The sequence below is a fragment of the Anaerolineales bacterium genome, assembly GCA_003105035.1.
Classification (GTDB): Bacteria; Chloroflexota; Anaerolineae; order Anaerolineales; family UBA4823; genus FEB-25.
The window spans coordinates 115,343-173,013 of the sequence record PQAL01000003.1 but is presented as its reverse complement, the minus strand read 5'-3'; the positions used below and the strand labels follow the sequence as shown (position 1 = coordinate 173,013).

Genomic DNA, 57,671 nt, shown 5'->3' with positions numbered 1-57,671 from the left:
TTTTACCCGGCCTTCTGGGTTGAAGATCTTGTGACAGATCCAATCAGCAACCGTACCCTGCGTTTGGGAATCCCATTTTACCGTTCTGGTTATTTGATGTACTACAACCAGAGTTGGGCAAACGAGCTGGGCTTTTCAAAGCCTCCGAGCACACCGGCAGAATTTAAACAGCAGGCCTGTGCAGCCATGCCCACATCAGCTGCGCAGGGAGGAAAAGCTGACTCGAGCCAGGGTGGATGGTTGGTCACGACCCAACCCGGCGTAGCTGCCGGCTGGATAGTCGCTAATGGTGGGAACATCACCACTCCGACCAGATCTGGTTACTCATTTAACACCCCCGAGACCCAACAGGCTTTTGAGTACATCAAGGACATGGTGGAAAGCGGGTGCGCCTGGTTTGATCCCGGGTCAGACGCCCAAAGCAGCTTTGCCGAGCGCAAAGCATTATTCGTTACCGGAAGCCTGCTCGATATACCAGCCCAACAGGAAGCTTTTAGAGAAGCTGGCAACTCGGATGAATGGCTGGTTATCCCCTTCCCATCGTCCGAGCAGCCAGTGGTGGACACATATGGGCCGTCGCTCATCATTACCAGGTCTACTCCTGCCCAACAACTGGCAGCCTGGCTGGTGATTAAGTGGCTGGTTTACCCACACAATCAAATTGAATGGCTGGAGGCCATCCAGACACTTCCAACCCGCCAAAGCGCAGCGAGTTACTTAATCGAAACTCAGCAAAGTGATTCACCATGGGCACAAGCACTGCGTTTACTACCCTATGCCTACAGCGAGCCATCTGCTGCTTCATGGAATATGGTGCGCTGGTCATTGAGTGATGCCATGGCTGAGCTGGTCGACCCGAATTTCACCGCAGATCAAATCCCTGCCTTACTGGAGAAGCTGAATAATCTTGCTGCAGAAATCGAAAGCCAGGTGCATTGATGGGCGACATGCCAAGGGTGACGATTTACACTGATGGTGCCTGTGAGCCAAACCCAGGCCATGGGGGTTGGGCGGCCCTGCTCCAATTTGGGAAGTATGAAAGAGAGCTGTGTGGCTCAGAGAAGCACACCACCAACAACCGCATGGAGCTGACCGCGGCAGTAAGTGCCTTGCAGGCCCTCCAGGAGCCCTGCCAAGTGACTCTTTATACTGATTCGGAGTATCTACGTAGGGGCATCACGGAGTGGTTGCCGGATTGGCGCAGGCGGGGTTGGAAGCGGAAAAGCGGGCAGCTGGCAAATATCGACCTGTGGCAGGCGCTAGAAGCGATCATGAGCAAGCATGAGATAACCTGGCACTGGGTGCGGGGGCATGCAGGTAACCAGCTCAACCAGCGGGTGGACAGCCTGGCACGTAAAGCCATGCGCAAATCCACTTGACCTTCATACCGGTATACAGTATACTCACCCGCGCCGGGGTGTAGCGCAGTTCGGTAGCGCACCGCGTTTGGGACGCGGGGGTCGGCGGTTCGAGTCCGCCCGCCCCGACTTATGGCAAAACAAAAGTATGACGGTGTACTGGAAGCTGCCCATTACACACCAGACGGGCAGTTGGATTGGGTGCGGGTGTACGAGCGCCGGTATTCCGCATTTACCGACCGTGTTTTGCTCAATCGTGCAGATTTCATTGAAAAGCTAAAGGCTGGCAAGCGCTTCGTGGTTGGCCAGCGAATACTCAATTACGGTGGCAAGTTCACCACCGGTCAACCGGTAGAACTTCTTCAGAAAAACGGCGATGCGGTGATTGCTGTGGGCACCACCTCAGCTAGCACAGATACTCTCACAGGTGTACCGGTCCTATAACCTGCAACGGTAGGTTCTACCTTGACGTGATAAGCGGCTGGGAAAGCCGCTTTTTTGTTCCTCACGAAGTATAGCAAAACAGGCTGGTATAATTTTTGAATGCCGACCCCCTTTTATCATTTGAGACTGGCAGAAGACCTGATCAACCATCCAGGTCTGCCTGACGACACCAGGGAATTTCTTCTCTCCTCGCGGCACGAATTCATGCTCGGTTGCATTGCTCCGGATGTGCAGGTGGTTTCAGGGCAGGCCCGAGAAGCCACGCATTTCTTCAGCCTCCCAATTCAGGTGGGTGACCAACCAGCCTGGAACTCCATGCTGGAGGAATATCCACAAATAGCTGAGGGTGATCAGCTCAGTCAAGCGCATGCAGCCTTCCTGGCAGGTTATTTATGTCACTTGCAGGCAGATTGGATTTGGGTAAAGGATATATTCCTCCCCATCTTCGGTCCGCGATGCTCCTGGGGCTCCTTTTCTGAGCGGCTATATTATCATAACGTTCTACGCGCCTACCTGGATCTACAAATCCAACCCGGATTACCTTCCGGCCTGGATACAGGATTAGCCAGGGTGAGCCCCGACCACTGGCTGCCATTCATCCAGGATCAACACTTGAAAGAATGGCGGGATTTTGTCTGCACGCAGCTGTGTGAAGGAGCTGCTATCCAATCGGTGGAAGTTTTATCATCCCGCCAGGGTATCTCTCCGCCTGCGTATTACGCGCTTTTGGGATCAAAAGAAAGGATGCAGGAGGAGATATTCTCACATATTGCCCTCGAACAACTGGAAGCCTATCACCAAGGTGTTTTGATGGATAACCTGCAGCTGATGGCTGACTACCTGGCATCCAGCTTGCACCTCATGTCTGTATCCACCAAGGGCAATGTATATGACGGAGTGCATCCATGAAACTGATCGAGCCTACCCAAAAACCATCCGATAAAGACTTCACCGGAAAGCTGGTTGGTCAAATTAAAGGGTTTTTCCAGAGCGGAAAAATTGACGAACAGGCTGAAGCTGCGGTGGTGGCCCGCTTCATGCGGGGGTTGGATAATCGCTTCATCATGCTTCACCATCTGGAGCTGGAAGCCAGGGGTGTGAGATTTCCGACCATCCTGGTTGGTCCCGCAGGTATGTTTGTCTTGAATATCAGTCCTGTGCAGGGTTTTTTCAGGGCAAAGGATGAGTCGTGGTGGGAATTAAATAAGACAACCCATCGATTTGGGCCTGGACGCCCTAATTTGATCAAGCAAAGCAGGGAGTATGCCCAGAAGCTGGGTGAAATCCTGGAAAAGCTAGGAAAATCCCACCCGGCAATCACACCAATATTAATTTTTGCCAACCCGGGTGTGCATATTGAAACCAGCAACCCTGGCATACGGATGGTGTTGATGGATGGCGTTGACAGTCTGATTGACAGCATGTTCAACAGCCAGGAAGTCCTTAATCCAACCGAAATTAATTATCTAACGGATGCATTGGAGCTCCTGGCGGATCCTGAAAAAGCTATCCCCCTGGGTGAGGGAGAGGACTTTTTTGGCAAGGATCTATTCGTTGAGGAGGAGAAGGCTCCGCTGACTTTACCCGACCTCCCCTTGCCGGCAGAATTACCGCTGCCCCCGGTGGAGAAGAAGCTCAAGTTCACTAAGGCGCAATGGACCATCCTGGCAGTCCTCCTGGGATTAACCATCGTGGTATTATTAGGTGCAATCCTGTATGCATTGAATATTTTTTAAAGGTTGGGTCATCTGGAAGCACCTTTTTTGTCATTAATTATCCCGGCTCATAATGAAGAAGCACGCCTGCCTGATACCTTGCGGCAGGTATTTGAGTTTATCACCGCACAGCCATACCGCACTGAAGTGTTGGTGGTTGAGAATGGCAGTTCCGATAAAACTTTCCAAATCGCTTCAGAGTTTGCCATAGCCAATTCACAATTGAGAGTCCTTCAAAATAACCAGAGTGGGAAGGGGATTGCGGTAAGGCAAGGCATGCTGGATGCGCACGGTGAATACCGGTTCATGTGTGATGTCGACCTTTCCATGCCGGTAAGTGAAATTAACCGTTTCCTCCCGCCTCACCTGGATGGATATGACATCGCTATTGCTTCCCGCGAAGCACCAGGGGCGATCAGGTATAACGAACCATATTACCGGCACTTTGTGGGGCGAATTTATAATGGCTTGATCCGCACCGTGGCTCTTCCAGGGCTGCAAGATACCCAATGTGGCTTCAAGTGTTTTAAGGCTTCGGTAGTAGAAGATGTCTTCAGGCGCCAAACCTTAGATGGATGGTCGTTTGATGTGGAGATCCTGTTCATCGCCAGGCTTATCGGATACCAAGTAGTCGAGGTGCCTATTCCCTGGTATTACAATCCGCACAGCAAGATCAGTGTGGCGCGCGATTCGTTCAAGATGGGCCTCGACCTGCTCACCATCCGCCTGAATGCCCTGCGCGGCGTTTACAATCGTACTCATGCCAGCATTTGATCCTTCTCTGCTCCCAGCCGAGCCCGATCTATCCTTTGAGTTGGCGTTATGGCAGGCAGGCCTCACCTGGGTGGCTGGCATCGATGAAGCCGGGCGGGGAGCGCTGGCCGGCCCGGTGGCTGCGGCAGCGGTGATCCTGCCACAGGATGAGACAGTGACCCGGCAATTGAGCGGGGTGCGTGATTCAAAACAGATGACCGCCGCCCAAAGAGAAGTGGCCAGGGCCAAGATCATCCAGCACGCCCTTGCCTGGGGGGTGGGTACCGCGACCAACGAGGAGATCGACCAGCTAGGAATTTTACCTGCCACCCGGCTGGCAGCTTGCCGCGCATTGGCGGCCTTGAGTACAACCCCGCTGCACCTGCTATTGGACTATTTATTCCTTCCCGATATTTCCATTCCGCAGACCGCCTTAATCAAGGGAGATTGCCGGTCCTTGAGCATCGCCTCGGCATCCGTCCTGGCAAAGACAACCCGAGATGCCCTCCTCAGAGAGCTTGACATTTCCTACCCCGAATATGGTTTTGCCTCCCACAAGGGATATGGAACAGCTGAACATCGTGCCGCCTTGAAGCGCCTGGGGGCATGCCCTGTTCACCGCCTCAGCTTTGCGCTCTATGGAGAATCACACCCTGCAGTGGACGGATTCTTGCCGGACCTCGATTAGGTAGCCAGACCCACATTGGCTTAAAAAATTCCCCAATTATTTTCCTTCCAGCCATGCTTTCCGCGTAGAGGCACAAAAGCTACTGGAGCGATATGCTCCTGGATCAAATCTCCTTGCTCCTTGTGCCAGCAGTCGAGCATCTGCCCACCAGGCCCGCCTTCAGGGATAACCAGACAGCCGCTTTCGTCCAGCTGATCGAACAACGGCTGGGGTACACGCGGGGCTGCAGCGGTGACCATGATGGCCTGGTATGGAGCATAATCTGGGAGACCGAGGCTGCCATCACCAATATGAATGATCACATTGGTAATATGCAGCTTTTCCATCACATTGATGGCATTCTCCGCCAGGGAAGCATGACGCTCAATGGTGTGAACCTGGCGCGCCAGCAAGGCCAACAATGCTGACTGGTATCCTGAGCCTGTCCCCACTTCGAGGACGTTTTCATCGCCTTGTAATCCGAGTAACTCGGTCATCAAGGCAACAATATAGGGTTGTGAGATGGTTTGGCCACGACCGATCGGCAGTGGGCCGTCGGTGTAGGCGATGTGGGCATACTCTTCCGGAACGAACCAATGGCGAGGCAGCTGACGAAGGGCATCCAACAAACGCTCATCGTGGATGCCACGCGAGACGATTTGCTCGGTAACCATGCGATTACGCAGTTTTGTAAAATCGGCTTCGTCTTCCATCATTCATTAAGGATTATCCGCCTTGTAGCAAGTGTTTCCAAAAAGCATCACGCTCGCCGGGCTTAAAGGGAATATAGATACCAAGCTGACCCACCAGCCCGCTGTACCGTTCAGCCAGGGCAGCGGGGAGATCGGCAGCTGGGGCAATTACCGCACACGCATCCAGGATATCATCGCTGATCAAGTCCGCCATATCCACCCACTGGCCCCTGGCAGCCAGCGCCGAGAGCTGGTGAGCTATGTCGTCCCAGCCGTGTAGGGCCATCACGGGCCGATAGGAAGGAGTGGAGGCATAAAAGGCGATCTGGGCGCGCACAAAAGCCTGTTCTTCCGGTGATGTCACCACGAATGCAGAGGTGGAGACACACACCTCCGATTTTTGCCGACCAGCCCTGGCGATCCCTTGCTCCACCGCAGGCAGGATTACCTCGCGCAGGTAACGGGTGGTGTGAAATGGATGAGCATGGAATCCCTGGGCCACTTCACCAGCCAGCCTGGCTAACCCGGTATTGACACCGGCGATGTAGATGGGGATATCAGGGTGCTTGATCGGCCCCGGGTTGAAAAAGGGCGACATCAGGTTGAGCCGGTATTGTTCACTGCGGTAATTCAGTGGCTGGTTGGTTTGCCAGGTGGACCAAAATGCACGCACTGCCTCGATCTGCTCGCGCAAGTGACCAATTACCGAAGCAGGCCAGGGCATGCCGAAGCGCCGTTCGATATGTGCCTTGACCTGCGTACCCAACCCCAGGATAAAGCGGCCTCCCGAAGCTTGGGCCAGGTCCCAGGCGGTATAAGCCAGATTAGCCGGGCTGCGGGCAAAGGCAATGGCGACTGCCGTCCCGAAGTGGATCTTCTGGGTGTGTTCAGCGATCAGGGCTCCGGGAAGGAAGGGGTCGTGCATCGTTTCGGTAGACCACAGGGCATTAAAGCCCATCGCTTCGGCCGCTTGGGCAATGGCCGGCACTGCAGAAAGCGCAACGGGTGGGAGGGTGGCATCGATTAAAAATGGATAGGAAGAAGCTGGCATATGGGCCTTCTTTGAGAATTTTGATTACGCATGGATCGCTTGGTTATGACTATAAGCTTGATCAAAAGATATGATCAAACCCTTTCGAAAAACAGCCTCCACCAGAGAACTACATCCTCTCAGGAAAGTATATATGCCATCACCCATTGGGTGGTGGCTACCAGTGCATCCAGGTGGGTGCGTTCGTAATTATGGGATGCATCTACCCCAGGGCCAATCAGAGCGACTGCTACATCACCCCCTGCGCGCCAGAATGCTTCCCCATCGGATCCATAGTATGGGTAGATGTCCACCTTATAAGGGATACCATGCGCTTCTGCCATATTGCGAAGTTTTTGGTTAAAACCGTGATGGTATGGCCCCCCCGAATCCTTAACGCATAAAGTTGCGTGGAACTCATCTGATGTCTGACCTTCGCCGACAGCAGCCATGTCAACACTCAAAAGCTCGACTGTATCGGCAGGTATCCCCACAGCTGCACCGTGACCGACTTCCTCGTAATTACTGAAATGAAAATAGGTGGTTTGTGCTGGTTTCAAGCCTGCATCATGAAGTGCCTTAACCGCGGTGATAAGACAGGCTACACTGGCTTTATCATCCAGGTGGCGTGAGCGAACAAATCCATTGGTGATTTCAACGCGCGGATCGAAAGCGATAAAATCTCCCACCCGAATTCCCAATGCACCTGTCTCGTCCTTATTATTTGTCCGGGCATCAAGGCGCACTTCCATGTTTTCATCATCTCGCTTGCTCTCGTTGACCTTGCTCCCGTGTACATGCCCTGAGGCTAGTTCGAATAAGATGGATCCACGCACAGGCTCACCCTGGTTGCAAAAGACTGTGCAGCCCTCTCCTTCGATGGTATTCCAGGCAAAGCTACCAATCTTGGTCAGCATCAAGCGGCCATTAGGCTTGATCTGCTTTACCATGGCACCCAGGGTGTCCACATGTGCGGTGAGGGTACGGGGGCTTTCGTTCTTGGTAGCCTTCCAGGTGACAATCAGGGCTCCTTTACGGTTGCGTGTGAGAGCCAGATCAGGAAAAGATTTGAATGCTTGTTCTGTATAAGCAACTGCAGGATCTGCCAAGCCGGTCGGGCTTGGGGTGCGTAATATTCCAGAGAGGAAATTTAATAAAAATTCAGTATCGATCTGGGGAAGAGACATGCGTAAGCTCCGTGGCTCAACTATTGTCGTGTTTGATAATCTGGTTCACCCCTTTACTTATTCAATTGGATTTCAGGATGATAACCACCAGTTACTTCTCAAGCATGCCTTCAAAATGCTGGATAGACTTACGCCAATCTTCTGGTATTACCACGGAGCGTTTGTTGGGATAGTCATACGCCACCAAGACGCTCGAGCCACTGGCATATTCACTCGAATCACGGGCATCCTCGATACGGTACTCCGAGGTCATGCTCTTGGTGCCAATGCGCGCGATGCATACGCCCACCCGAACCTGATCACCAAACTCGATCGCCTTGCGAAATGTGATCTGAACATCCGCCAGGATGATGCCAATATTTAAAAATGAACCCCCCTCCCAAAGTTTTAAATGCTTGAGATAAAAAACGCGGGCTTGCTCCATATAGGTTAGAAATTTCGCGTTGTTGACATGCCCCTGTGGGTCCAAGTCTCCATAGCGTACTTCAATAAGGTGGTAGAAATGAAAGTCAGGCATCGTTGAAATTATACCCTTATCCGTATCAATCCGTTTACAAATTTACAGATTCACGGTTTAAACCTGAGAGGCAGTACAATGCCAGGCAATAATGGAACAGGTTTATGCCCGTGAAGTTATAATTATCCGGATGATGCGCATGTTCCCCTTTACCAAAATAAATAAACCCCCAGGACTAGAGTATCTGCTCTCCATCCTTATGACTGCGGTTTTTACCGTCATCTTCATCCCTCTTCGGAGCGAAAGTGGGCAGGACCATACCGTCCTTTCGCTGCTATACCTGCTCCCGGTAGTTATCTGTTCGCTGCTATGGGGATTGTGGCCAGGGGCCCTGGCTGCCGTAACCTCTTTTTTAGCATTAAATTATTTCTTTGTGCCGCCTTACTACACATTAGTGGTGCACCGGACGCAAGACTTGCTGGTGCTGATCGTCTTCTTAGGCGTGTCCATCACCATCGGCCAGCTGGTTGGCAGGGTCAGTAAAAGCCTGGCTGAAGCGACTGCTCGAGAACATGAAGCCATTCACCTGTATGAGCTCATTATGCTTTTAGCGGGTTTGCAGGACGAACAAGAAATCATCTCTGCCCTGGCTGAACAAACCTTGATCACCTTACATGCCCAGCGGGTGGATATCGTTATTGAGGCATCCAACGAAGTTCCCGCCCGGCATGTTAGGCTGGAGGACCGCTCTCAAATAAATCCGGAAGCAGAGCATGCTCCCATGATGATCATTCCCTTGCAGTCTATGCGGGGGTTTATGGGAGAGATAAAAGTTTGGAGGGAAGATTCCAAATTAGGGACATCAGAAGAGCGCCTGTTGAACACCTTCGCCAGCCAGGGAGTGCTGGCTCTGGAACGGGTGCGCCTCTCGCAGGCAGCCTCACGGGCGCGGTTGCTGGAAGAGAGTGACCGGTTTAAATCATCTCTTCTGTCGTCTGTCTCACACGAACTTCGCACTCCATTGGCGACGATTAAAGCGGCAGTCACCAGCCTGCGTAGCGAAACTGTGGAATGGGACAGCGAAGGGCGCAAGGATCTGTTGGCAGCAGTCGAAGAGGAAACCGACCATCTCAACCAGCTGGTAGGAAACCTGCTCAATATGTCGCGTATTGAGGCCGGGGCCATGAAGCCGGAGCGCAGCTGGAATTCACTGGCTGAGATCTTATCGAGTGCCCTCGACCGGATGAAAACCAAGATCGAGAAGCATCACGTAGAAATTGATGTCTCATCAGATTTGCCGTTGTTGCCTGTAGATTATTTTCAGATCGAACAAGTCTTCATCAACTTGATAAGCAACTCGGTAAAGTATTCACCTGAAGGCACCACCATACGCCTCCACGCATTTCAGACGAGACGAGATATGCTCCAAGTGAGGGTAAGTAACCAGGGTCCACAGGTGCCGCAGGATGATCTCGAACGCATTTTTGATAAATTCCATCGGGTGACTGCAGCGGACAAGGTAACCGGAGCTGGTTTGGGATTGAGCATCTGCAAAGGGATCGTAGAAGCGCATGGGGGGCATATCTGGGCAGAAAACATTGAGCTGGGTTTTGCTTTCAACTTCACCTTACCACTGACATGGGAAGGGTTCTCTCATGATATTAAACCGGAGCTGATTGACGAATGACCACCCAACCGCATATTCTTGTGATCGATGATGAAGCGCAGATTTTGCGGGCGTTACGCACCATCCTGACTGCCAAACAATTCAAAGTGAGCGTGGCCAGCCGGGGCGAGGAGGGGCTGGCTATGGCAGCCGCGCAACCACCAGACCTGGTCATACTCGACCTCAGCCTGCCAGATATGGATGGGGTTGAGGTGTGTGCCCGCCTGCGCGAATGGACCCGGGTACCGATCATCATTCTATCGGTGCGGGAAAGCGAGAGAGATAAAGTTATTGCCCTCGACAAAGGAGCGGATGACTACCTGACAAAACCATTTGGTATCGAAGAGTTGCTGGCGCGCATCCGCGTGGCTCTCCGCCACTCCGCACAGACACTCGGCCCGCAGAATAACCAGATTATCCATGCCAGCCCGGTGGTGATCGACCTGGCGATGCACACAGTTCAGCGGGATGGTGAAGAAATTAAATTAACAGCCACGGAATTCAAGCTGCTGGCATACCTGGCAGCCAACGCCGGGCGGGTGTTGACCAACCAATCCATCCTATCACATGTGTGGGACCCGGCAGAATCTGACCGCGTGGAATACCTGCGGGTATATATCCGCCAGCTGCGCAAGAAATTGGAGATCGATCCAGATCATCCCCAAGTTATTCGCAATGAACCAGGAATCGGCTATCGTTTCATTGCGGATGAGCAAGATTTGAGATAAGATAAGAGGAGAAAATTGGTAATTTGGGAGAAGTCATGGCAAAACAGGCTCAATCCACGAAATCAGAAAATCGATACCCTGGTTTAGAAAACGACGCCGTCAGCCAGTTAAAGCAAGAGTATTTGGGTTACCAGGAGCTATTCCAGGCACAACCACCCCTGGTACAGCGTTTTCTGGAAACGCAAGCCTCGTCTGTAGCTGAAGCCATCATCCAAGGCTTGCCTCAAGTGCGTTTTACCCTTCCAGACCGGGTGGTGCTTCAGAAAGATGCCGAGGCAAAACCTGCTGTAGTACCCAATGAGTCGCGCGAGCAAATGACTGGGGGGTTGATGGACCGGCTGATGCGCACCGATCTGCGCACAGCCCTACGGCTGAGACTGAGTGAATTGGAACAATCTTCCACCCGCTCTGTTTCGGTGAGCGCAGGGCTTCTCCGCCATGCCATCGCTGGGCACATGGTTCACAACATGCTGCCAGCCGGCCGGTCGGTGCATTACACCGCTGGGGAAGGAGAAGAAATCCCCAATATTCCGGAGAAGAGGAAATTAGAGCCTGAATCGGCCATTACCGCTTCCACAGATGCGATTGCAGCAGAAGAAAATCGTCTTGAAGCAGGGCGGGGAGAGTTATTAGTCCCATATGTGGAGGCAGCCCGGCGCTTTTACCTGCCACAGTGGGTGGCTTTTGATGACGAAGGTCATTTGCTGGTGGGTAGCGTGAGCGAGGCTGAAGCGGACATCGCCTCCATGCAACGATACTTATTGGTGTTACATGCCGCGGTAGGGCTGACCCCATACATGGTTGCGGATGAAGAGTATCAACGCAAGCGCTATGGCATCCTTGGTCAGCTGGTGAACCAGGGCCGCGCATTGGCACGCTATGATGTGGAGGAGATCATCCAGACGATACAGAAACGTGCCACGGCGCATGACCTGAATCGTGGATTAAGCCTTAGCCTGCCTTACTTCAACGACCAGACCTTGACGATGGAAAGTTATAACTTCGAAGTCATCCCAGCCGGCAGGATCATGTTCGTACCCGCCTTTGTAGTGCGGGCAGCTCGCGAACAGGAAGCCAAGATTGCGCAGGACACAAGACTGAGCCAATCAACACGGCATCACTTGCTGCAACTGCTAAATATCCTCGAAAAGGCATTTACAAAGTAATTCCATCCCTGATGACCAGATTGGTGTATTTATAATCCGACCATGTTTTTTTCTATCATCCTCCTTGCAGTAATCATCTTTCTCTCCTACCGGCTTGCACCGCGGGAGAAAGAAGAAGATGCACATGTCCATGGCGCCGGGCAGGTTGGTTTGCTCGCTGCGGTTGCGTTGTTTGGCGTGGATTATTTCACCTCGTTCTTTTATGCCACAGGGGAAATGATGACCGCCTTACACCCATACGGCTTGCAAAAATATGCCTATATCTCCGTGGCAGTGATTGCCCTGGCGAACTTTGTGTTTGGAGTGCTGTACATGTATTCGTTGGGGGTTTTCAACGAAGGGGGGGGATCTTTTACTGCAGCCATGCGGTATTTGGGGCCTTCATTGAGCCTGATTGTGGCAGTAGTATTAATCCAGGATTATATCTTTACCATCGTCGTGTCTACCCTGTCGGGGGTTGACCAGCTGCTTTCATTGAGAAATGCCACGGGCATCCCCTGGTTCTGGCACTTCCTCATCGGTGCCAGCCTGGCAGGTGTCACTTGGTGGCTGACCATCCGCGGCAGGGGTGAGTCTGCCCAGGTGGTGTTCACCATGTTAGGGATTTTTGTCCTGCTGACCATCGCAATGACAGTTGGCTTGATCATTGCAAATCCTCTAACGGAGGCGGCGAAAACCGTTGAACCCACCCAAACGGTGACGCTCAGCCAGGCTTTTTACCACCTGTTAACCGCCTCCATGAAAGGCCTGGTGGCATTAAGCGGTTTGGAAGCCATGTCAAATGGCATTCAATTTGTTATCAATGACGATGTGCGCCTGGTAAAGTGGGGCAAAAAGCGCCTGCCCCGCCTCAACAAGCTTTGGAATTTCTACGGCGGAAAATCGGGTATTGGCAGGTTTGTTCAAACCTCATTTTTGTTCTATGGTGGTCTGACGACCTTGCTGTTGACCTATTTCTCGATACGCTTCAATGTCTTTGATGGTATCAATGGACGAAGTCTTGTTGGGAACCTTTCCTTTATCGGTTTTGGACAGATTCCTGGAGGAACAATATTATTCTGGGCTTACCAAATCCTGGCGGTTGTATTGTTGGCTTCAGCTTCGATGACAGCCTACCAGGACCTGCAAGCCATGGCCTGGCGGAATGTAGCTATTGGAGAGATTCCTGAAGTGGTCGTATACCGAAATCCAAAAGGAACCTTTACACGCCCGGTGACGGCGGCTGCCCTGGCGGCAATTTTGATCCAATTATTGGTGCGCGGCAATGTCAGTTTGGCTGTGCCGTATTATGGTGTGGGCGTATTCTTGCCAATCATGGCGATGGGGCTGGCAATCCGCCAGCATATCCTGAAAACCGCAATTGGAAAGGCGCGCTTTTGGGGGAGCCTGGGGGCAACTCTTGCTGCTGTGTTAGCAGCATTGATATTTGTGGGTCAGATTGTCGGTAAATGGGCTGAAGGCGGCTGGGTAGTACTAATTTCACTCAGCGTTTTAATCTTGATTGCACACGCCATCTTGTTGTCACCTGCCGGGTATCGTGATCCGCGCCAGATCCATCGCATCATTCGTGACAAATCTCGGGTCCAAGGGCCTATGGGCAATATTGTCGAATGGCAATCATTACGCACACAGGAATACCGTTACCAGTTGCTGATTGGCATTGCACGCTTTGCCGAGTTGTTTGGTGTGCGCCGGCCAGCCCGGTTTGAGCCGCCTGTGCCTGCAGGAGAGTATGAAGAAGCCATCCAATCGGAAGAGGAAGACATCCCTTCCCTCTTAGAACAATACCTGGATGATAAAAGGGAAGAGCCTCGCCTGGGTGGAAAGCCCAAAGACACAGCTCCTGGGGACGAAGATATCCCTAAGCTTTAGAAATCACTTCCTCTAAACATATTTAAGACCTTCTCGTGTCGGAGAAGGTCTTAATTATTTTTTAACACCTTTGCTCAATAATTTTGTCCCCATTTTATTTCAGTTCACTACAATAATAATGTCGGAATCGTATGCTTGGTTTTCCTACGGAAGGAGAAATTTATGATAGAGCAGTCCCTGTTATTAGAATTATCTGCATCGGGGCTATCAGAAAGCTCGACCAGCCGGTTACGTCTGGAATATGAGGCCTATCAGCAATTATTCCAAATCCAACCGGTGCTGCAGCAGCAGTATTTACTTTTGCAGGCTATATCCGTGGCTGAGGCCATCACGCAAGGAAACTACCGCGTTCGTTTTGCCCTTCCAGACCAGGTGTATTTCAGTCCTACCATGGAGACGATGGATCGTGTTGAGAGGATACCTGCTGACCACCGAGAGCAAAGTGTAGGCGGACTGCATGCCCCTTGGTTGCAATTCGATCTATGCAATGCAATTGTTCAAAGACTTTCTGCGCTTGAGCATTCAACGGATGTGGCAATATCCATCGCGGCAGGGCTGTTACGCTATGCGATTGCTTATCATATCATCTACCGCTTGCTTCCGGCCGGAAAATCGGTGACGTATGCCATCTTAGAAGGAGACGACATTCCCAATCAACCAGTTCATGAGGACGCTCAGCGGAAAAGTACTGCTCAGAGATCTGTACTTACTCATGAAACCTTGGCTGCTGTAGTAGTAGACAGAATTGCTGCACCCTATGTGGAAGCAGCGAATCGTTTCTTCCTGCCAAAATGGGTGGCCTTTGACGAACAGGGCAAGCTATTGTTGAACAGCATCCAAGAGGCACAGGCCTATATTGCTTCGTTACAAAAATATCTGCTTCTCCTGGAACAGGCGGTCCAAATTGCTCCATTTATGATTGCTGATGAAGCCTGGCAGCAAAAACATTACGGAATCCTTGGGCAGATGGTAAACCAGGGGCGCGCACTGGCTGCTTACCAAACTCATGAGATCATCAAGAATATCCAAAGAAGGGCAGCAGACCATAGATTGGATCGGGGGTTAAGTCTCAGGTTACCATATTTCAATGACAAGAAAAATTCTATTGATAATTATGAATTCACAGTTATCCCTTCTGGCTGGATTATGTTTATTCCTGCCTTTGCGGTTTTAGCTGCACGTGAGCAACAAATCAAGGTGGCTCAGGATGATTGTTTGAGCATTACTACCCGTAGACATCTCTTAACAGAATTACATTCCCTTGAGCTAGCTTTTCTCAGATAGGTAAAAATACATGTTGATTTCTATTGGTCTTCTATTGGTTATTGTCTACTTTTCATGGAAGCTCTCGCCACGAGAACGGGCTGAGGATACCCACGTTCATGGCGCGGGGCAAATTGGCTTATTAGCGGCAGTGGCGCTTTTCGGGGTGGATTATTTCACCTCTTTCTTCTACGCCACCGGTGAGATGATGAGTGCCCTTCATCCATATGGTCTGCAACGCTATGGGTATATAGCTGTGGCGGTCATTGCCCTCGCAAACGCGGTTTTTGGGGCTCTCTACATGTATTCGCTGGGCACCTTCAATGAAGGAGGTGGGTCTTATACTGCTTCCATGCGTTATTTGACTCCTGCACTAAGCCTGATCGTAGCAGTTGTATTGATCCAGGACTATATATTTACCATTGTTGTGTCATCCCTGTCGGGTGTCGACCAGCTACTTTCCATCCTTGGAAAATATGATATCCATTGGGTATGGCACTTTGCCATCGGGGCAGCCCTGGCAGCAGTAACTTGGTGGCTGACGATCCGTGGGAGGGGTGAATCAGCCCGGGTTGTATTTATCATGTTAAGTATATTTATCCTGTTAACCATCACACTATTTGGAGGCCTTGTCGCTGCCAATTTCCGGGGTGTCGCGGCGGTGGTAACCACTGAAGCGATTAGGCCAGCCACGCTGGGACAAGCCGCCTATCATATGCTGACCGCTTCCATGAAAGGACTGGTAGCTCTCAGCGGCCTGGAAGCCATGTCTAATGGCATCCAGTTCGTGAAGAATGAAGATGCTGGTATTGTTCGCTGGGGGAAGAGACGATTACCGCGTCTCAAGAAATTATGGGAGTTTTACAGCGGTAAATCGGGCATTGGAAGATTCGTCCAGACTTCTTTCTTGTTTTATGGTGGCATAACCACCCTGATGCTGGCATCGTTTGCGATCCGTTTCAATGTCTTTGATGGAACTTTGGGGCGCACCCTGGTTGGCAACCTGGCATTTATCGGTTTCAACCAGCTCCCTGGTGGGCAGATCTTGTTTTGGGCATATCAAATCCTGGCAGTAGCACTCCTGGCTGCAGCCTCGATGACCGCCTTCCAGGATTTGCAGGCAACCGCCTGGCGAGATGTTGCTATCGGAGAAATCCCCGAGGTGGTTGTCTACCGTAATTCGCAGGGCACGTTCACACGTTCTGTGACTGCCGGCTTCATCGTCGCGGTGATTATCCAGTTCTTGGTGCGCGGGAAGACCACCCTGGCGGTGCCATACTATGGCGTAGGCGTGTTTATGCCAATTATGGTGATGGGGCTGGCTATTCGAAAGCATATCCTTGCCACACATACGGGTAGAGCACGCCTATGGGGCAGCCGGGCAGCAGGATTCGCGGCCGTGTTAGCTGCCATCGTATTTGTTGGGCAAATCATTGGAAAGTGGACTGAAGGCGGATGGGTGGTGCTGATCTCATTCAGCGTTCTGGTTGTAGCAGCGAACACCTTGTTGATTTCTCCTATTGGACAGCGTGACCCAAGGCAGATCCATCGTATTGTAAGGGAAAAGGCGCGTGTGCAAGGTTCGATGGGCTCTATCGTTGAATGGCAGTCCTTGAAGATGCAGGAATACCGCTATTCTGTGCTGGTGCTAATCTCACGATTCTTTGAGCTTCTCGGTGTGCGCCGGCCGTTGCGGTACGAACAGCCTATCCCGGCGGGTGATTACGATCATGCGGTTCATTCAGACGATCCGGATTCGCCTTCCTTGTTGGTAAAATATCTGCAACCGACCCCTGCGCCTCACCTGGGTGGGAAACCTAAGGAAACTGCCCCAGCCCCCGAAGGCCATCTTCCCTGACGTTCGATCTCGAGATAATTTAGCAATTCAGTCGTTATGATACAATCGCTATGCGTTTACAGCGCATAGCGATTGTCTTATGGTTTCCGACCCCATCTATACGCTCCCTGTTTCCGAAGTCTATGCTTCTTTGGAAACCTGCCCCGATGGTTTGACCACCCACGAAGTGGAGGAGCGCCGCTCGCTCTACGGCAGCAACCAGATTTCGGAGATGCCCCGCCAGCCTATTGGAAGAAAAATATTGGGATTCATTACCCATCCTATGGCACTGCTATTATGGCTGGCTGGCGGGATCGCCTTATGGCTGGGTGAACCCACCCTGGGGGTGATCATCTGGATCGTGGTATTGGTGAATGCCGGCTTCTCGTTCTGGAGAGAGTACCGCGCTGAACAGGCTACGGCCGCGCTGCAACACCTGTTGCCCAGTTTTGCCAGAGTGGTACGCGATGCGGTTGAGGTGAAAGTGCCTGCCAGTGAGCTGGTGGCAGGTGATTTATTAGTCCTGGCAGAGGGCGATAATATCCCGGCGGATGCCAGGGTGGTGGAAGAATATGGTCTGCGCGCCAATAATGCGGTGCTCACCGGCGAGGCGGTGCCGGCACGAAAAACTGCGGACGCCTCCCTGCGTGAGGGCATCAGCGAGGTGGAACGACCAAACCTGATCTTCGCAGGCACATCGGTGGTTTCAGGGACAGGCCGGGCGGTGGTGTATGCCACCGGCATGCTGACCCAGTTCGGCCGCATCGTGCGTCTCACTCAGGCTGTTCGTGAAGAACCCAGCCGTCTGCAACAGGAGATGTCGCGCCTGACGCGAATTATTTCTATAATTGCTTTAAGCCTGGGCGTGATCGTTTTTGCAGTGGGCACAATCGATGTCAAACTAGGCATGAATGAGGCATTTATTCTGGCTCTCGGCATCATTGTAGCTGCTATCCCAGAAGGTCTACCTGCCACGGTCACCCTTTCACTGGCTGCCGCCGTGCAGCGGCTGGCTCAGAAGGGTGTGCTGGTGAAGAAACTGTCCATCTTGGAAACCCTGGAGCATGTATCTGTCATCTGCACCGATAAGAGTGGCACCCTGACCCAAAATCAGATGACCGTCAGGCAGATGTGGGTGAGTGGGAAACCACTCGTTGTAACCGGGACCGGATATGAGCCAAAGGGAGAGTTTATCCCTAATCCGGGCAGCCCGGCAACCGAGAAGGACCTGCAGGCATTGCTCATCGCAGCCCTGATGTGCAACAACTCGCGTTTGAACCCTCCAGCCCCCGACCATCCGCAATGGACCGTGTTGGGTGACCAGACTGAGGCGGCTATGCGTGTGGTAGCCATGAAAGCTGGCCTGGAGCAGGAAACGGTGAGCAAAACCCTGCCACGCATTCATGAGATCCCATTCGATGCCCGGCGTAAGCGGATGAGCACCATTCACCAGGTGAGCCGGCCAGACGAGGCGTTTACAGAAATCGCTGCCCGACAGCAAGTAGCGTTCATTAAAGGTGCTCCACGGGAAGTGCTGCAGCTATGTACATATATTCGGATGCATGGCGAGGTTATTCCCCTCGATAATACCTGGCGTAACCATATCCTATCGGCAAATGATGATTATGCACGTAATGCCCTGCGGGTATTAGCCCTGGCTTACCAGGAACTGCCGCCTCGCGTAGGGAGTTATTCACTTGATAGGGTTGAGACGAACCTGGTCTTCCTGGGCTTGATGGCGATGATGGACCCACCGCGGCCGGAAGTCACTGAAGCGGTGAACACTTGCCGTAAGGCAGGCGTGCGCATGGTAATGATCACGGGGGATTATGGGCTGACAGCCGAGTCGCTGGCTCGGCGTATTGGCATGCTCACGACATCCAACCCATTGATCCTCACCGGGGCAGAATTTGAGCAGCTCAACGATTTCGAGATCCAGGGAATGCTGGACAAGGAAGTGATTTTTGCGCGTATGGCACCTGAGCACAAGCTCCGCTTGGTGGCCGCTTTCCAATCACGCGGTAATGTGGTGGCAGTGACCGGCGATGGAGTCAATGATGCCCCTGCCCTACGTAAGGCAGATGTGGGGGTGGCTATGGGGTTGGTCGGTACGGATGTTGCCAAGGAAGCTGCCGATATCATCCTTACCAATGACAACTTCTCAACTATTGCCCAGGCGATTGAAGAGGGCCGGACGGTATACGACAACCTGCGGAAATTTACCACCTATATCTTCTCCAGCAATGTGCCCGAGATCCTGCCGTTCATCCTGACGGCCCTGCTGTCACCGGCAGTGATGCCCCTTGCTCTGGGTGTCAGGCAGATCCTGGCGATTGACCTGGGAACTGACCTGTTCCCGGCTCTGGCCTTGGGAAGCGAGAACCCCGAGCCGGATGTCATGCAGCGCCCTCCGAGGCCGAAGACCCAACCTCTGGTAGACGGTAGATTGCTCCGGCGGGCATTCCTGTGGTTGGGGTTACTCGAAGCCTTGCTGTGTTTTGCTGCCTTTTTCTTTATCAATAACGGGCTGGATATCGCATATCTGCAACCTTTGCACGACCAGGTCTTCTCGCATATTCCGCACGAATCCCAGAACAGCCTGGCGATGACGGTGTTTTATGCTGGGGTGGTCATGGCCCAGGTTGGCAACGCATTTGCCTGCCGGACTGAGCGTAATCGCGGGCGCTACCTGGGCTGGCTGAGCAACCCAACCTTGCTGCGTGGCATAGCGATTGATCTGGTGATTCTCATTGGCTTGATCTATTTTAAACCACTGGCAGAGCTGTTTGGGAATGTGCCCATTCCGCCAATTATTTGGATTGGACTGGTCATTTTCCCAGTTGTTATCTATGGTATGGATTGGATATTGAAGATGCTGTTCCGTTTCCGTGAACGTTTTGTTCATCAGGTGATCAACACGAATATCAGCAAGGAGGAAATATGAAGATTATTGTGATGGGGTGCGGTCGGGTGGGCGAACAACTGGCCCGCCTGCTCGTGGATGAGGGACACCAGGTGGCGGTGATTGATTATGAGGCCAGTGCGTTGGAGCGCTTGGGGCCGGGTTTCAAGGGGCAAAAAGTGGTTGGTGTGGGATTTGACCGGGATGTTTTGGTCAGGGCGGGTATCGAACAGGCGGATGCATTTGCGGCTGCCAGCTCTTCCGATAATGCCAATATCGTAGCCGCCCGCATCGCCCATAATATTTTTCACGTGCCAAGGGTTGTGGCGCGCTTATTTGACCCTCAACGGGCTGAAATCTATCGCCGCCTGGGCATGCTGACCATCTCTTCCACCACCTGGGGTGCCGAACGCCTGCGTGAGCTGCTCACCTCCGCTGAGCTCGACCCGCAATTCAGTTTTGGAAGTGGAGAAGTGAGCCTGGTCAGTATCGAGCTACCACCACAGCTGGCAGGCCGGATAGTGCGAGACCTGACTGTGTCGAGCGAGATCGGTATCATCGCCATTACTCGCCAGGGAGCGGCGTTTATCCCCACCCTTGGAAGCCAGTTCAAGGAAGGCGATCTGGTTCATGCAGCGGTCGCAGCTTCATCATTGGAGCGATTGAAGACGTTATTAGGGTTGGAAGAAGGAGGGTAGGATGTTTGTTATCATTGTTGGTGGTGGAAAAACGGGCTCACAGCTCGCTGCGCAATTGATCAGCGGAGGTCATAAGATTATTCTGATCGAAGATCGTCCGGCTGTGCTGGAGAGGTTGCGGGAAGAGCTACCCAAAGAGGTGGTAATCGCTGGCGATGGTAGCTCGCCGAAGGTATTGGAAAGTGCAGGAATAGAGCAAGCCCAGGTGCTGGCTGCGGTAACCGGTGAAGATGAAGACAACCTGGTAATCACCACGCTGGGGCGCTTTGAGTTTGGGGTGCCGCGCATCATTGCCCGGGTAAATAACCCCAAGAACGTCTGGCTGTTCACTCCCGAGATGGGTGTGGATGTGGCTTTATGCCAGTCAGACATCCTGGCTAAGCTGATTGCAGAAGAGATGTCCATTGGTGACATGATGACCTTAATGAAATTGCGCAAGGGCGAATTTTCAATCGTGGAAGAAAAGGTGGACCCTCGGGCAGTCGTGGTTGGCAAGACGCTCAGGGATATCGATCTTCCGCCCCAATGTGTCTTTGCCGCGGTCATCCGTAAAGGACAGCTGATTGTGCCAAATGGTAACACAGAGCTCGCCCCGGTGGATGAGATCATCGCCCTGGTGCATGCCTCCCAGGTGAGCAAATTAGCTGACCTGTTGGGTAGGCCGAAGGAAAGCTAAGCGAAATTATCGCATTTATGGAACTTGCTGCCTGCGGAGCACGTCATATCCACTGAGGTATAATTGGCGGAATGGAATCTTCAAATTCAGATAAAACTAGTCCGACTTCGGCAATGATTGACTCGAGCACGAGACCTGAAAATAACGAGCTGCCCTCACAGGCAGACCTCCCCACCAACCAGGGGCTAGAACCTGATGCGACCCAACCCATGGCTGCAGTGCCGGAGCCGGGCGAAACGCAACCGGCTGTGGTCGAGCCATCCATGGATATGACCCAACCGTCCACGCTCAGCGATGAGGGGATAAACCTGCCACCGGAGATCCCGGAGGCACCAGCTGGTTCACCCAAGGGCAGGCGCTTATGGATCTTATGGGCATTCGTGGCAGTGCTGTTACTGGCTTTGATCGCCGGGGGCAGTGCATTTGCAGGTTATAACTCAGCAGTGAGCGAACGTGAGCGTTACCAGTCTACCCTGGTGGCGGGTGAGGCTGCCAACCAGTACATCCTGGCGCAGCAGGATATCGCTCAGGGTAATTTTGACCGGGCGCGCCAGCGGCTTGAATTCATCATTGAGATCGATCCCAATTATCCAGATGCCTCCAACCAGCTTGCCTATGTGCTGACCCAGCAACGCATCACTGCCACGCCGACTTTCGCAGCCATGCCAACCGGGACGCCAACGCCCGATTATCGCGGCCGGGATGACCTGCTCGCGCAGGCACAGAGCCAGCTGCTTGGTCGGGATTGGACCGGCGCGATTGACACACTCCTGCTGCTCCGCAAGAACTACCCGGATTATTTGGCGGTGAAAGTGGATGGCATGCTCTTTGTGGCCCTGCGCAACCGCGGGATTGATAAAATTTCCCAGATGCATGACCTGGAAGGTGGTAATTACGACCTCACCCTAGCTGAGCGTTTTGGCCCATTGGACGCTGAAGCGCGTAACTGGCGTGATTGGGCGGATTTATATATCCGTGGGGCCAGCTTCTGGGACGTAGATTGGGCCCAGGCCGTGTATTATTTTTCGCAGCTGGCGAATGCCGCCCCTAACCTGATGGATGCCTCAGGCTGGACTGCCTCCAGCCGCTATATGGATGCCTTGTTGGGATATGGTGATTGGTTTGCTTTAAATGGGCAGTGGTGTGATGCGCAGGCGCAGTACGATACCTATATGTCACTTCTGGCCAGCCCACAGGTTGAGCCCACTGCGGTGTATGTAGCAGATCAATGCTATCAACAGCAAAATCCTCCTGCTCCCGTCATTCCTGAAACCGAGACACCCACACCTACCGGAACACCCCCAGAAGTGACCCCAGAGGTAACTCCAACTCCCTGATTTAATTTTGTTTTGGTAGCGGTTCTTGGTAAAGCTGCGTAGACCGCCCCGGGTAGTAATGATACACGGCACGGTCGGGAAAATCGCGGACTAACGCAGCGTCGGTGGAGGGCGATACACTCCAGGCGAAGATGAACCGAGAGGTTAATTCCGGGTTCTCAAGGTCCAGTAACGCTCCATATTCCGTCCAGGAGTTGGTGTGAACGATGATCAGGGCAGGGGTGAGGACCTGGGCAGAGGATGCCTGGAATAGTGCCTGATCCGAATGGCTGATGTCGTATAAATCAACCATCGCACTCAGGCGAGCCGGCAGATACGCCACCAGATTAATTACCACCAACACTCCGACCAGCAGGGTGACCAGCAGCGGGCGTAGTTTGCGCCATCCCTGGTAGCGTAGATAAGCAGTTTTAGGGCTGTAAGGCCAGCCGGCCAGCCATGCGATACCGGCTGCGCTAAGCAACGTAGCGCTGTATAGACCTTCGTAGTAGTACCGTGGACCGAAGAGGCTGGCACCGATCCAGTAGGTCATGTAGACCAAGATCAGGCTCAGCGCGACACTGCCGATCAGCAATCCCTTTGGATTACGCCGGGATGCCCAGATACCGAACGGTAGAAAGATCCACGAGTAACCAGCCCAACCGAATAGATCGTTGCGGCCCGCAGACAGGCTGCTACGGGTGTTTATCCTGATCATGTTTAGTGTGTGGCCGGCAGCACCTCGCCCATGACCCGGCCCGAATCCCACCCGGTCGTAGGGCCACCACAGGGTATAGGGGTTGAGCAGAGCGTTGCCAGTCAGCGAGTACTGCCAGAGTAGGTAGCCGCCGATAAACAGCATGGCAACCAATCCAAAAATCAACAGGCGCAGGCGGGTTCGGGCGTCGCCCCGGAACAGTAAATAAACCCCATGAATTCCAAACAGAATGGCTATTGCCAGGGCGGTCATTGGGCGGGTCAGCATTAAGCCTCCCAGGGATAAAACCGACAGTGCCGCATAAGCCCACTGTTTTTTGGCATGCGAGGAAGAAAGCGTTTCTTTTGTGGCTTTGTCATCCCAGAAGGAACCCAGCCAACCCAGGGTGAAAGCAGCGCTCAAGACCAATCCTAATGGATGAGAGAGGAGCGTGCCCGAGTTCATCAGGAAGAAGGGTGAAGTGACAGTTAGCCCCGCCGCGAGCAGTCCCACGAAATCCGAAAAGATGCGTTTACCGAGCCGGTAAGTCAGCCACACGCCTAGCCCGGCTAACAGGGGGTTGATCCAGGCGCGTGCGCCTATCCCAATGGCGACCGCCAGAACCGCCGGCCAGCCGGGTGGGTATTTACCAAAACGCTCGCCATGATAATCAACAATAAAGGGGATCAAAAAGCTTTTTGAGTCGGGTGGAGATGGAACAGTCAGGTGACCATTCAACAGCGCCTTGGACTGCCAGACATATGCGATTTCGTCTTCGATGTGGGGAACAGCCTCGTAAATGTGCTGGGTGACCCATGCGGACGCGAAAATTCCCGCCAAGACCAGGGCCAGCGCGATCAGGTCAGCAGCATGCTTATGAAGCTGTTTTCGAATAGTTGGAGTGCTGCTGGTCAAAGTGCTTAATTGTACTTCCGGAGTTTATCATCTGGAAAGCGGGTCTCACGGAATAGCCGCATAATAGACGTTGTTGGCGATAGCCATAAAGGCGATCCGGTTAGCGCCGATGGAAAAAGCTGTTGCATCACCTTCCGCCAGGCTCGTTTTGGGCTGGTACTGGTGCTGCATGGTGAGCAACACGCTAAAATAGTAAATCGCCTGGTGCCCCGGGTCGAGATAAAAGATTGACCGTTCAGGGAAGGATATGTAGTCAATCTGGGAAAAGTGCGTATCCTCAACAACTGGGCCATGCACCCGTCCAGGGCGATTATCAGAATAGGAATATGGATCTTCACAGCGTGTGGGTGACTCAGCCATCGCGCTGTAAGTGCATTTGGTGGTGTGACCATCCGCGTGTAGCATGTATAAATCATCGTTATATACTTCCAGGTCAATGACGTCCTCCATCGGAGGGACGGTATCACCGAAGAACAGACGCGGTGGCTGGCTGACTTCCAGATTTCGGTAAATCCACACGGCATTGACCGTCGGATCAAGCACGTATAAGTCATTGCGATCCAGGCTCATGCCGATAGGTTGACCCAGGCCGGTATTGGGTGGCGCCAGGCTGGCACTGTAGGGCTGTGAGCCGACCACACAATAGAGTAGATTTCCGTTTGCATCCATTCCCAGGAGGCTGGCATTTTCATACCCGCCAGGAGGCAACTCTGAAATATCCACCAGGGGGCCGACGGTAATTGGCCCACTGGTTGGGCCGCATTGGAAGGTGGGGTCCATTTCATAGCCCCGGGTGGTGAGCACGGCATGCAAAACGCTGCCATCGGTGCCATTGAGGAGATATAGATCTGCAGCCGTAGCAATAATGCGGATGACACTGACACCGCTTTCCAACCCATTGATGATGGCGGGCTGATAGTCGAGGCGTTTCACCGCGTCCAGTGCGTCCAGGCTGCTGGTCACTTCTGCGCGCAACGCCTGCGATTGGCTGGTAACCGCATATTCTTCGGCGGTGTCCAGCTCACCCAGGGCTGTTTGCAGTGCCAGGCGCTGCTCGAGTGGATTGGTGAGCGTGGCAGCATACGCAGCCTTCTCCACTGCCTGTTGGTAGTATATTTCGTGCTGCTTGGCCTGGCCGCGTTGCAGGAAAACCATGCCACCAACTACTGCCAGGATGAGTGGAATGGCGATGGCAAGGAAAATCATCGTGGACTGTGGCAGGCGCAACACATCAGCGTCGGGCAATAGGTTCTTCAACAACCGCATTAGCGCAATACCAATCGCTGAGAATGCCTTACCAAAGAGATGCAAAAAGGCTGCTGTAAAGGAAGACAGCGCAAGGCGAAGTTTGATCAGTGGTCCGGTCCATGGACGGGGCGAAGGCGCTTTATTTTTCTGTTCCCCGGAGGCAGGCCCTGGTGTAGCTACTGTGCTTGCCGGCTGATCTGACCCTGTTACAGGCGCTTCTGCTTGGCTGATCTTCACTTCGGCTGTCGATGGCGGAGATGGTATTTGAGGGGTGGGTGAAACGGATTCTCTCCTTTCGCCACTCGATAAAGAAACTCCGGCGGCGACGAGGGGAACGGCGATGGGTTGGTCTGCAGGCACCGGCAAGTCGGGCTCAGCTTCTGGGGGCACTTCAGGTAATGGGATTACTGGCACACTGACCGGTGGCAGGGCTGCTCCAGTGGGTTGCTGCACATCAGTAGCTACAGTGGGAAGCTCGGATAACTCGACCGGAGGCGGGGTCGGCGAGCTCACAACCGGGGTTTTTTGTTCAGGAAGGGTCTCGCTAACAGACTTATGGCGAAGCATCAGCATCTTACCACTGCCGAGTTTGGCTTGAATGATGAGCGAATTAAACTCGGGGCTCATGTTAGCCGTGAGCTGGTGCCTCAGCGCCTCGATCCCGCCCGTGGCGGGATGGCTTAAGGATGCTTCAGACCACGCAGGCGCAGGTACTGTCGCCAGGACCAGGTAATCCTCCACCGACAGCTTGAGCTGCAAGAACCTGATCGGGGTGGAACGGCTAAGCCCTAAGCCCCGACCAGTTGTCTCCAGATCATACAGGGGCTGCGTGCGTGTAGCTGTGACCAGGTATGCCTGGACTGCACCGCTTTGGGCAATATATAAAGTATCGGACCGTAAAGCTGCCAGAAGCAGCTGGCCAATCCCCTGCTTACCAGAGCTGGTGCTGCGTAAATTGCGATCAAGGAGCTGTAGGTTGATTGTTTCAGCCAGAGAGCGTAAGGCTGCAGTCAGGCTTCCAGTGGTTTTATAGAATTTTTGCGAAAGCTGTTCCAGTAGCTGGGTTTGGGCCCCTGGTGCGAGCGGAAAATTGCCTGTCATGCTGAAGTAGATGATCAGGCTGTCGGATTCGCGCTCACGGGCTGTTCGGCGGGGAGGCGAGACAGCGTATAGATCAGGGAGCTCCGAAGGCTCCAAGGCACCTTGCCGGGCAACCAGCAATAAATTTAGGTCAAGGGAAGAATTCATACCGGATGATTATACTGGTAAAATCTATCCTGGATTATACCCTCAGGAGAAATCATGCAACTTGAAACCATACGTTCCCTGCCCGAGTTAATCAGCCTCGAAAAGGAATGGAATGAGCTGTTAGCCATAAGTGCAAGTCATGTGCCGTTTCTACGTCATGAATATATCACGGCCTGGTGGCAGGGATTGGGTGGGGGCGAGTGGTCGCAGGGAGACCTGGCAGTAGTCATTGCGCGGGATGAGCAGGGTAAGCTGATCGGTGTTGCGCCATTATTTATGACCAATAACCGGGATAACGAGCCTGCCTCGCTGTTGATCGGCAGCATCGAAATATCCGACTATTTGGACGTGATTGCCCGCCTAGAAGACTTATCAGCATTCAGCGAAGCACTCCTGGCGTATCTGGAGCAAGACCAAACCCCAGCCAGCCACCACCTGGATTTGTACAACCTGCTGGAAAGCAGCCCGACCGTCCCTGCGCTCAAAGTGGCAGCTGAAAAACTGGGTTGGAGTTATTCCGAAGAACCCCTGCAACACTGCCCTTACATCCTGCTCCCCGGCGATTGGGAGAAATATATCTGCGGTGTTGATAAAAAACAGCGCCATGAAATCCGCCGGAAAATCCGCCGCTCTGAGGAATACTACCTGCCGGTACATTGGTATATCAGCCAGGATGGCGCGAACCTGGACCAGGAGACGGACGAATTTTTGCAGTTAATGACCAACGACCCCGATAAAGCCAAATTCCTGACACCTGCCATGCGCCAGCAAATACATGCCATTGTGCAGGCAGCAGCCAAAGCTGGATGGTTGCAGCTGGCCTTCATCGAAGTGAACGGTGAGAAGGCTGCCGGGTACCTGAATTTCGATTACATGAACCATATCTGGGTGTACAACTCGGGGTTGGATTTTCGTTTCAGCGAGCTATCTCCCGGGTGGGTGCTGTTGGGCTACCTGCTGGAGTGGGCGAACACCAACAAGCGCCAGTATTTTGACTTCATGCGCGGGGACGAGCAATATAAATACCGTTTCGGTGCTATTGACCGGCGGGTGATGCGCCTCACGCTGCGCAAGCAGTGATTTAATACCCCAAATTTCTAATCGATAGGCTAGCTAAAGATCCTGGGCATACCCCAGCCACCCAGCCTGACCGATGCAGGCTTGTCGGTCCATATCCCGGGGATCTGAGCGCCACATTTCGGGCAGGTACCAGTCTCGCTAACCTTGTATTGGTGGATGACGTATCCGGTCCGTTCGATCAGCAGGGTCTGGCACCTTGTGCAGTAGGTGTTTTCATACTCCCGCAGACTTCCCGTCAGGTTCCCGGCATACACAAACTTGAGGCCCGCCTCCTGGCCGATCTCTGCGGCGCGTTGCAGGGTCTTAACCGAGGTAGGCGGGGATGCGGTCAATTTATAATCGGGGTGGAAGGCAGTCACATGCCACGGTATATCGGCGGAAACTGAGGTGATGAATCTGCCAGCTTCCAGCAGCTCCTCAGTGCTGTCGTTGAAACCAGGGATAACCAGGGTCACTACTTCCACCCACAACCCAAGCTCGTGGGCTTTGCGTATGGTATCCAGTACATTTCTTAGCACCCCTCCCAGCTGGCGGTACTGTTTATCCCGCATGGTTTTCAAGTCGATCTTGTAGCCACTTAAATAATGGCGCAAGTAGTCCAGCACCTCAGGCGTGGCATTGCCATTCGACACATAGACACACTGGATGCCCTCCGCTATTGCCAGCTTAAATATAGCAACGGCCCATTCGGAGGTAATTAGCGGCTCATTGTAGGATGAGGCGATCACCCTGGCTCCTGCTCTTTTGGCTGCCAGCACCACCTGCTCAGGACTGATACGCCGCAGGTAATGGACCGACTCGTCGGCAGCCGGGTCGCGCAGCATCTGCGAGCTCACCCAATTCTGGCAGTTGGCGCAGTGAAAGTCACAGCCGAGCATGCCGAAGGTCAGGGCATCACTGCCAGGAAGCACATGGTAGAAAGGTTTCTTTTCAATGGGGTCGGCTTGCAAGCCTGCCACATATCCCCATGGTACCTGCAGTTTGCCGTTCCGGTTGAAACGCACCTGGCAGATGCCTCGTCGCCCTTTGCGGATAAGGCAGCGGTGGGCACACGCCAAACACCGCACGCTATCATCTGGCAAAGCTTCGGCCAGGTCCATCTTTTCGATGGTCATTTCATCAAGGATTTCCGCTACGGTCTTCATAAGCTCCTTCTCCTTAGCGATTATCCCATTATAATCATGTTTGAAGGTCGAATGATTTCAAGGCTACTAAATCCCCAACCGTTCGAGGCATGGCAATGCTGACCCTGGCGATCCAGGCCGGTGGTGAATCAAAGCGTATGGGCAGCGACAAGGCTCTGCTGCCTTTCATGGGTAAGCCTCTGATTATGCGCGTGCTCAGCCGGTTAGCCCGCATCGCCGATGAGGTGATCATCACCACTAACCAGCCTGAGAATTACCGCTTCCTTGGTATCACTCCCGTTCCAGATATCCTCCCTGGGTTGGGCGCCTTGGGTGGCTTGTATACTGCCCTGAACGCTGCCAGCCACCCATACGTGGCAGTGGTGGCGTGTGATATGCCCTTTGCCAGCCCAGAGCTCTTCCTATACGAGCTGATGACCTTGCGTGAGACGGAGGCGGATGTTTGTATCCCGCGCACCATTGATGGCACAGAGCCTTTCCACGCGATATACCGGGCCGAGGCTTGCCTGCCATACGTGCGCCTTGCCATCGCAGATGGAAAACGGCGGGCGGATGCCTGGTTTGAGAAAGTGAATATTCATTACCTGTCTGCAGAAGAGATGCGTCCTTATGATTCGGACCAGCTGGCATTTATTAACATCAACACCCATGATGATTTAAAGTCAGCCGAGACGATCGCCAGAAAGCTTGCCTAAACAACGCGGCTGTAATAAAGCAGATAGAAGCCGCGAATTTCATCACGATTACCTGCCAAAATTACCTTGACGTTATAATTGCTCAACAAAAAACATCCTAACAGGAGACCCCCTCATGCCGCTCGATCTGACCGCAATTCGCTCACAATTCCCTGCCCTCAGCCGTGATTGCATCTACCTGGATAACCCGGCTGGCACTCAAGTGGCGCGCACCGTGCTTGACCGCATGCAGGATTACCTGGTGAAGCATAACGCCAACCACGAAGGAGCATTCACCACCAGCCGCGAATCTGATGCCTTGGTGGAAGAAACGCGCCAGGCTGCTGCGGACTTCTTGAATGCCTCCGACCCCCATGAAATCGTCTTTGGCCCGAATATGACCAGTTTAACCTTCAATATAAGCCGCTCGCTGGTACGCACATTCAACCCCGGTGACCGGATCGTGGTTACCTGGCTGGATCACGACGCTAACGTCACCCCGTGGGTGATGGCGGCTGAAGACCGGGGTTGTGAGGTGATCAGGGTGGATTTTCATGCCGAAGATGGCACATTGGATATGGAAGCAATGCAGGCAGCCATTGAGAAAAAGCCGCGCCTGGTGGCGGTCGGGTATGCCTCCAACGCACTGGGGACGGTCAACCCGGTGGATCAAATCACGCGTATGGCCCACGAGGCTGGTGCGCTGGTCTATATCGACGCAGTGCAGTACGCCCCACACGGTCCGATCGATGTGCAGCGCCTGGATAGTGATTTCCTGGTATGCTCGTCATATAAATTCTTCGGCCCGCACATGGGGGTGCTGTATGGGAAGTACGACCTGCTCGACCGCTTGACCGCCTACAAGGTGCGGCCTGCCCCCTCAGACCCCCCCGGCAAGTTCGAGACCGGCACGGGCAACTTCGAGGGGATGTGCGGGGTGCTCGGTGCGCTGGAATACCTCCAGTGGGTGGGCGAGACCTACGGGGAGGAGCACGCCGAGCGTTATGCGGTAGGGTATAACGGTCGCCGTTTGAGCTTCAAGCTGGGGATGAGCGCCATCCGCGCCTACGAGTTCGAATTAAGTCGCGCCCTCCTGGATATCTTAGCGGAGACGCCCGGCGTGACCGTCTATGGCATCAAGGACACTAAACGCCTTGAGGAGCGTGTGCCCACCTGTGCGTTCACGTTACAAGGTAAATCTCCACGCCAGGTGGCCGAGCAGCTGGATGAAGCCAATATTTACGTATGGGACGGGAATTACTATGCCCTGGAGGTCACCAAGAGGCTGGGGTTGGAGGACAGTGGCGGCATGGTGCGGGTAGGTCCGGTGCATTACAATACGCTGGAAGAGATCAGGAGGTTTGGGGAGGTGTTGGGGAGGATTACGGCGGGTTAATAGTGCCTTTATGCACCCAGAATCTCTTGTAATCGGATTATCAAAGCGCGCAAATCGTCGTGAACAATCGCCCACAGGATATCAAAATTCACGCTATCATACCCATGGATCAAGTGGTTGCGTACCGCTATCATCTGAAGCCAAGGTAAATCTGGGTATTGAGTTCGAACATCTTCAGGAATACGATTTGCAGCTTCGCTGAGGATGCAATGGATAAACCCCAGCCTCGAGTTGTCAGACACCAGCAAAAACCACAAAGCCCCCCTGCGTGGGCAGCATGCCTTATCTCAGATTATGTTATACTCCATCAAATACTCATTTTATTTTAACCAGATGCAGCCTAAACCCAAAATTATTGAAGATTAGACTGCAGTTTCACATGCTGCTGAGCCATAAATTCGCAGCGAACCACTTCGTCAGCCCACCTGACAGCAGAGCACCCGGCAACGCGAAGCGAAGATAACCATACGAATATGGGGAGGTCGCCATGGCAAGGAAACAATTATCCTTATTGGTGATTGTCTTTACCTCCGCAACCGCAATTCTACTCTTGTTCAGCATCCTGGATGAGACGAGTCGCCGTCTTACTAAGAATGCTAAGGCTGGGACACTGGATGATCCGGTAGTGATGGACATTGCCCCTGCCACTGCTCCCAACGACCTGGACACGCCGATTGTCATTACAGGGACAGGCTTCACTGAAGGGGTGTCCGGCACGCTTGCTTTCCTCGGCAGTAATTCCTTAACGGACGTGACCTGGGTGAACAGCACCACCTTGCATGCGACCATCCCATGGGGATTGGTTGAGGGGGTTTACACCCTGACGGTGGTGAACCCCGATGGGGGTACGGGCAGTCTGCCGAATGCCTTCACCGTCACTGATGGCATCGGTGTGTGGACCAGCGGTGGACCGTATGGGGGGATTGTCTCGCATGTGGTCCTGAACCCGGTGACACCGACCCAGGTGTATTCTTCGGTTGGATGGAGCGGGCTGTTTGCCAGCCACGATGCAACCGATACATGGCACCCGGCCATACTCGGTGCTTTTCCAGAGCGACCCACTTTTAATGCCGGGGATCCGCAAACCATGTATGTGAGTTTTGGTGCTCCCAATTACCGCAGTGACGATGGTGGCCTGACCTGGCAGAGCCTCTCTCACGCAAGCCCATGCAATGAACTATCGCGGCTGTTCGCCCATCCCACACAACCTGGTACGGTTTACAAGTCGGTGAGTTGTCAAGTAGATTTTCAACCCTGGGGTGGCCTCTACAAATCCACCGATTGGGGCAGCACTTGGATCACAATGACCACTGGCATGACTAATACGAATGTGATAGCACTTGCCTTTCACCCTGATAACCCCGAGATCATGTACCTGGGGACGTATTCCGGTACCGTTTACACCAGCACAAACGGCGGTGACACCTGGTCATTTGCTGCAGCCCTGCCCTCGATTTTTTATGGTGGATTCTATGTCAATCCCTACGGGTCCCACGAAGTGTGGGCTGCTTCGGGAGGTTGTCAACCGTATCCCAGCCTCTTTAAAAGCCTGGACCCGGGTCTGACATCCTGGACACCGGTGGGTTCTTGGGAAAGTGTTGTTTCTGTGACCTTCCATCCCACCATATCCGGCACGCTGTATGCTGCGGTAGGGGACGGATATGTCAGTTCTAACAATGGGGATACCTGGCAGCCGGTTGGGCTTCCTCTACCGCCGCATGCATGTATGTGTGGCTGCACGAACGGTTTTGCCATAGACCCGCAGAACCCTGCAACGATTTACTCCGCCACCGGATATGGGATCTATAAGAGCTTGGACGCGGGCAATACTTGGAGCGATGCTAACCAGAATCTGGCGGGGGTGTTACCGACCTCCCTGGCGGTCTCACCGTTCGATCCCCAGGAGCTGTATGCCAACACCAATATAGGCCCGGTGCTGAAAAGCAACAATGGCGGCCAATCCTGGCAGGCTCTGGAGATACCCTATCCGGGCTGGGAGGCCAATGTGGCTGTGGATCCCTTTGTACCTGAGCGCATATACTTCAACAGCCTAGAAGTTTTTTCTACAGAGTGTCAGAATATGCCCTGTATTGGGCTTAGCGAAGATGGGGGTCTATCCTACCGGGTGATCACCTTCACGCTGCCCACAACCTATACCGGTTGGGTTCTCGGAGGTAATCTCTGGTTCACACCGGATCCACTGGTAGCAGGCCATATTCTCATGGATATGACGATCTACCAACCGGGAATAGGGGATGAGCCGCTCCGGGTTATGTTCCATAGCAACGACCACGGCGAGCATTGGGCATATAGCAGCTTTAGTTCTCCCGGGGGAAGTTCCGTCATCGCCTTTGATCCGGTCAACCCTGGCATCATCTACCTGGGTAGCAATAGTTCAGGTGTTTATAAAAGCATTGATGGCGGCATAACTTGGCTGGCTTTGACCTCCTGGCCTGGTCCTGGAATGATTACTGCGCTGACAGTGCATCCAACCCAACCCAATATCGTTTTTGCGCATGGTTCGTCTTTCTTTGAGTACGAGCCAACACAAGGCCTTTATCGTTCATTGGACGGGGGTTCCTCCTGGGAATATCTGACAAACCAGCCCCCGCGTCCGTTTTGGGGGCTGGCTTATGCGTTAACCGACCCACCCACATTGTATGCCGGTGGTCTTGATAGCGGCTTGTGGCGCAGCCGCGACAACGGACAAACCTGGGAAGTGGCTGCCAGGATGTCGCAGGGAACCATCCGAGCCCTGGTGACCGCCACCGACAGCGAGCGTGTGTTCGTCTATGCGGGCATTTCCGCTGGCGCAGTGAGCGAACCGGGTGTGCTGAACCAAGGAGGAACACAGGCGAGCGTCAACACCCAACTGCTGGGCTCCGGGGTGTTTCGGCTGACGACTCTTCCCGGGAAGCGGGTGTATCTACCGCTGGTATCCATGTACGGAGTGCCATAATGGATCTATACTGGAGGAGCGATGAGCTACCAGCTGGGTGAGGCTTATGACGTGGCCATGGCTGGCATTGTGCTCTACTAGATAAATATTCATCCGGTCAAGGACAGGTTGAGCGACCTGTGTGCCGCCGGGGTTGTCGAAGAAGATCGCCGGGCGCTTCATGGCGGGAAACTTGGAGCGGATCGTGGGAAGATCGAGGGGCATGGTAACTCCTTGAATTCAGTGTAAATATCCATGGCGAGCAGGTATAGCTCAAATTATACCTGCCGGTTACCCACAGATCGTTATTCAGACAATCATTCGATCAACAACCTGGCCGTAAAAGCCAGTTTTCCGTTTTGCTCATTGCGTCTCGCAAAACAAATTCTTCGGGCCGCACATGGGGGTGTTGTACGGGCGTTATGACCTGCTGGATAGGCTCACAGCTTACAGGGTCCGCCCGGCTCCCCAGGAGCCTCCTGGAAAGTTCGAGACGGGCACCGGTAACTTCGAGGGCATGTGTGGGGTGCTGGGTGCACTGGAGTATATCGAATGGGTGGGCGAGACATACGGCGTCGAGCATGCTGAACGTTATGCGGATGAGTACAGCGGGCGTAGACTGAATTTCAAGCTGGGCATGACTGCCATCCGCAGTTATGAGTATGAGCTCAGCCGGGCTCTCCTGGATATCCTGGCGGAGACGCCTGGTGTGAAAATCTACGGGATCACAGACACCAGACGTTTGGAGGAACGCGTGCCTACCTGCGCCTTCACCCTGAAAGGGAAATCTCCCCGCCAGGTCGCTGAGGAGCTGGATGAGGTAAACATCTTCGTATGGGATGGAAATTACTATGCCCTGGGGGTTACCGAGCGCCTGGGGCTGGAGGATTCAGGCGGGATGATACGGGTTGGGCCGGTGCATTACAACACTGTAGAAGAGATCAAAAGGTTTGGAAAGGCGTTAGGGAGAATTGCGGTAGGGGAGGCGTAATATAGGATTTGTTTGTCAGACGGAACAATTCCGTTAGGATGAATTTTGTTTTTCTTGAAGCTTGTAAAGACCAAGGGGCTGACTTGACAATATAACTCAGTCAGCCACTTTGTCGTTGATGAACAGAACCGTAGTTTAGCAAGTCATATCTCAGGGGTTATATTATATAAACAAGAATGAGATACGTTGGAGGCATTTGAAAGACAATCGAGTGAAACCACATGCTATTTCCAGGAAAGTCTGAGCCACTTCAATGAACAAGTTCGATCTATGGGTCAACCATAGATCGAATCGCGAGTCAATTAAGACTGCTCAACTCATCCACCAGTGATAATGTATCCCCAGAACTCACCGGTTTCATTATTCGTAAATACACGCATCTGCTGACCTGCATAGATTCCTTCCCCATGACCTACACCAGAAATAGTATTGGAATTTGCCGATAATTCGAAATTACCTACCCAAACTCCACCCTCCTCGGTTTCCATACGGAACTTGCCATTTATCGTAAGAAACATTCCACCTAAATTTATCACGCCATCGTACGGATACAGAATACCAGTAAATTGTGGAAGATCAGCTACTTCATGACATATTTGATTGTCTATCCTAAGGTGGTAAGTTCGACCAGCCATCCACTCCCGCTCTACCACCCAATCCTCGCAGCCAGTCTCAATTCCTGTGAAGTAAATCCGGTTGTTATCGGCACGCGCTGTAGTCGGTATCGACAATGTGAGCAGGATGGCGATTACTGTAAAGTTGATGATTATTCTTCTGGTATTCATTTTATATTTTCCTTTTGAGTAATCGAAAATGTTTGTTGTTTAGACGAATGGAATTATTTTTTTATATACTGAGCACTCAACTAGTCACAGATGGTAGGGTAATCGTTTAATTTTTGATCTTTCACCTCCTCAGTGTCGTTGTCCCGTTGGAATGTATCTCCTTGTCTGGTCTTCTTGCGCAGGAATTCGAACAATTCATCCATATCTGCGAATCCAATTCGCTCCCCGGTAATCGGATTCTGAAGCGAGCTCAGCCATCTGCTTCCAGGTTTGCCCTCACACCATAGGCGGAGTACATATGATAAATACTCTTCCGGCATAACAGTCCCGGTTTTTTGCTGTTTCACGCCTGCTCAAAGCTCCCTGTACATTCACAATAACAAATGCACGCAGTCAAAACGTTGTTAAAACGTGGACAAATCCCAAATCAATCGGAGAATCCTGCGTTATTCTTTCGATAAAAAATACCTCTGCTTCCTTTCTGCTATAATGAATACACCGCGAGACCACGGATCAGGAAATTCTTCGGGGGTGATATTTGGTTGCGATTACTGTTCGACTATTCGGGCCCTTCCAGGTTTATCTCAATGGCGTACCTATTGAAGGTTTTCGCTCGGATAAGGCGCGCGCCTTACTAGCTTACTTGTGTACCGAAGAGATAAAGCCTCATCGCCGAGAAAAGCTGGCGGGGTTATTGTGGCCAGAAATACCCGAAAAATCCGCGCGTGCCAATTTACGTTATGCATTAACCAATCTCCGTCGCATCCTGAGTGCGCAAACCAGCTCATGCGAGCCGAATTCTTCAGGTGATATCCTTGCCGCCACTCCACAAACGATCCAGATCAATCCAACCAATGATCTATGGATCGATGTTGCTATATTCGAAGAGGTTGCCCATCAGTTTAAATCTGGCAACCGGATAATGCCCGACGTGTCAATCTTGGAGCAAGCAGTAGATTCGTTTCGGGGAGAATTTTTAGAAGGCTTCTCCTTGCATGGCAGTCCTGCATTCGATGAGTGGATCTTACTCAACCGAGAGCGCTTCCATCGACTCGTAATCGAGGCGCTTCACCAACTGACGGAGTACCACCTTCAAGCATGCCATTATGAACAAGCACTATATTTCGCTTGGCACCAGGTGGAGCTAGATCCGTGGCAGGAGTCTGCACACCGTCAACTGATGAAGTTACTGGCAATCAGTGGACAGCGTGCCAAGGCGTTAATTCAATACGAAACATGTCGTCGAATATTAGGAAAAGAACTAGGGATTGAGCCGGATGAAAAAACAAAGGCCCTGTACGAACAAATTCAACAGGGTGAGATAACAGTAAATACAGCAACTCATTTACAAGCGACGCCGCTTTTTTCACCACCTGGCTCATTTATGCCAGTAGGGCCGATGGTCAGGCTTGAGCGACAACCATTCTTCGCCAGGCAAAGCGAATTATCCCAATTAGCTAATTCCTTACGCCGATCCATCGATGGATCGGGTCAGGTGATATTCGTATCAGGTGAAGCCGGCAGTGGTAAAACCGCCCTGATCAATGAATTTGCCTATCGCGCGTTTGAAATGTACGATGATTTAATCGTTGTACGTGGTAGCTGCAATGCTCATACAGGAATTGGTGACCCATACCTGCCCTTCCGAGAAATTCTTGGGTTGTTAACAGGGGATGTCGAATCGAGCGGGATAGCTAGAACGATGCCAAATGAATACACTATCCGTTTATGGAATAATATGTCCCTGGTTGTGCCGGTATTATTGGAGCATGGGCGCGACCTAATCAAAATGCTCCTCCCAGGTGATGCCCTGGTTCAAAGAGTTAAAGCTTGCCTGCCCGCGCAAATTGATTGGATCCGAGACATCACTGAGTTTGTGGCGCAGAAGTCATCAACGCAGGGAGGGCATGCTCTTACACAATATGCCTTGCTTGAGCAATTTACTCGAATAATAAGAGAATTAGCAGTTCACAGACCTTTGCTAATTTTGGTGGACGATTTGCAATGGACTGATCAAGGATCCATTAATCTACTCTTGCATCTTGGAAAGCATTTACAGGATACCTCCATATTGCTCATCGGTGCATACCGTACGGAAGAAGTATTACTCGGTAGAAATTCACAACCGCACCCCCTTCTGACAGTTATCCACGAATTCCAGCGAGATCACGGAGTGATCAATATCGACATTGAGCAAGCAGAGGGATACTCATTTGTTGAGGATTTAATTGAAAGCGAACCAAACCAACTGGGAGGCAATTTTCGAAAGACGTTATTCAAGTTAACCAAAGGTCACCCATTATTTACACTTGAGCTGTTGCGTGGCATGCAAGAGCGTGGGGATTTAGTAAAGGATTCGCAAGACCGCTGGATCGAAGGTTCGGCTCTAAATTGGGAAGAATTACCCGCTCGCCTTGAAGCTGCGATTGCTGAACGCATCAATCGATTATCAGGTCTAGAACATAGTATTCTGCGGTTAGCCAGCATCGAAGGTGATGTGTTCGCCGCAGAAGTTGTGGGAAGAGTGAAAAAGATATCTGATGCTGAAATGGTCGATTTGCTTAGCGGTGAGTTAGACCGCAAGCATCGTCTAATTCAAGCCCAAGGCACAAAACATTTAGATGGTCAGCGACTTTCGTACTATCATTTTCGCCATATCCTGTTCCAAAAATATCTTTATTCCAGCTTGGATAAAATTGAAAGGGAACACTTGCACGAAGCAGTCGGCACCGTTATCGAGGGATTGTATCAAAACCTTCCAGATCAGATCATGGTGTTTGCACCTCAGCTTGCCAGACATTTCCAGGAAGCCGGGATGGCGATCAAAGCTGCCAGATACCACTACCAGTCTGGGGAGAGAGCGGTACGCCTGTCTGCGAATGAAGAAGGTATGTTCCACTATTATCAAGCTTTACAACTTCTGGCCACACAACCTGATTCGCCTGAGAACAACCAACTAGAGCTAAAAATCCTGGTTGCCTTAACCATACCGTTGCTAGCCATTAAAGGCTATATATCTCCTGAGCTTGATAAAGTGGTAAAGCGAGCCAGCGTGCTCGTCCGAAATACGGGTGGTGCACGTGAGCTCATGGGAACGCTTTTGCGTCTTTTCCTGGTTAACACGACACACGGTGACCATCAAGTAGCTTTGGAATTTGCCACGCGACTAACTCATATAGCTCAGCAAAATCAAGATGTAATCATGGAAGCTATCGGGGTTCATGCCCAGGGTGTCGTAAAGTTTCACCAGGGAGAATTTAGAAAAGCTTTGAGCCTCTTTGAAAAAGCTATTGCCTTATATGATCCTGCTCAACACCGCACTTCTGCTTTTATTATGGGACAGGACCTAGGAGTTGCTGGCCTCTGTTGGGCAATGCTGAGTCTGTGGATGCTGGGCTATCCGGATCAAGCCATGCAGCGTAGGCAACAAGCGCTTGCCTTGGCTCAGTCCGTCGATCATACTTTTAGTTTGGGGTATGCCTTCACCCTGGCCGATTCCATGATCCATCAGTTGCGCAACGATATCACTTTGGCTTACAAAGGAACCGCTAATGCGTTGGAATTCGTGAATAAGTATAGTTTTACTTTCTTTCAAGCGTACAACCTGGTTGTCATGGGTTGGGCTCAAGCGGAAACAGGTCATATTGAAGAAGGTATAGCTCAAATATTGTCAGGGATAGTCAAACATAAAGAAATGAATGCGCGTAGCTTTCTTCCGCATTATCAAGCCTTACTGGCTCGCAGCTATTACCTGGATAGAAATTTAGATGCAGCATTGGAAGCCTTTGATCAGGGGCTGGCATTAGTGGAAGAGACTGGCGAGCGGTATTATGAGGCCGAGCTCAAGCGGCTTAAAGGGGAGCTTTTCATTGCACAAGGGAAGGAAGCCCAGGCTGAGGCATGCTTCAGCGAAGCGATCAAGGTTGCACGGGATCAGAATGCCAAGTCCTGGGAACTCCGTTCAACAACCAGCCTGGCATGCCTATGGCAGATGCAAGGGAAGGGGAGTGATGCACTACCCATGATTTCGGAAATCCACAGCTGGTTCACTGAAGGCTTCGACACCTACGACCTTGAGCATGCCAGTTCTTTGCTCTCAGAGCTGAAATAATCGTTGTATCGTCAGGAGCTGATTTTTAGTAATTCTGCTAAACACAATTCCGAAAGGTCGGTTTACTGGTGAAGGAAATCCGGCGATTAAACGGGCGTGTGTCCACCTGCCCCTCACCTGCCCCTCACCTACCAAAAATACACCTCGCCGCCGGGTGGTCCTTCACTCCATGCAAGGTAATCAACAAAGCTGGATTAGGCTAATATCTTCGTATGGGATTGAAATTACTATGCCCTGGCCGTTACCGAGCGCCTGGGCTGGAGGATTGAGGTGGGATGGTACAAGTCGGGCCGGTGCATTACAACACTGTGGAGGAGATCAAGCAGTTTGGAGATGCATTGGGGCAAATCGCTTTACAAAGTCCTTAGATGTAAGGAATAATTTGTTGATATTTGTCTGGTTCACCCGCCTGCCATAGCCCCGATCACCTTGAAAACTTCCTCCCCTGAGGTAATTTCTTCAGGTAGCGGATTGGTGGGTGACTCCAACGAGATATCTTCACCACTCACAAAAAAGCGAACAAACGGGCGCCTCTCGGCAGTAACCTGGTCTCGAATCGTCCCGCGCAGCATCGGGTAGCTGGCTTCAAGGGCGTCAAGTACTGTGGAAACAGTGGCAGGACCAGCCACTTCCAGCTCCACCTGGTGCCCTACATTTGCCAGGGTGCATAGTTGCGCAGGCAGCTGAACTCTGATCATGGTAGCGCCATTGCTTCAACCGATAGAACGGGCGGGAAATCTCTGACGATAGTGGACCAGTTATCGCCCGAATCGATGGAGTAATAGACCTGCCCGCCGGTCGTACCGAAATAGATCCCGCACGGATCCAGCGCATCCAGCGACATGGCGCTGCGTAACACGTTGACGTAGCAATTGCTCTGCGGTAAGCCTTTCGTTAGAGCTTCCCATTCGTTACCGCCTGTCCGGCTGCGGTATACGCGCAGTTTGCCATCCAGGGGGTAGTGTTCCGAATCGCTTTTGATGGGGACTACATAAATGGTGTTGGGCTCATGGCAGTGCACCGCGATGGTGAAACCGAAATCCGTCGGCAGGTTACCACTGACCTCGTACCACAGCTCACCGGCATCGTCGGAACGCATGACATCCCAATGCTTCTGCATGTACAGCTGGCCTGGATGGGTGGGGTGCAGGGCGATGCAGTGCACGCAGTGCCCAACTTCTGCGTCAGGATCAGGAAGCTCGAAGGGCGATATCAAGCCATGCGTGATCGCTCGCCAGGTTTCTCCACCATCATCTGTGCGGAAGGCACCAGCTGCAGAGATAGCGGTAAATAATCGCTTCGGGTCTGCCTGGTCTTGCAAGATGGTATGCAGGCACATACCGCCTGCACCAGGCTGCCATAAGTTTCCCTTCACATCGCGTAAAGCAGGCAGCTCCTGCCAGTTTTGTCCACCATCCTTGGAGTAAAACAGGGCTGCATCTTCCGCTCCAGCATAGACTGCTTCAGGGTCGCTCAGTGAAGGCTCCAGCTTCCAGATACGCTTGAAGGCCCAAGGGCGCTGAGAGCCATCGTACCACTGATGCGTCTCCGGACCGCCTTCATAGATAAACTTATTACCGACTGCTTGCCAGGTGATGCCGCCGTCATCCGAGCGTTGGATCACCTGACCAAACCAGCTGTTGGACTGTGAAGCATAGATTCGATCGGGATTGAGCAGTGACCCCTTGAGATGGTATATCTCCCAGCCTGCGAAATGTGGACCGCTTATATCCCAGGTTTCACGGGTGGCATCGGAGGTTAAAACAAATGCCCCCTTGCGTGTCCCTACCAATAGCCTGACTTTACTCATGAGTAGTCTCCCTTCTGCTCGTATATCATGGTGCTTAAATTCGTACATTAGCGGATGATTACCGCATTTATTTAAATATTCTATATCCGAACATCAATAGTACCATTGGAAAGAATTGGCATTGCTGAGGCTTTCTCCAATTCTTCTTCCCCTTCAGCCCTTCATCCCCACAGCCGCTCACGGGTTTGGTTTCATCAAGGCCTGGACCAGGTTGATAAGGTTACCGCAGGTATCTTCAAATAACACCGTTTTGATCGGACCAGCCTCGACAGGCTCACCCCTAAAGAAAACGCCTTTTTCTTTCAAGCGCCTATATTCACTTTCTATATCATCCGTGCGAAAAGCCGTGAGTGGCATCCCGGCGGTAAACAAGGCGCTCTGGTACGCTCGCGCGGCCGGGATACCCATCGGCTCAAGCACCAGCTCAACCCCGGCTGTTCCTTCTGGTGAAGTGACCGTTAGCCAGCGGTACTCCCCTAGCGCGATATCCGCCATCTTCTCGAACCCCAGCTTATCGGTATAAAACTTCAAGGCTTTCTCCTGATCGTCAACCAGGATGCTTGTCAGATTGATTTGCATAGGTCTATCCTCCGAAAAGTCTACCTCGTCCCCTAGAAAGGAAAATCCCCATTGATAATATTACCACAAATACAATCTAATTGCTCTGCGATCATGATGTTTGGTCCAGAGCTTCAAGAAAGAAAAGTCAGCGGTTTGTCCGATGCCATCCCTGCCCGTTTAAATATCCTCCAGGCAGCCAGGGTCAGCCAACGTGACGGCTGCTTTTTCTGGCCGAATTCCCATTCCTTCCAGGCGGTCCAGATCGATTCTAAAGTAAAGCCTCCCTGGCTGTCCGCCTTGCTGAGCAGGATCGCGAGCATGTCCTGGTAGCGTGGGTCAACCTTCAGCCAGGTGAAGTGAGACAGCACCTCCAGCACATGCAGCAAGTCATACCAAACAAACGGCAGCTTGAGTTTGCGAAAGTCGGTTCCCATGTAGAAGATATAAGGGTGACGGGTGAGGCTGTCATGCCACAGGCTCAGCAGGGATTCGGCGCCGGCCCGGCATTCGGGGACGTAACGCTGTTCGCTGAAAGCTGACAAAGTCTTTAACATCGCCAGCGTGGCAAACGGGCAAGGATCTTCTTTACGCCCTGGGCCGCGAAAATTTCCCAATTCCTTAGACACTGCGCATGGCCAGCCGTTATCCCTCACCAATCCTAAGAGGTGAGACATGGCTTTCTCTACGCCAGGCTGGTGCTGTAAGCCGAACTTCGCCAAAGCATAGACAATCAGCGGGGCATCGCACAACGCCCAGGCCCAGGTATCCTGTCCGGAGCCGCCATAATGGGCCGGGATGTTGGCTGACAATTGGAAAGGGCCTTCGACGGATTGGTGTTGCAGGATGCGCTCAACGATAACATCCATGCCTGGGTCAGAGGCTTTGAGACCAAGGTCTGCCAGGAAGGTTAGCTTATGGAAGGGCTGCCCAGCGCTCTTGTGGCTGGAGATGACCTTGCCTGGCCAGCCTGATAGCTCGGCGATCAGGTCTTTTACGTGCAGGTCTGCCAGCATCAACCCGCGTGCTTCCACTACCTGCGGGTCATTTTCGTCTTGCCCGAGCAGGTCCAACCTGGTTCGATATTGCACCCAGGATTCACCCTGGAGCAGCCAATCGATTGGAGCTTGCATTGCTTATCAGCTAGATTCTATCATTAGCAAGATGGTATGAGCAGCATGGTTCCGGGAACCAAATACAGCTACAACGGGGATTTTCTTGACCAGCGGAGTTATAATTAACTGGGGGGATACCCCCAAGGTATTATTCAATCTTCACCGGCACATCCGCTTCAGTTTATTTCAAGGAGTGAAAAATGACAGATACCACCTCACTTCCCCTTCGCAGTCAAGTCCCAGTTGAGCAGACCTGGGATCTTGCTTCCGTCTTCCCCACCCCCAAGGATTGGGAGGACGCCTGTGCCCAGCTAGCCAGTAGACTGCCTGACCTGAGCGTCTATCATGGCCACCTGGCAGAGAACCCATTAACCCTGTTGCAATATGTCCAGGCTTTTCAAGATGCTGCCACATTGATGGGAAAAATAAGCCTGTATGCCAATAATGCTTATGCCGTAGATAGTCTGGACCAGGAAGCCGCTGCTCGCAACGGTCAGGCACGCAGCTTGATGGCAAAATTTGGGGCAGCCACAGCCTTCTTTGATCCCGAGCTGATGCAGATCGGTTTTCCCAGGCTGCGGCAATGGATAAAAGAAGATGTGCGCCTGGCTTTCTTAGCCCATTACGTGGATCGGCTAGAGAAACGACAGAAGCATGTACGTTCGGGTGAGGTTGAGCAAGTGCTGGCCATGGTCAATGATCCATTTTTCTCTGCATCAGGGATCTATAACGCCCTAAATAATGCCGAGTTGACTTTCGAGCCAGCCAAAGCAGCTGATGGTACCCTGCATGAAGTGGGGCAAGCCAGTATCGGTGCCCTGGTCACCCACCCCGACCGGGAAATTCGCCGGACAGCCTGGGAGAACTATTCTGATGGATACCTCAAGCTGAAGAGCACCATGGCAGCCACGCTTACAACCACTATCAAGCAGGACGTGTTCAATGCTCGAGCGCGAGGTTATGCCAACTCACTCGAAGCTTCCCTGGCACCCAATAACATCCCTGTGGAGGTGTTCCATAATCTAATTGAGGTCTTCAAGAAGAATTTGCCCACCTGGCACCGCTACTGGCAATTGCGCAAAAAACTGTTGGGGTACGATAAATTCCATGTTTACGATATAAAAGCCCCCCTGACCATGAAAAAACCTTTAGTACCCTTCAAGCAGGCGGTCGATTGGATCGTGGAAGGGATGGCACCGCTCGGCAAGGAATACGTCGATATCCTGCGCTACGGAGTCTTAGAAAAGCGGTGGGTGGATTACGCCCGTAACAAGGGCAAGCGTGAGGGGGCTTTCTCGAGCGGTTCAATGGGCACACGACCGTTCATCATGATGAGCTACTCCGATGATGTGTTCAGCCTGAGCACCCTGGCACATGAGCTGGGCCATTCCATGCATTCCAATTACAGCCGGCTGTATCAGCCGTTCATCTACAGCCGCTATGCCTTGTTCGTCGCGGAAGTGGCCTCCAATTTTAATCAGGCCATGGTGCGCCGCCACCTGTTCGAAACCCAGACCGCACCAGAATTTCAGGTGAGCCTGATCGAAGAGGCCATGTCGAACTACCACCGTTATTTCTTCATCATGCCCACATTGGCGCGTTTTGAGTTGGAGCTGCATACCCGCGCCGAGAAGGGGTTGCCGATCAGCGCTGACATTCTCATCGGATTGACCGCCGACCTGTTCAAGGAAGGCTATAGTGACGAAGTGGAGTTCGACCGCGATCGCATCGGCATCACCTGGGCGCAATTTGGCCACATGTACATGAATTTCTACGTCTACCAATACGCCACGGGCATCTCCGGCGCCCATGCCCTGGTGGACGGCATCCTCGCGGGGAAGCCCGAAGCTGCCCAAAAATACCTGGAGTTCCTCAAGCTGGGCGGCTCGATGTATCCGCTGGATTCGTTGAAAATGGCTGGGGTTGACCTGACCTCCCCTGAGCCGGTGGAGAGAGCTTTCGAGGTGCTCTCAGGCCTTGTGGATCGATTGGAAAAACTTCAGGCTTAAGCATTGAGTTTTCCACTCACCCACTAGAATACTCCGGTGGGTGAGTGTTTTTAAGACAATACATGATCCGTAATTACTTTCCATAGATGTCATCGCGAAACGGGCACAGAGTGAATAAAAGGATCGTATCCTGTTCAGCAGCCTGGTAAAGCAAACTGCTCTAGCTTTTCTCGAACAAGATCAACTTTTCACCCTCAGCTGTGAAGCTATGATGTTTGATAGTTGCTCATTAAAGTAGAGCAATCGCCGATTTATTCAGGATGATTTATAAAATTTGCTGGTTGCTTCGAGTACGGTTCCTTCGAACTCTTGCAAAGACAGTTTCTATAATTACTCAAGAAAACATTTAAATAGCTTTTCATTCACGATGATTTACGGGAAATTGTGGAATGCTTCGAGCATGGAATCACCGACTTCTACAACGGCTGTTAGCGTGATTAATCCTGCTCATTGTAGGGTCAGTAACACAGTAGAAATAACTCAATGAACAGGATCGTGATATAATAGAACATATGTTCCCTGTACGCCTGCATGAAAACCTGTCTTATTACGCCTCCCAAAGCCTGCTCAGCAGCCCGGGTGCATATAGTTCCATGTTTGATAGCCTGCCGGATGAACCAGCAGCGTTGATACGAATTATCCAGGGAGTGCTGATCCACAAGCTCGTGGCAGATTTTTACCATGTGGAAGTCAGCAGTGAGCAGCGGGCAGAACAGCACCTGCGCTCGGTGGAACAGCGCCTTAAACGCCTGGCTGAGCTGGACCCTGCTCCGCTAACCGTAGCCCGCCAGCCCGCCGACCGGCAAGTAGGTGTCTGCCGGGATTTTGCCCTGCTATTTGTCTCCATGTTGCGGCATAAGAACATCCCGGCGCGCATGCGAGTGGGTTTTGCTCCCTACCTGGCTCCAGGCACGCTGTACAAAGGCGACCATTGGATCAGCGAATATTGGGATGGGGAGCAATGGATCCTGGCTGACCCGCAAATTGATGATGTCCAGCGAAAGAATATTGGCATCACCGTCGATACCCTGAACCTGCGACGTGATACTGATTTCTACCTGGCAAGCACCGCCTGGCAGCTTTGCCGGGCGGGCAAGGCCCGCTCTGACCTGTTCCGTTTCAGCGGGAAATGGAAAGGCATGCCCTGCATCCGGGGCAACCTGCTACATGATTTTCAGGCGCTGAACAAAATCGAGCTCTCGCCCTGGGATTACTGGGATGATCTGGGTCTCAAAGCTGAAACCAGACTGACGGTGGATGATAAAGCCCTGCTCGACCGGATTGCCAGCCTGACTGGGAATGTGGATGCCAATTTCGACGAAATTCAGGCCCTGTTTGAAGATTTACCGCGGACGCGGCAGATATTTTCTAAGCTGCAGCTCCTGGGATACATTAAGGAGCTGCAACCGAACCGAAAGGTTGAGCTCCAGCCATCTGAGAGCCAGCGCCTGGCTGCCATGGTTTCACCAGAAATCGCCTCTCAGCAGAAACCTCAGGTTGAAGTACTTCCTTACGAAATCCCCTCCGATTCTCCGCTGGGCACCCACCTGGATCTCCACAGGCAAGATAGCTTTCCCCCTGGCATGGGGGATATCATCGTGCGAGGTGCCCGCCAGCACAACCTCAAACACATCGATGTTCGCATCCCGCGCAATAAATTCGTGGTGATCACCGGCGTCAGTGGGAGCGGTAAGTCTTCCCTGGCATTTGATACGATCTACGCTGAAGGGCAACGCCGCTACGTAGAGAGCCTATCTTCGTATGCCCGGCAGTTCATGGAGCAGATGGAAAAGCCCCAGGTGGACCAGATCACGGGCCTCAGCCCGGCGATTGCCATTGAGCAAAAAGCCCTCACCCGCAATCCACGTTCCACGGTGGGCACGGTAACCGAGGTGCTGGATTACCTGCGCGTGCTGTACGCCCGTCTGGGTATCCCCCATTGCCCACAATGTGGCCGGGCTGTCCAACCGCAGTCGGCCCAACAAATCGCCGACCAGCTGGCGAAATTGCCGCAGGGAAAGCGCTTCCAGCTGCTGGCACCCATGGCCCGCAACCGGAAGGGTACCTTCCAGGCAGCCCTACGGGAGGCCCAGCGCCAGGGGTATGGGCGTGTTCGCATCGATGGTGAAGCGCATGAAATTGCCCAGGTACTTAAAACTGATACCATCCTTTTAGATAAGAACAAAAAGCATAACCTTGAGCTGGTGGTGGACCGGTTGGAAATCCCTGCCCGTGATGAACCTGTGGAGGATTTCCGCTTGCGCCTGGTAGATTCGGTGGAAACCTGCCTCAAAGCAGGCGGAGGCCTGGTTTTGATCCTCCTAGACGATGGACAGGAGATCCTGCTCAGCGAGAAAAATGCCTGCCCGGTATGCGAGATCAGCTTTGCGGAGCTGCAGCCCCAGATCTTCAGTTTCAATTCTCCCCTGGGGATGTGCGACGAATGCAACGGCCTGGGGGTGAAGCTGCAGGTCGACCCTGAGTTGATCATTGAACACCCCGAGCGTTCGCTGTTGGATGGGGCCTCACGCTGGTACCGCGACCTGCGCAAAAAAGGCGAAGGTGCCTGGCAAGTATCCAACCTGACCTCCATTGCCCGCCATTATGAGGTGGACCTGGAGGTACCCTGGAACCAGCAACCCGAGGAATTCCGCCAGGCAATCTTGTATGGTACGGGGGGCAAGCGCATCCACTTTAAATTCGAGGTTGAGAATGACTATGGCAACTGGCATGGGGAAAGCGAGCGGGATGTAAAGGGGATCATTTTCCATATCAACCGCCTTTTCCGCCAGACCCGCTCTGAATACACCCGGCGCTGGTATGCCAGCTTCATGAGTCAGCAACCCTGCCCCAAGTGTGGCGGCGAGCGCCTGTGCCCGGAAGCACGTTATGTGACCGTGGCGGATAAACGCCTGCCTGAATTAACCTCTTTTAGCATTGCTGCCATCCATGATTGGATCTGCAGCTTGCCAGGGCAATTGAGCGAGGAACAGTTGCAGGTGGGCTCGGAGCTGATCGAAGAAATCCGCCAGCGCCTGGCATTCATTCGTAACGTCGGCCTGCACTATCTAACCCTCGATAGACCGGCACCCACGTTATCTGGAGGGGAAGGACAACGCATCCGGCTGGCTGCCCAGATCGGGAGCGGCCTGGTGGGCGTGCTTTACATCCTGGATGAGCCTTCCATTGGCTTGCACCCGCGCGATCATCGCGCCCTGCTGGATACGCTCATCCACCTGCGCGACCTGGGCAACACCGTGCTGGTGGTGGAGCACGATGCCGCCACCATGCACAACGCGGATTGGATCATCGACCTTGGACCCGGGCCAGGCATCCTGGGGGGAGAAGTGGTGTCTGCAGGTAGCCTGGAGGATATTATCGCCGATCCCGCTTCCCTGACGGGGCGTTACCTCTCGGGTGAGCTGCAAGTATCCGCACCGAATGGACGCCATCGGCGCACCCATGCAGGTTACCTGATGGTGAGGGGTGCCCGGCTTCACAACCTGAAGAGCATCGATGTCAGCTTTCCACTCGGCGCACTGACCTGCGTGACGGGTGTCAGCGGCTCGGGCAAGAGCAGCCTGATTGCTCAGACGCTCTACCCCGCGCTCATGCGTGCCCTGCATTCGTCTCCCACCGTCCCAGGCGCGCATGATGCGATCGACGGGCTGGAGCTGGTGGACAAGGTAATCAATGTCACTCAAGAGCCAATCGGGCGGACGCCGCGCTCCAACCCGGGTACCTATGTGGGTGCACTGGATGAAATTCGCCGGGTATTTGCCTCCACGCCCGCCGCGCGTGCCCTGGGTTATGGGGCAGGACGTTTCAGTTTCAACGTGAAGGGTGGGCGCTGCGAAGCCTGTGCTGGTTATGGGTTCAAAAAGGTGGAGATGCACTTCCTGCCGGATGTGTGGGTGACCTGCAAGGAGTGCGGTGGCAGGCGCTTCAACCGGCAGACGCTCTCCATAACGTACAAGGGTGCCAATATCGCCGATGTGCTGGATATGGATGTACAACAAGCGCTCGAATTCTTTGCCAGCCACCCGGATATAGCCTGTATCCTGCAAACCCTGCATGATGTCGGCATGGATTACGTCAAGCTTGGTCAGAGTGCCCTCACCCTCAGCGGAGGTGAGGCTCAGCGGGTCAAGCTGGCCAAAGAGCTCAGCCGGGCTTCCACTGGCCACACGCTTTACATCCTGGATGAGCCCACCACCGGTTTGCATTTTGCCGATATCCAGCGCCTGCTGGATGTGCTCCACCGGTTGACCGATGCCGGTAACACGGTCATCATCATCGAGCACAACCTGGATGTGATCAAGACCGCAGATTGGATCATCGACCTGGGGCCGGAAGGCGGTGACACAGGTGGGTACATTGTGGCTGAAGGCACACCTGAGCAAGTGGCTACGGTTGATGCCAGCTTTACCGGCCAATTCCTGAAGGACATATTAAGGATTACTCACTGAGAGTAATCTGAGAATAGGGTAAACTATACAGCGCAGCCCGGGGAGTAACACCAGGTTAGAATATCACCGGCCTGCGCAGGAAGTGTTGCTGGCATGCAAACGCTGGAACCTCCAAAGCGGCGATTTTTTACGCCAAGAAAAATGCTTGGAAAACGCAGCCTCTTCTGGGTCAGTTTGTTGAGTATGATCCTGGTCCCGGCCCTTGCCTGCAACCTGCCCGAACGTAATGCTGGCAGCTTGAGCTTTTCTACGGACCAGCCACAAGTTTCGCAAACAGCTCCACTGTTTCCAACTGACAATCAAGGCATACAAGCTGAGGCGACCATGCAGTCGACTCAGGGAAATGCCATCCCGGGTAAGGTAGCCAATCCCTTCTTTGGGTTACAGACAGCCACTCCTGGAGCAGGCTCACCTGAGGACTGGGACACCCCTGAGCCAGGTGTTACCTTTCCACCCTTTGAATATTGGACCCAACCAGGGGATACTGCCATAGCACTGGCTGGCAGGTTTGGAGTTCTCCCACACCAGATCAACCCACCCCAGCCCCTGGATACCCTCCTTGCACCCGGGCAGAAGATGATCATCCCGAACGTACTGGGGAAGATTGCTGATTACAGTGCCATACTACCTGACAGTGCCGTTATATTTTCCCCCTTGGCTAAAGATTTCATGGTTCGTGATTATGTTTCCCAATCAGGGGGCTTTTTAAGCACGTACCGGGAGGAAGTGGAGCCGGGTGAGTGGCAGAGCGGAGCGGAGATCGTCGAGCGGGTGGCAGGCGAGTCATCGATCAACCCCCAGCTGCTACTGGCTTTCCTTCAATTTCGATCCGGCTGGGTGCTGGGTCAGCCGAGTGATCCCGACTTGGTGGTGTACCCGATTGGGTTTTATGTGCCTGATTACCATGGGCTCTACATGGAGCTATCCCTGACAGCCAAAGAACTAAATATCGGTTACTATGGCTGGCGGGCTGGCACGTTTACCGAGCTGAGCTTCCCAGACTCTTCCCGGATGCGACTGCACCCAGGCTTGAATCCCGGCAGTGTTGCCCTGGAGAACCTGCTGTCGAAGTTTTATATAAAACGGCAGGATTGGCTGGAGGCGATTAACAGTGCACATGGGCTTCCTGCTCAGTACCAGGCAATGTTTGGTGACCCCTGGCAGGCAGCTGCCAAGGTAGAACCGCTTTTCCCGGCCAACTTGCAACAACCTGCCCTGGAGCTACCATTTTCACCAGGCGAGCCGTGGAGCCTGACCTCCGGCCCGCATATTGCCTGGAGGACGGGTACGCCCCGTGGAGCCCTGGATTTTGCCCCTATCACCGGGGAGCCACCCTGTGTGGTATCCTCTACCTGGGTGACTGCTTCCGCTCCAGGGCTTATTGTACGGGCAGAGCGGGGTAATGTAGTAATCGATTTGGATGGTGATGGACTGGAGCAGACGGGTTGGGTGCTGGTATACATGCATATCGCCGAGAAAGATCGCATCACCCCAGGATCATGGGTGGAGACCGATTCTCCGTTGGGACACCCCTCCTGTGAAGGTGGGCAGGCGACTGGCACGCATGTCCACTTGGCGCGCAAATATAATGGGGAATGGCTGGTTGCTGACGGGCCCATACCCATGGTGCTGAGCGGCTGGGTCGCCCATGCGGGAGAACTCTCTTATGAGGGAACATTGACCAAGGATGGTCAGACTGTCTCCGCTCGGCCAGGCGGCACAGCTGGCTCAACCATTGTACGCTAACAAACCAGGCCTATAGACACCTGGATATAACCTTAAGACATGGAGGGTGATTTGGACGAGACCAATCGAAAAACTGAACTACTGGCAGAGCTTGACCAGGAGTGGGCAAAGGTCGAGCGCATCTATGCAGGCTTGACCGAGAGCGAGATGACCGCCCCTGGTGTGCAAGGCGAGTGGTCGGTAAAGGATGTCCTGGTGCATATCTCCGCCTGGGAGAAATATCTGCTCGACCGCCTGGGTTATGTGATGACCGGTCAGCACCCGCAGTATCCCGTGATGACCAACTGGGATGATGTCCACGGTTTTAATGCTCAGGTATATGATGAAAATAAAGACCGCCCCCTCCCCTCCGTGGTCATCGAGTTCCGTACCTTGTATCGCGGGGTAATGACCGTGCTGGAAGCAATGGACGAACAGCTGCTCGATCAACCCTACATCTACGACTTCCCTGATGATAAGCTTACACTCCTGCAGCTCATAAAGGCCAACACCTATGAGCATTACCGGGAACACTGTACCACCATTGAAAATAACGAGTAAGTGCTGCGTTTTTGGTTTACCAGTGGAGAGTTATTGAACGACCTGTATTATCCGATAGTATAGAATCATAAACCATGCAAGCCGGGATCGCTGGTTAAGATCGACACACCAAAACAGGAAGGTAGACATGCGTGATCAATTAATTGAAGCATTGAAAAGCCAGGATGTGGAATATGCCGACATCCGCATCGAAGACAAGACCAATACATGGGTAAATTTCCGCGGCGCTGACCTGGATACAATCGGTTCGGCCCGTACGGTGGGTGGCATCGTCAGGGCACTGTACAAGGGTGGTTGGGGCTATGCCACCTTTAATGACCTGAATGACCTGCCCAGGCGAGTGCATGAAGCTTGCAAAACTGCCAGACTGGTCGGAAGGGAGACGACTTATTTTGCTTTTAGCCCTCCGGTAGAGGATTCCATCAAAGCCAGCCTGGTCAAGGATTTCCGCCTGGTGCCCCTGGCTGAGAAAAAAGCCCTGACCGAAGAATATAACCGTATCATCCTCGGCCATCACAAGCAGATCCAGACCAGCAGCGTGCGTTATGCCGACAGTTTCAAGCAGATCTGGTATGCTAATTCAGAAGGAACGTACATCGAAGAAGAAACCCCTGATATTAATATGATGTTGGCAGCGGTTGCTCGTGAGGGTGACATTGTCCAAACCGGCTTTGAGCGAGATGGCGGTTTCGAAGGTTACCAGCAGGTGGAAGGTTTGCATGAGAAAGCCAGGGCTGCAGCTCAAAAAGCGATTGAGCTGCTCACTGCGCCACCCGTCTCCGGCAGGAAATACACAGTGATTACCGACCCGCTGATGACTGGTGTGTTCACCCATGAAGCCTTCGGTCATCTGAGTGAATCGGATTTCGTGTATGAGAACCCACAGATGAAGGAGATCATGCAATTGGGAAAGCGCTTTGGCGTACCCGGGTTGAACATCATCGACGACGGCTCGCTACCAGGTGGGCTGGGCACTCACCGCTATGATTATGAAGGGGTATCCACCCGCAAGAATTATCTTATTAAAGACGGCATCCTGGTTGGTCGGTTGCACTCACGCGAGACTGCCGCAAAAATGAATGAACCTGTCACGGGCAATTCGCGGGCGGTTCACTTTCAGCATCCGTCGATTGTGCGTATGACCAACACTTATATTGACGCAGGGACGGTGACTTTTGCAGACATGCTCCGTGATATCAAGCTGGGGGTCTATGCCATTCAGGCTTTTGGAGGTACCACTGCCATGGAGATGTTCACCTTCAGCGCGGCGTATGGGTATATGATCCGTGACGGGCAGGTGGCTGAGCTCGTGCGGGATGTGGTGCTTACTGGCAATGTATTCGAAACACTGATGAATATCGACCAGATCGGGGAAGATTTGGCTTGGGAAACCAACGGACCTGGGGGGTGCGGTAAAGGAGGCCAGCATCCACTGCGGGTAGGTACAGGTGGCCCGCATATTCGCATCCAAAATTGTGTGGTGGGAGGTCAACAATGATCGTCCAGCAGATCGTCGAGAAAGCGTTACAAAAGGCGCAGGCAGCCCAGGCAGTGATGCTGAGCCAAGAGACCAGTGCAGTCGATTTTGAAAACGACCGGCTCAAATCAGCCGAAAGCTCGCAGCGCACCCAGATTGATGTCAAGGTGATTGTGGATGGAAAGGTGGGCGTTTCCAGCACAACGAATCCAGCAGATATTGAAGGGGTGGTAAATCGGGCACTTGAGGCAGCGCAATTCGGCAGCCCAGCTCACTTCGACTTACCCGATGCACAATCCCTGGAACCGGTCAAGATTTTCGACCCGGCACTCCTACCGCTCGATAAGCCGGAGATGATCCGCATGGGTCAGCAGATGATGGACATGATAAAAACCTATAATCCTGAGATCCTGGCCGGTGCGGCGGTGAATAAAACTATGTATAAGGTGGAGTACGCAAATTCACGCGGGGCGGAATATGCAGCTGACCACACCGAGTTCAATGTTGGCGCGGCTGGCCAATTGGTGAGGGGCACCGATATCCTGCTGGCGGGCCATGGCATTGGTCAGAAGAAACGGGAGGTCGATACTGAAGAGATCGCTGCTCAGGCAATTGAATATTTCCGTATGGCCGAGCAGCTCGCCCCACTCAAGTCGGGTGAGATGCCAATCATATTCACTCCCAGTGGTTTGGCAGCTTTGTTGCTTTCCTTAGGCCTGGCGGTGGATGGCAAGAATGTGGTCCTGGGATCCTCCCCCCTGCGCAACAAGCTGGGTCAGCAAATTGCCAGCCCGAACCTGACGCTCAGGGATGACCCATTTGTAGCATTTGGACCTCGCACCAGCGCCTTTGACAATGAAGGTGTACCCCGGAAAATCACCCCGATCATTGAAAAAGGTGTCCTGCGTAATTTCATCTATGACCTCGATACAGCTGGAAGGGCTGGAACAAAACCCACCGGGCATGGTTCCAGCCGCAGCCTGACCAACATCGTCATTGAGCCTGGGAATACGCCCTATGAGACCATGCTGCGCAACACCGATCAGGGTCTTCTCGTGCATGATTTCCTGGGCCTTGGGCAAGGAAATCCAATCAACGGGGAATTCTCGGTCAACATCTTTTTAGGATACAAGATCGAGAAGGGCAAGCTGGTTGGGCGGGTTAAGGATACCATGCTGGCAGGGAATGCTTTTAGTGCGTTGCAGGATATCATCGCCATCAGCAAGGAACGCGAGTGGGTGAGTGGACCCTGGTCGTGGTTTACCGGGCTGATGCCTTACATCCAGGTTGGAAAACTCAGCGTGACTGCCAAATAACCATCCACTTCCCCTAAAACGGAGCGACCATGATTGAAATGCCTGAAGCCTCAACCATCGCCCGCCAGATGAACGAAACCCTGACAGGGAAAATCTTCCAACACTTCAGCCGTGGCCCGCTGACGCATAAGTTTCTGTGGCTGAATAAACCGGCTGAAGAATTCGATGCTTTCGTGGCTGGAAGACAGGTCACGGGAGCAAAAAGCTACGGGCGCTCGATCTTTCTCTATATCGATGAAACTCACCTGAATTTATTTGCTGAATTGGGCGGCCGAATCCTTTACCACGCGCAAGGAGCGACATTACCTGCGAAATATCACCTGAGGTGGGATTTCACCGACGACACCAGCCTTACTTATTCCCTCCAAATGTGGGGCTTTGTTGGACTGCTCAGTAAAACAGATCTTTCTGCACCTCCCTTCACCGATACGGGCATTCCTCCGCTCTCGGATGAATTCACCTTCGAGCGTTTTAACCAGCTGCTGGAGGAATATCCTGAGAAGAAAGCCAAGGGAATTAAAGGCTTCATGGTTACCAGCAAGTATGTCTTTGGGATTGGCAACGGCTACCTGCAAGACATCCTGTACAGGGCGAAAATCCATCCTGCACGCAAGATACCCTCCCTCAGCCTGGAAGAACGCAGCCAACTATTTTCCTCCATCCAGGGCAGCATGGCTGAGGCCATCCGCTTGAATGGCCGGGAGGATGAGCGTGACCTGTTCGACTATCCCGGTGGCTACCGGCGCTTGATGAGCAGCCAGACGATGGGCAATCCTTGCCCGACTTGTGGTACTACCATTCAAAAACTCGCTTATCTTGGTGGGGCATGTTACCTGTGCCCCACCTGCCAGGTGTAATCATGGACATTCCCAAGAAAATGCGCGCCATGCTTCTAATTGAACAACGCCGGCCTTTGGAGCTGGCGGAAGTTCCCGTGCCTTTGCCCGGCAAGGGACAAGTCATGGTCAAGGTGCATACCTGCGGTGTATGCCGTACCGACCTGCATGTGCTGGATGGCGACCTGACGGAGCCCAAGCTTCCGCTCATCCTCGGGCATCAGATCGTCGGTACGATCGTCGGCTTGGGTGAAGGGGTGGATCGGTTCAGCCTGGGGCAACGCATCGGCGTGCCCTGGTTGGGCTATACGGATGGCACATGCCGTTACTGCCAGCGTGGGCAGGAAAACCTGTGTGACCATCCACAGTTCACCGGATATAACCTGGATGGTGGTTATGCGGAGTATGCGGTTGCAGATGAGCGCTACTGTTTTCCCCTTTCAGAAAAATACAACGACGTTGAAGCCGCACCGCTGCTGTGCGCAGGGTTGATCGGCTATCGCACTTACCGGCTGGCAGGAGAGCATGTAGAGCGATTGGGGATATATGGGTTCGGGGCTGCCGGGCACATCATCGCCCAGGTGGCCGCCTATCAGGGCAAGCGCGTATATGCTTTTACGCGCCCAGGCGACACTACCACGCAACAGTTTGCCAGGCGGCTGGGCGCCTATTGGGTGGGTGGCTCAGATGAAATGCCCCCCGATGAGCTGGACGCTGCGCTGGTGCTCGCCCCGGTGGGAGCATTAATGGTGACCGCCCTAAAAGCGGTGGCTAAGGGTGGTGTGGTGGTGAGTGGCGGAATCCACATGACCGATATCCCAAGCTTCCCATACCACCTGCTGTGGGAAGAGCGTATGATCCGCAGTGTCGCCAATCTCACCCGGCAGGATGGGGAGGAATTCCTGGCGCTTGCCCCTAAAGTGCCAGTCAAGACCACCGTCACTCCATACCGGCTTGAGGATGCCAACCAGGCACTCGACGATCTACGCAGTGGCAAGCTGGATGGGGCTGCTGTTTTAATAATTTAATAAAGATATTAACACAAAGGACACGAAGGAAGCAAAGTACACAAAGATATATATAAAAACATTAATTTGCTGAACGCTGTCATTTTTAATTATTTACAACTTTAGCACTGAGTATCTTTTGTTATTTTTAAAAAATTAATAAAAAGTTTTTGTCCATAGTGACCGTTGTGTACTTGGTGTTTCTATTTTAGTTGTTTACTAAATGCGTAATTTGGTCCAGGGGGCGGCGAGGGTGTTGATCGGGGAATTCGGCTGGGTAACCGACCGCCAGGATGACCACCGGCACCTGGCTCTCGGGTGCCCCGATGATCGTGCGCACCACCTTTTCATCAAAGGTCCCGACCCATACGCAACCTAACCCCAGGGCAGTGGCAGCCAGCATGGCAAACGAGCAAGCGATTGTGGCATCCTGAACGGTATACAACCGTGTCCCACGCTCGGTATATCGACCTTGGGTCAGCTCAGGATGGGTGCAGAACACCAAGGCCACTGGAGCCACGGCGATATATTCCTGGGCGAGGGCGGCACAAGACAATCCGTCGCGTTTCTTCGCATCCATTACGACGTAAATTTCATAGGCCTGCAAATTACCGGCTGAGGGTGCCAGGTTGGCCGTTTCCAGGATCTTTTGCAGCTTTTCAGCCTCAACGGGCTGATTGGTGAACGTGCGGATCGAATGCCGGTTTTTTATGACATCGAAGAATTCCATTACGGATTGCTCCTCACTCCAGGTTCTTGCCAATGAAGGCATATTGTAATGCGAAACCAGGAAATCATTGCGTTATTTACGTATATTTAACACCTGCTAGGTGTTCAGGGTTTGTTTCGCGGGAAAGGTGTATCCCCACGAAAATAGTCAACAGATAGCTACTCGGGGAGATTAATCCCTTGGCTGGTTGCGATTCTTGCCATGCGGAGGATTGAATACCTTGCGCATGCCATTCAAGAAGCTCGGCACGACCACCTTGGGAAACTTCGGCCAGGTGATGAGGACTACGGCCAGGATGAGCACTACAATTAAGGCGCCCAGCCCTGGTGCATACTGAAGAAGGATCCGGATAAACCAGAAATAGATAGGTGCCTGGAAGAGCATGCCAGGCGCAGGCGTGACG

At 52.9% G+C, this 57,671-nt stretch carries 48 protein-coding genes and 1 tRNA gene (2 of these 49 running past the window's edge); 32 read left to right on the top strand and 17 right to left on the bottom strand.

Annotation, left to right across the window (positions count from 1 at the left end):
- The 8 genes from C3F13_02070 to C3F13_02035 all read left to right on the top strand — a co-directional run.
- Positions 1-939, top strand: partial view of a hypothetical protein gene (locus tag C3F13_02070; protein PWB56347.1) — the 3' portion only. The gene continues 630 nt to the left of window position 1, outside the view; 939 of the gene's 1,569 nt are visible here — the last part of the coding sequence; its start codon lies off the left edge, out of view; its stop codon occupies positions 937-939.
- Complete coding sequence (locus C3F13_02065) at positions 939-1,379, top strand: ribonuclease HI (GenBank protein ID PWB56346.1); 441 nt, start codon at positions 939-941, stop codon at positions 1,377-1,379. The genes C3F13_02070 and C3F13_02065 overlap by 1 nt, the downstream gene beginning before the upstream one ends.
- A gap of 34 nt (positions 1,380-1,413) precedes the next feature.
- Positions 1,414-1,487 (top strand) — tRNA-Pro (locus C3F13_02060).
- Positions 1,488-1,490: 3 nt separating this feature from the next.
- The gene (locus tag C3F13_02055) at positions 1,491-1,802 is read left to right on the top strand and encodes a hypothetical protein (GenBank protein ID PWB56345.1); all 312 of its coding nucleotides are present in this window, start codon (positions 1,491-1,493) and stop codon (positions 1,800-1,802) included.
- Between the two features lie 99 nt (positions 1,803-1,901).
- A complete protein-coding gene (locus C3F13_02050; GenBank protein ID PWB56344.1) occupies positions 1,902-2,711 on the top strand; it encodes a hypothetical protein in 810 nt (269 codons plus the stop codon).
- Positions 2,708-3,538, top strand: a complete 831-nt coding sequence (locus C3F13_02045; protein PWB56343.1) for a hypothetical protein — start codon at positions 2,708-2,710, stop codon at positions 3,536-3,538. The genes C3F13_02050 and C3F13_02045 overlap by 4 nt, the downstream gene beginning before the upstream one ends.
- A gap of 3 nt (positions 3,539-3,541) precedes the next feature.
- Entirely contained in the window at positions 3,542-4,291 is a 750-nt protein-coding gene (locus tag C3F13_02040) for a glycosyl transferase (GenBank protein ID PWB56342.1), read from the top strand.
- On the top strand, positions 4,278-4,958 hold the full coding sequence (locus C3F13_02035; GenBank protein PWB56341.1) for a ribonuclease HII: 681 nt from the start codon (positions 4,278-4,280) through the stop codon (positions 4,956-4,958). The genes C3F13_02040 and C3F13_02035 overlap by 14 nt, the downstream gene beginning before the upstream one ends.
- Before the next feature lie 20 nt (positions 4,959-4,978).
- Here the strand turns inward: C3F13_02035 and C3F13_02030 are convergent, their stop codons facing one another.
- The 4 genes from C3F13_02030 to C3F13_02015 all read right to left on the bottom strand — a co-directional run bounded on the left by C3F13_02030 (position 4,979) and on the right by C3F13_02015 (position 8,363).
- Positions 4,979-5,650: a protein-L-isoaspartate O-methyltransferase gene (locus tag C3F13_02030; protein PWB56439.1), complete on the bottom strand. Its 672-nt coding sequence runs from the start codon at positions 5,648-5,650 to the stop codon at positions 4,979-4,981.
- Between the two features lie 13 nt (positions 5,651-5,663).
- Entirely contained in the window at positions 5,664-6,680 is a 1,017-nt protein-coding gene (locus C3F13_02025; protein PWB56340.1) for an LLM class F420-dependent oxidoreductase, read from the bottom strand.
- A gap of 119 nt (positions 6,681-6,799) precedes the next feature.
- On the bottom strand, positions 6,800-7,846 hold the full coding sequence (locus C3F13_02020) for a peptidase M42 (GenBank protein PWB56339.1): 1,047 nt from the start codon (positions 7,844-7,846) through the stop codon (positions 6,800-6,802).
- Between the two features lie 91 nt (positions 7,847-7,937).
- On the bottom strand, positions 7,938-8,363 hold the full coding sequence (locus tag C3F13_02015) for an acyl-CoA thioesterase (protein ID PWB56338.1): 426 nt from the start codon (positions 8,361-8,363) through the stop codon (positions 7,938-7,940).
- Positions 8,364-8,454: 91 nt separating this feature from the next.
- Between C3F13_02015 and C3F13_02010 the strand changes: the two genes are divergently transcribed.
- From C3F13_02010 to C3F13_01965, 10 genes are all read left to right on the top strand, one after another.
- Positions 8,455-9,990 carry a hypothetical protein gene (locus C3F13_02010; GenBank protein ID PWB56337.1) on the top strand — a complete coding sequence of 512 codons (1,536 nt, stop codon included), beginning with the start codon at positions 8,455-8,457 and terminating at the stop codon, positions 9,988-9,990.
- Complete coding sequence (locus C3F13_02005) at positions 9,987-10,697, top strand: DNA-binding response regulator (protein PWB56336.1); 711 nt, start codon at positions 9,987-9,989, stop codon at positions 10,695-10,697. Before C3F13_02010 ends, C3F13_02005 begins: the two co-directional genes overlap by 4 nt.
- 35 nt (positions 10,698-10,732) lie before the next feature.
- Complete coding sequence (locus C3F13_02000; GenBank protein PWB56335.1) at positions 10,733-11,863, top strand: hypothetical protein; 1,131 nt, start codon at positions 10,733-10,735, stop codon at positions 11,861-11,863.
- A 42-nt stretch (positions 11,864-11,905) separates the two neighbouring features.
- Positions 11,906-13,735, top strand: a complete 1,830-nt coding sequence (locus C3F13_01995; protein PWB56334.1) for a hypothetical protein — start codon at positions 11,906-11,908, stop codon at positions 13,733-13,735.
- Between the two features lie 162 nt (positions 13,736-13,897).
- Positions 13,898-15,019 (top strand): hypothetical protein, encoded by a 1,122-nt coding sequence (locus C3F13_01990; protein ID PWB56333.1) that lies wholly within the window; start codon positions 13,898-13,900, stop codon positions 15,017-15,019.
- A 10-nt stretch (positions 15,020-15,029) separates the two neighbouring features.
- A complete protein-coding gene (locus tag C3F13_01985) occupies positions 15,030-16,856 on the top strand; it encodes a hypothetical protein (GenBank protein PWB56332.1) in 1,827 nt (608 codons plus the stop codon).
- 79 nt (positions 16,857-16,935) lie between these two features.
- On the top strand, positions 16,936-19,779 hold the full coding sequence (locus C3F13_01980) for a hypothetical protein (protein ID PWB56331.1): 2,844 nt from the start codon (positions 16,936-16,938) through the stop codon (positions 19,777-19,779).
- Positions 19,776-20,435, top strand: a complete 660-nt coding sequence (locus C3F13_01975; protein PWB56330.1) for a potassium transporter TrkA — start codon at positions 19,776-19,778, stop codon at positions 20,433-20,435. The genes C3F13_01980 and C3F13_01975 overlap by 4 nt, the downstream gene beginning before the upstream one ends.
- A 1-nt stretch (position 20,436) precedes the next feature.
- On the top strand, positions 20,437-21,111 hold the full coding sequence (locus tag C3F13_01970; protein ID PWB56329.1) for a potassium transporter TrkA: 675 nt from the start codon (positions 20,437-20,439) through the stop codon (positions 21,109-21,111).
- 71 nt (positions 21,112-21,182) lie between these two features.
- Positions 21,183-22,448, top strand: a complete 1,266-nt coding sequence (locus tag C3F13_01965) for a hypothetical protein (GenBank protein PWB56328.1) — start codon at positions 21,183-21,185, stop codon at positions 22,446-22,448.
- Position 22,449: 1 nt separating this feature from the next.
- On the opposite strand, the gene C3F13_01960 is transcribed toward C3F13_01965, so the two are convergent.
- Both C3F13_01960 and C3F13_01955 read right to left on the bottom strand, forming a co-directional pair.
- A complete protein-coding gene (locus tag C3F13_01960; protein PWB56327.1) occupies positions 22,450-24,039 on the bottom strand; it encodes a hypothetical protein in 1,590 nt (529 codons plus the stop codon).
- Between the two features lie 45 nt (positions 24,040-24,084).
- Entirely contained in the window at positions 24,085-26,535 is a 2,451-nt protein-coding gene (locus tag C3F13_01955) for a hypothetical protein (protein PWB56326.1), read from the bottom strand.
- A gap of 54 nt (positions 26,536-26,589) precedes the next feature.
- On the opposite strand from C3F13_01955, the gene C3F13_01950 reads away from it, so the two are divergent.
- Entirely contained in the window at positions 26,590-27,615 is a 1,026-nt protein-coding gene (locus tag C3F13_01950; GenBank protein ID PWB56325.1) for a hypothetical protein, read from the top strand.
- 29 nt (positions 27,616-27,644) lie between these two features.
- Here C3F13_01950 and amrS read toward each other — a convergent pair whose 3' ends face one another.
- The gene (gene amrS / locus C3F13_01945) at positions 27,645-28,760 is read right to left on the bottom strand and encodes an AmmeMemoRadiSam system radical SAM enzyme (protein ID PWB56324.1); all 1,116 of its coding nucleotides are present in this window, start codon (positions 28,758-28,760) and stop codon (positions 27,645-27,647) included.
- Positions 28,761-28,849: 89 nt separating this feature from the next.
- Between amrS and C3F13_01940 the strand changes: the two genes are divergently transcribed.
- Positions 28,850-29,455 carry a molybdenum cofactor guanylyltransferase gene (locus tag C3F13_01940; protein PWB56323.1) on the top strand — a complete coding sequence of 202 codons (606 nt, stop codon included), beginning with the start codon at positions 28,850-28,852 and terminating at the stop codon, positions 29,453-29,455.
- 115 nt (positions 29,456-29,570) lie between these two features.
- Positions 29,571-30,830, top strand: coding sequence for a cysteine desulfurase-like protein (locus C3F13_01935; protein ID PWB56322.1), 1,260 nt, complete (start codon positions 29,571-29,573; stop codon positions 30,828-30,830).
- Positions 30,831-30,838: 8 nt separating this feature from the next.
- Here the strand turns inward: C3F13_01935 and C3F13_01930 are convergent, their stop codons facing one another.
- The gene (locus tag C3F13_01930; GenBank protein ID PWB56321.1) at positions 30,839-31,087 is read right to left on the bottom strand and encodes a hypothetical protein; all 249 of its coding nucleotides are present in this window, start codon (positions 31,085-31,087) and stop codon (positions 30,839-30,841) included.
- 230 nt (positions 31,088-31,317) lie between these two features.
- On the opposite strand from C3F13_01930, the gene C3F13_01925 reads away from it, so the two are divergent.
- Complete coding sequence (locus C3F13_01925; protein ID PWB56320.1) at positions 31,318-33,789, top strand: hypothetical protein; 2,472 nt, start codon at positions 31,318-31,320, stop codon at positions 33,787-33,789.
- On the opposite strand, the gene C3F13_01920 is transcribed toward C3F13_01925, so the two are convergent.
- The gene (locus tag C3F13_01920; protein ID PWB56319.1) at positions 33,757-33,993 is read right to left on the bottom strand and encodes a hypothetical protein; all 237 of its coding nucleotides are present in this window, start codon (positions 33,991-33,993) and stop codon (positions 33,757-33,759) included. The genes C3F13_01925 and C3F13_01920 overlap by 33 nt on opposite strands.
- A gap of 175 nt (positions 33,994-34,168) precedes the next feature.
- On the opposite strand from C3F13_01920, the gene C3F13_01915 reads away from it, so the two are divergent.
- Entirely contained in the window at positions 34,169-34,759 is a 591-nt protein-coding gene (locus C3F13_01915; protein PWB56318.1) for a hypothetical protein, read from the top strand.
- 317 nt (positions 34,760-35,076) lie between these two features.
- On the opposite strand, the gene C3F13_01910 is transcribed toward C3F13_01915, so the two are convergent.
- Together C3F13_01910 and C3F13_01905 are read right to left on the bottom strand one after the other, a co-directional pair.
- Positions 35,077-35,544 carry a hypothetical protein gene (locus tag C3F13_01910; protein ID PWB56317.1) on the bottom strand — a complete coding sequence of 156 codons (468 nt, stop codon included), beginning with the start codon at positions 35,542-35,544 and terminating at the stop codon, positions 35,077-35,079.
- Positions 35,545-35,624: 80 nt separating this feature from the next.
- A complete protein-coding gene (locus tag C3F13_01905) occupies positions 35,625-35,864 on the bottom strand; it encodes a hypothetical protein (GenBank protein PWB56316.1) in 240 nt (79 codons plus the stop codon).
- Between the two features lie 218 nt (positions 35,865-36,082).
- Here C3F13_01905 and C3F13_01900 point away from each other — a divergent pair, with 218 nt between their 5' ends.
- Positions 36,083-39,655, top strand: coding sequence for a hypothetical protein (locus C3F13_01900; GenBank protein PWB56315.1), 3,573 nt, complete (start codon positions 36,083-36,085; stop codon positions 39,653-39,655).
- A 401-nt stretch (positions 39,656-40,056) separates the two neighbouring features.
- On the opposite strand, the gene C3F13_01895 is transcribed toward C3F13_01900, so the two are convergent.
- The 4 genes from C3F13_01895 to C3F13_01880 form a co-directional block, all read right to left on the bottom strand.
- Positions 40,057-40,353: a hypothetical protein gene (locus tag C3F13_01895; protein ID PWB56314.1), complete on the bottom strand. Its 297-nt coding sequence runs from the start codon at positions 40,351-40,353 to the stop codon at positions 40,057-40,059.
- Positions 40,350-41,465 (bottom strand): hypothetical protein, encoded by a 1,116-nt coding sequence (locus C3F13_01890; protein ID PWB56313.1) that lies wholly within the window; start codon positions 41,463-41,465, stop codon positions 40,350-40,352. The genes C3F13_01895 and C3F13_01890 overlap by 4 nt, the downstream gene beginning before the upstream one ends.
- A gap of 177 nt (positions 41,466-41,642) precedes the next feature.
- Positions 41,643-42,044: a glyoxalase gene (locus tag C3F13_01885; protein ID PWB56312.1), complete on the bottom strand. Its 402-nt coding sequence runs from the start codon at positions 42,042-42,044 to the stop codon at positions 41,643-41,645.
- Positions 42,045-42,157: 113 nt separating this feature from the next.
- Positions 42,158-43,156, bottom strand: a complete 999-nt coding sequence (locus tag C3F13_01880) for a hypothetical protein (GenBank protein PWB56311.1) — start codon at positions 43,154-43,156, stop codon at positions 42,158-42,160.
- Positions 43,157-43,338: 182 nt separating this feature from the next.
- Between C3F13_01880 and pepF the strand changes: the two genes are divergently transcribed.
- The 8 genes from pepF to C3F13_01840 all read left to right on the top strand — a co-directional run bounded on the left by pepF (position 43,339) and on the right by C3F13_01840 (position 56,559).
- Positions 43,339-45,147, top strand: a complete 1,809-nt coding sequence (gene pepF, locus C3F13_01875; GenBank protein ID PWB56310.1) for an oligoendopeptidase F — start codon at positions 43,339-43,341, stop codon at positions 45,145-45,147.
- 512 nt (positions 45,148-45,659) lie between these two features.
- Entirely contained in the window at positions 45,660-49,616 is a 3,957-nt protein-coding gene (locus C3F13_01870) for an excinuclease ABC subunit UvrA (protein ID PWB56309.1), read from the top strand.
- A 93-nt stretch (positions 49,617-49,709) separates the two neighbouring features.
- Complete coding sequence (locus tag C3F13_01865; GenBank protein PWB56308.1) at positions 49,710-51,362, top strand: hypothetical protein; 1,653 nt, start codon at positions 49,710-49,712, stop codon at positions 51,360-51,362.
- Positions 51,363-51,401: 39 nt separating this feature from the next.
- Positions 51,402-51,902 carry a hypothetical protein gene (locus C3F13_01860; protein ID PWB56307.1) on the top strand — a complete coding sequence of 167 codons (501 nt, stop codon included), beginning with the start codon at positions 51,402-51,404 and terminating at the stop codon, positions 51,900-51,902.
- A gap of 127 nt (positions 51,903-52,029) precedes the next feature.
- Complete coding sequence (locus C3F13_01855) at positions 52,030-53,400, top strand: hypothetical protein (protein PWB56306.1); 1,371 nt, start codon at positions 52,030-52,032, stop codon at positions 53,398-53,400.
- On the top strand, positions 53,397-54,695 hold the full coding sequence (locus C3F13_01850; protein PWB56305.1) for a hypothetical protein: 1,299 nt from the start codon (positions 53,397-53,399) through the stop codon (positions 54,693-54,695). The genes C3F13_01855 and C3F13_01850 overlap by 4 nt, the downstream gene beginning before the upstream one ends.
- 29 nt (positions 54,696-54,724) lie before the next feature.
- Entirely contained in the window at positions 54,725-55,552 is an 828-nt protein-coding gene (locus tag C3F13_01845) for a hypothetical protein (GenBank protein ID PWB56304.1), read from the top strand.
- Between the two features lie 20 nt (positions 55,553-55,572).
- The gene (locus C3F13_01840; GenBank protein ID PWB56438.1) at positions 55,573-56,559 is read left to right on the top strand and encodes an alcohol dehydrogenase; all 987 of its coding nucleotides are present in this window, start codon (positions 55,573-55,575) and stop codon (positions 56,557-56,559) included.
- A gap of 187 nt (positions 56,560-56,746) precedes the next feature.
- Here the strand turns inward: C3F13_01840 and C3F13_01835 are convergent, their stop codons facing one another.
- Positions 56,747-57,268, bottom strand: a complete 522-nt coding sequence (locus tag C3F13_01835; GenBank protein PWB56303.1) for a nitroreductase — start codon at positions 57,266-57,268, stop codon at positions 56,747-56,749.
- 171 nt (positions 57,269-57,439) lie between these two features.
- Positions 57,440-57,671, bottom strand: partial view of a hypothetical protein gene (locus C3F13_01830; protein PWB56302.1) — the 3' portion only. Its footprint extends 332 nt past the window's final position; the window shows 232 of its 564 coding nt (coding positions 333-564); the start codon falls outside the window, past its right edge; it ends in the stop codon at positions 57,440-57,442.

What these genes read in the sequence shown, in the direction of transcription:
- C3F13_02045 (PWB56343.1), top strand. Translation starts at nt 2,708, where the DNA reads ATGAAACTGATCGAGCCTACCCAAAAACCATCCGATAAAGACTTCACC.
- C3F13_02030 (PWB56439.1), bottom strand. Translation starts at nt 5,650, where the DNA reads ATGGAAGACGAAGCCGATTTTACAAAACTGCGTAATCGCATGGTTACC.
- C3F13_01950 (PWB56325.1), top strand. Translation starts at nt 26,590, where the DNA reads ATGCAACTTGAAACCATACGTTCCCTGCCCGAGTTAATCAGCCTCGAA.
- amrS (PWB56324.1), bottom strand. Translation starts at nt 28,760, where the DNA reads ATGAAGACCGTAGCGGAAATCCTTGATGAAATGACCATCGAAAAGATG.
- C3F13_01865 (PWB56308.1), top strand. Translation starts at nt 49,710, where the DNA reads ATGCAAACGCTGGAACCTCCAAAGCGGCGATTTTTTACGCCAAGAAAA.
- C3F13_02010 (PWB56337.1), top strand. Translation starts at nt 8,455, where the DNA reads ATGGAACAGGTTTATGCCCGTGAAGTTATAATTATCCGGATGATGCGC.
- C3F13_01940 (PWB56323.1), top strand. Translation starts at nt 28,850, where the DNA reads ATGGCAATGCTGACCCTGGCGATCCAGGCCGGTGGTGAATCAAAGCGT.
- C3F13_01925 (PWB56320.1), top strand. Translation starts at nt 31,318, where the DNA reads ATGGCAAGGAAACAATTATCCTTATTGGTGATTGTCTTTACCTCCGCA.
- C3F13_01935 (PWB56322.1), top strand. Translation starts at nt 29,571, where the DNA reads ATGCCGCTCGATCTGACCGCAATTCGCTCACAATTCCCTGCCCTCAGC.
- C3F13_01955 (PWB56326.1), bottom strand. Translation starts at nt 26,535, where the DNA reads ATGAATTCTTCCCTTGACCTAAATTTATTGCTGGTTGCCCGGCAAGGT.
- C3F13_01885 (PWB56312.1), bottom strand. Translation starts at nt 42,044, where the DNA reads ATGCAAATCAATCTGACAAGCATCCTGGTTGACGATCAGGAGAAAGCC.
- C3F13_01915 (PWB56318.1), top strand. Translation starts at nt 34,169, where the DNA reads ATGGGGGTGTTGTACGGGCGTTATGACCTGCTGGATAGGCTCACAGCT.
- C3F13_02000 (PWB56335.1), top strand. Translation starts at nt 10,733, where the DNA reads ATGGCAAAACAGGCTCAATCCACGAAATCAGAAAATCGATACCCTGGT.
- C3F13_01840 (PWB56438.1), top strand. Translation starts at nt 55,573, where the DNA reads ATGCGCGCCATGCTTCTAATTGAACAACGCCGGCCTTTGGAGCTGGCG.
- C3F13_01855 (PWB56306.1), top strand. Translation starts at nt 52,030, where the DNA reads ATGCGTGATCAATTAATTGAAGCATTGAAAAGCCAGGATGTGGAATAT.
- C3F13_01965 (PWB56328.1), top strand. Translation starts at nt 21,183, where the DNA reads ATGGAATCTTCAAATTCAGATAAAACTAGTCCGACTTCGGCAATGATT.
- C3F13_01850 (PWB56305.1), top strand. Translation starts at nt 53,397, where the DNA reads ATGATCGTCCAGCAGATCGTCGAGAAAGCGTTACAAAAGGCGCAGGCA.
- C3F13_01995 (PWB56334.1), top strand. Translation starts at nt 11,906, where the DNA reads ATGTTTTTTTCTATCATCCTCCTTGCAGTAATCATCTTTCTCTCCTAC.
- C3F13_01980 (PWB56331.1), top strand. Translation starts at nt 16,936, where the DNA reads ATGGTTTCCGACCCCATCTATACGCTCCCTGTTTCCGAAGTCTATGCT.
- C3F13_01985 (PWB56332.1), top strand. Translation starts at nt 15,030, where the DNA reads ATGTTGATTTCTATTGGTCTTCTATTGGTTATTGTCTACTTTTCATGG.
- C3F13_01895 (PWB56314.1), bottom strand. Translation starts at nt 40,353, where the DNA reads ATGATCAGAGTTCAGCTGCCTGCGCAACTATGCACCCTGGCAAATGTA.
- C3F13_01975 (PWB56330.1), top strand. Translation starts at nt 19,776, where the DNA reads ATGAAGATTATTGTGATGGGGTGCGGTCGGGTGGGCGAACAACTGGCC.
- C3F13_01835 (PWB56303.1), bottom strand. Translation starts at nt 57,268, where the DNA reads ATGGAATTCTTCGATGTCATAAAAAACCGGCATTCGATCCGCACGTTC.
- C3F13_01860 (PWB56307.1), top strand. Translation starts at nt 51,402, where the DNA reads ATGGAGGGTGATTTGGACGAGACCAATCGAAAAACTGAACTACTGGCA.
- C3F13_02005 (PWB56336.1), top strand. Translation starts at nt 9,987, where the DNA reads ATGACCACCCAACCGCATATTCTTGTGATCGATGATGAAGCGCAGATT.
- C3F13_02015 (PWB56338.1), bottom strand. Translation starts at nt 8,363, where the DNA reads ATGCCTGACTTTCATTTCTACCACCTTATTGAAGTACGCTATGGAGAC.
- C3F13_01845 (PWB56304.1), top strand. Translation starts at nt 54,725, where the DNA reads ATGATTGAAATGCCTGAAGCCTCAACCATCGCCCGCCAGATGAACGAA.
- C3F13_01910 (PWB56317.1), bottom strand. Translation starts at nt 35,544, where the DNA reads ATGAATACCAGAAGAATAATCATCAACTTTACAGTAATCGCCATCCTG.
- C3F13_01970 (PWB56329.1), top strand. Translation starts at nt 20,437, where the DNA reads ATGTTTGTTATCATTGTTGGTGGTGGAAAAACGGGCTCACAGCTCGCT.
- C3F13_02055 (PWB56345.1), top strand. Translation starts at nt 1,491, where the DNA reads ATGGCAAAACAAAAGTATGACGGTGTACTGGAAGCTGCCCATTACACA.
- C3F13_01905 (PWB56316.1), bottom strand. Translation starts at nt 35,864, where the DNA reads ATGCCGGAAGAGTATTTATCATATGTACTCCGCCTATGGTGTGAGGGC.
- C3F13_02035 (PWB56341.1), top strand. Translation starts at nt 4,278, where the DNA reads ATGCCAGCATTTGATCCTTCTCTGCTCCCAGCCGAGCCCGATCTATCC.
- C3F13_01880 (PWB56311.1), bottom strand. Translation starts at nt 43,156, where the DNA reads ATGCAAGCTCCAATCGATTGGCTGCTCCAGGGTGAATCCTGGGTGCAA.
- C3F13_01920 (PWB56319.1), bottom strand. Translation starts at nt 33,993, where the DNA reads ATGCCCCTCGATCTTCCCACGATCCGCTCCAAGTTTCCCGCCATGAAG.
- C3F13_01870 (PWB56309.1), top strand. Translation starts at nt 45,660, where the DNA reads ATGTTCCCTGTACGCCTGCATGAAAACCTGTCTTATTACGCCTCCCAA.
- C3F13_02065 (PWB56346.1), top strand. Translation starts at nt 939, where the DNA reads ATGGGCGACATGCCAAGGGTGACGATTTACACTGATGGTGCCTGTGAG.
- C3F13_02050 (PWB56344.1), top strand. Translation starts at nt 1,902, where the DNA reads ATGCCGACCCCCTTTTATCATTTGAGACTGGCAGAAGACCTGATCAAC.
- C3F13_02020 (PWB56339.1), bottom strand. Translation starts at nt 7,846, where the DNA reads ATGTCTCTTCCCCAGATCGATACTGAATTTTTATTAAATTTCCTCTCT.
- C3F13_02025 (PWB56340.1), bottom strand. Translation starts at nt 6,680, where the DNA reads ATGCCAGCTTCTTCCTATCCATTTTTAATCGATGCCACCCTCCCACCC.
- pepF (PWB56310.1), top strand. Translation starts at nt 43,339, where the DNA reads ATGACAGATACCACCTCACTTCCCCTTCGCAGTCAAGTCCCAGTTGAG.
- C3F13_01890 (PWB56313.1), bottom strand. Translation starts at nt 41,465, where the DNA reads ATGAGTAAAGTCAGGCTATTGGTAGGGACACGCAAGGGGGCATTTGTT.
- C3F13_01990 (PWB56333.1), top strand. Translation starts at nt 13,898, where the DNA reads ATGATAGAGCAGTCCCTGTTATTAGAATTATCTGCATCGGGGCTATCA.